General features: G+C 36.0%; 45 protein-coding genes (1 of these 45 cut by a window edge). 19 read left to right on the top strand and 26 right to left on the bottom strand.

The features are described from left to right. From pdxA to glyA, 9 genes are all read left to right on the top strand, one after another. A protein-coding gene (gene pdxA, locus JGH11_RS00730; RefSeq protein WP_201109638.1) for a 4-hydroxythreonine-4-phosphate dehydrogenase PdxA crosses the window boundary here: on the top strand, positions 1-693 show its 3' portion. It extends 390 nt beyond the left edge of the window; only the last 693 of its 1083 coding nucleotides appear in the window; the start codon falls outside the window, past its left edge; it ends in the stop codon at positions 691-693. A 51-nt stretch (positions 694-744) separates the two neighbouring features. Next, positions 745-1440: a sugar phosphate nucleotidyltransferase gene (locus tag JGH11_RS00725; RefSeq protein WP_201109637.1), complete on the top strand. Its 696-nt coding sequence runs from the start codon at positions 745-747 to the stop codon at positions 1438-1440. A gap of 1 nt (position 1441) precedes the next feature. After that, positions 1442-2323: a hypothetical protein gene (locus JGH11_RS00720; RefSeq protein ID WP_201109636.1), complete on the top strand. Its 882-nt coding sequence runs from the start codon at positions 1442-1444 to the stop codon at positions 2321-2323. Between the two features lie 109 nt (positions 2324-2432). Next, positions 2433-2906, top strand: coding sequence for a phosphatidylglycerophosphatase A (locus JGH11_RS00715; protein ID WP_201109635.1), 474 nt, complete (start codon positions 2433-2435; stop codon positions 2904-2906). Beyond that, on the top strand, positions 2891-3454 hold the full coding sequence (locus JGH11_RS00710; RefSeq protein WP_201109634.1) for a GtrA family protein: 564 nt from the start codon (positions 2891-2893) through the stop codon (positions 3452-3454). Before JGH11_RS00715 ends, JGH11_RS00710 begins: the two co-directional genes overlap by 16 nt. A gap of 60 nt (positions 3455-3514) precedes the next feature. Beyond that, positions 3515-4264, top strand: a complete 750-nt coding sequence (locus JGH11_RS00705; RefSeq protein WP_201109633.1) for a CDP-alcohol phosphatidyltransferase family protein — start codon at positions 3515-3517, stop codon at positions 4262-4264. Further along, a complete protein-coding gene (locus JGH11_RS00700) occupies positions 4265-5200 on the top strand; it encodes a phosphatase PAP2 family protein (RefSeq protein WP_201109632.1) in 936 nt (311 codons plus the stop codon). Positions 5201-5210: 10 nt separating this feature from the next. Next, a complete protein-coding gene (locus JGH11_RS00695) occupies positions 5211-6029 on the top strand; it encodes a lysophospholipid acyltransferase family protein (protein ID WP_201109631.1) in 819 nt (272 codons plus the stop codon). A gap of 200 nt (positions 6030-6229) precedes the next feature. Next, positions 6230-7510, top strand: a complete 1281-nt coding sequence (gene glyA, locus JGH11_RS00690; RefSeq protein ID WP_201109630.1) for a serine hydroxymethyltransferase — start codon at positions 6230-6232, stop codon at positions 7508-7510. Between the two features lie 74 nt (positions 7511-7584). Here glyA and sufB read toward each other — a convergent pair whose 3' ends face one another. Further along, complete coding sequence (sufB, locus tag JGH11_RS00685) at positions 7585-9042, bottom strand: Fe-S cluster assembly protein SufB (protein ID WP_201109629.1); 1458 nt, start codon at positions 9040-9042, stop codon at positions 7585-7587. Positions 9043-9369: 327 nt separating this feature from the next. Beyond that, entirely contained in the window at positions 9370-11541 is a 2172-nt protein-coding gene (locus JGH11_RS00680) for a helix-turn-helix domain-containing protein (protein WP_201109628.1), read from the bottom strand. Positions 11542-11740: 199 nt separating this feature from the next. Here JGH11_RS00680 and JGH11_RS00675 point away from each other — a divergent pair, with 199 nt between their 5' ends. Then, on the top strand, positions 11741-12763 hold the full coding sequence (locus JGH11_RS00675) for a DUF6340 family protein (protein WP_201109627.1): 1023 nt from the start codon (positions 11741-11743) through the stop codon (positions 12761-12763). Between the two features lie 8 nt (positions 12764-12771). Here the strand turns inward: JGH11_RS00675 and argS are convergent, their stop codons facing one another. Together argS and JGH11_RS00665 are read right to left on the bottom strand one after the other, a co-directional pair. Further along, the gene (argS, locus tag JGH11_RS00670; RefSeq protein ID WP_201109626.1) at positions 12772-14568 is read right to left on the bottom strand and encodes an arginine--tRNA ligase; all 1797 of its coding nucleotides are present in this window, start codon (positions 14566-14568) and stop codon (positions 12772-12774) included. A gap of 243 nt (positions 14569-14811) precedes the next feature. Then, a complete protein-coding gene (locus JGH11_RS00665; RefSeq protein ID WP_201109625.1) occupies positions 14812-15078 on the bottom strand; it encodes an HU family DNA-binding protein in 267 nt (88 codons plus the stop codon). A 229-nt stretch (positions 15079-15307) separates the two neighbouring features. Between JGH11_RS00665 and JGH11_RS00660 the strand changes: the two genes are divergently transcribed. The 3 genes from JGH11_RS00660 to JGH11_RS00650 are packed head-to-tail and all read left to right on the top strand — an operon-like array spanning position 15308 to position 18048. Further along, on the top strand, positions 15308-16060 hold the full coding sequence (locus JGH11_RS00660) for a rhomboid family intramembrane serine protease (protein WP_201109624.1): 753 nt from the start codon (positions 15308-15310) through the stop codon (positions 16058-16060). Further along, positions 16041-16925 (top strand): rhomboid family intramembrane serine protease, encoded by an 885-nt coding sequence (locus JGH11_RS00655; protein WP_201109623.1) that lies wholly within the window; start codon positions 16041-16043, stop codon positions 16923-16925. The genes JGH11_RS00660 and JGH11_RS00655 overlap by 20 nt, the downstream gene beginning before the upstream one ends. Then, positions 16909-18048 (top strand): endonuclease/exonuclease/phosphatase family protein, encoded by a 1140-nt coding sequence (locus JGH11_RS00650; RefSeq protein WP_201109622.1) that lies wholly within the window; start codon positions 16909-16911, stop codon positions 18046-18048. The genes JGH11_RS00655 and JGH11_RS00650 overlap by 17 nt, the downstream gene beginning before the upstream one ends. A 66-nt stretch (positions 18049-18114) precedes the next feature. Here JGH11_RS00650 and rlmD read toward each other — a convergent pair whose 3' ends face one another. The 9 genes from rlmD to JGH11_RS00605 form a co-directional block, all read right to left on the bottom strand. Continuing rightward, positions 18115-19530, bottom strand: coding sequence for a 23S rRNA (uracil(1939)-C(5))-methyltransferase RlmD (gene rlmD, locus JGH11_RS00645; RefSeq protein ID WP_201109621.1), 1416 nt, complete (start codon positions 19528-19530; stop codon positions 18115-18117). Between the two features lie 90 nt (positions 19531-19620). Then, on the bottom strand, positions 19621-20838 hold the full coding sequence (locus tag JGH11_RS00640) for a hypothetical protein (RefSeq protein WP_201109620.1): 1218 nt from the start codon (positions 20836-20838) through the stop codon (positions 19621-19623). Positions 20839-20848: 10 nt separating this feature from the next. Further along, on the bottom strand, positions 20849-23410 hold the full coding sequence (locus JGH11_RS00635; protein ID WP_201109619.1) for a DUF2339 domain-containing protein: 2562 nt from the start codon (positions 23408-23410) through the stop codon (positions 20849-20851). A gap of 152 nt (positions 23411-23562) precedes the next feature. Continuing rightward, a complete protein-coding gene (locus tag JGH11_RS00630) occupies positions 23563-24162 on the bottom strand; it encodes a hypothetical protein (RefSeq protein ID WP_201109618.1) in 600 nt (199 codons plus the stop codon). Between the two features lie 13 nt (positions 24163-24175). Continuing rightward, positions 24176-24667, bottom strand: coding sequence for an RNA polymerase sigma factor (locus JGH11_RS00625; RefSeq protein ID WP_201109617.1), 492 nt, complete (start codon positions 24665-24667; stop codon positions 24176-24178). 124 nt (positions 24668-24791) lie between these two features. Further along, positions 24792-26174 (bottom strand): MFS transporter, encoded by a 1383-nt coding sequence (locus JGH11_RS00620; protein ID WP_201109616.1) that lies wholly within the window; start codon positions 26172-26174, stop codon positions 24792-24794. 93 nt (positions 26175-26267) lie between these two features. Further along, positions 26268-27419 (bottom strand): HAMP domain-containing sensor histidine kinase, encoded by a 1152-nt coding sequence (locus tag JGH11_RS00615; RefSeq protein WP_201109615.1) that lies wholly within the window; start codon positions 27417-27419, stop codon positions 26268-26270. Positions 27420-27553: 134 nt separating this feature from the next. Further along, positions 27554-28993, bottom strand: coding sequence for a glycoside hydrolase family 125 protein (locus JGH11_RS00610; RefSeq protein WP_370567545.1), 1440 nt, complete (start codon positions 28991-28993; stop codon positions 27554-27556). Between the two features lie 70 nt (positions 28994-29063). Continuing rightward, positions 29064-30254, bottom strand: a complete 1191-nt coding sequence (locus JGH11_RS00605; RefSeq protein ID WP_201109613.1) for a glycoside hydrolase family 76 protein — start codon at positions 30252-30254, stop codon at positions 29064-29066. 232 nt (positions 30255-30486) lie between these two features. Between JGH11_RS00605 and JGH11_RS00600 the strand changes: the two genes are divergently transcribed. Further along, positions 30487-34536: a two-component regulator propeller domain-containing protein gene (locus tag JGH11_RS00600; RefSeq protein WP_201109612.1), complete on the top strand. Its 4050-nt coding sequence runs from the start codon at positions 30487-30489 to the stop codon at positions 34534-34536. Between the two features lie 5 nt (positions 34537-34541). Here the strand turns inward: JGH11_RS00600 and JGH11_RS00595 are convergent, their stop codons facing one another. Genes JGH11_RS00595 through JGH11_RS00580 form a run of 4 tightly spaced genes read right to left on the bottom strand, consistent with a single transcriptional unit; the run spans position 34542 to position 37460 of the window. Then, complete coding sequence (locus JGH11_RS00595) at positions 34542-35120, bottom strand: Maf-like protein (protein ID WP_201109611.1); 579 nt, start codon at positions 35118-35120, stop codon at positions 34542-34544. 14 nt (positions 35121-35134) lie between these two features. Then, complete coding sequence (locus JGH11_RS00590) at positions 35135-35614, bottom strand: methylated-DNA--[protein]-cysteine S-methyltransferase (RefSeq protein ID WP_201109610.1); 480 nt, start codon at positions 35612-35614, stop codon at positions 35135-35137. Next, positions 35562-36626 (bottom strand): GNAT family N-acetyltransferase, encoded by a 1065-nt coding sequence (locus JGH11_RS00585; protein ID WP_201109609.1) that lies wholly within the window; start codon positions 36624-36626, stop codon positions 35562-35564. The genes JGH11_RS00590 and JGH11_RS00585 overlap by 53 nt, the downstream gene beginning before the upstream one ends. A gap of 3 nt (positions 36627-36629) precedes the next feature. Beyond that, entirely contained in the window at positions 36630-37460 is an 831-nt protein-coding gene (locus JGH11_RS00580) for a 1-acyl-sn-glycerol-3-phosphate acyltransferase (RefSeq protein ID WP_201109608.1), read from the bottom strand. A 151-nt stretch (positions 37461-37611) separates the two neighbouring features. Between JGH11_RS00580 and trxA the strand changes: the two genes are divergently transcribed. Continuing rightward, positions 37612-38052: a thioredoxin gene (gene trxA, locus JGH11_RS00575; protein WP_201109607.1), complete on the top strand. Its 441-nt coding sequence runs from the start codon at positions 37612-37614 to the stop codon at positions 38050-38052. Here trxA and JGH11_RS00570 read toward each other — a convergent pair. From JGH11_RS00570 to JGH11_RS00550, 5 genes are all read right to left on the bottom strand, one after another. Continuing rightward, positions 38045-38542: a CvpA family protein gene (locus JGH11_RS00570; protein WP_201109606.1), complete on the bottom strand. Its 498-nt coding sequence runs from the start codon at positions 38540-38542 to the stop codon at positions 38045-38047. The genes trxA and JGH11_RS00570 overlap by 8 nt on opposite strands. 86 nt (positions 38543-38628) lie before the next feature. Next, positions 38629-38781, bottom strand: a complete 153-nt coding sequence (rpmH, locus tag JGH11_RS00565; RefSeq protein ID WP_081852563.1) for a 50S ribosomal protein L34 — start codon at positions 38779-38781, stop codon at positions 38629-38631. A gap of 82 nt (positions 38782-38863) precedes the next feature. Then, the gene (locus JGH11_RS00560; RefSeq protein WP_201109605.1) at positions 38864-39364 is read right to left on the bottom strand and encodes a dihydrofolate reductase; all 501 of its coding nucleotides are present in this window, start codon (positions 39362-39364) and stop codon (positions 38864-38866) included. A gap of 8 nt (positions 39365-39372) precedes the next feature. Then, entirely contained in the window at positions 39373-40521 is a 1149-nt protein-coding gene (locus tag JGH11_RS00555) for a glycosyltransferase (RefSeq protein ID WP_201109604.1), read from the bottom strand. Beyond that, complete coding sequence (locus JGH11_RS00550; RefSeq protein ID WP_201109603.1) at positions 40518-41966, bottom strand: CCA tRNA nucleotidyltransferase; 1449 nt, start codon at positions 41964-41966, stop codon at positions 40518-40520. Before JGH11_RS00550 ends, JGH11_RS00555 begins: the two co-directional genes overlap by 4 nt. A gap of 484 nt (positions 41967-42450) precedes the next feature. Between JGH11_RS00550 and JGH11_RS00545 the strand changes: the two genes are divergently transcribed. Both JGH11_RS00545 and JGH11_RS00540 read left to right on the top strand, forming a co-directional pair. Next, complete coding sequence (locus JGH11_RS00545) at positions 42451-43293, top strand: hypothetical protein (RefSeq protein WP_201109602.1); 843 nt, start codon at positions 42451-42453, stop codon at positions 43291-43293. 11 nt (positions 43294-43304) lie between these two features. Continuing rightward, a complete protein-coding gene (locus tag JGH11_RS00540; protein ID WP_201109601.1) occupies positions 43305-44084 on the top strand; it encodes an NUDIX domain-containing protein in 780 nt (259 codons plus the stop codon). Between the two features lie 78 nt (positions 44085-44162). Here the strand turns inward: JGH11_RS00540 and JGH11_RS00535 are convergent, their stop codons facing one another. The 4 genes from JGH11_RS00535 to JGH11_RS00520 form a co-directional block, all read right to left on the bottom strand. Further along, entirely contained in the window at positions 44163-45773 is a 1611-nt protein-coding gene (locus JGH11_RS00535) for a glycoside hydrolase (protein WP_201109600.1), read from the bottom strand. A gap of 86 nt (positions 45774-45859) precedes the next feature. Continuing rightward, positions 45860-47437 (bottom strand): RagB/SusD family nutrient uptake outer membrane protein, encoded by a 1578-nt coding sequence (locus JGH11_RS00530; protein ID WP_201109599.1) that lies wholly within the window; start codon positions 47435-47437, stop codon positions 45860-45862. A gap of 12 nt (positions 47438-47449) precedes the next feature. Then, entirely contained in the window at positions 47450-50470 is a 3021-nt protein-coding gene (locus tag JGH11_RS00525; RefSeq protein WP_201109598.1) for a TonB-dependent receptor, read from the bottom strand. 18 nt (positions 50471-50488) lie between these two features. Beyond that, positions 50489-51928 (bottom strand): hypothetical protein, encoded by a 1440-nt coding sequence (locus JGH11_RS00520; RefSeq protein WP_201109597.1) that lies wholly within the window; start codon positions 51926-51928, stop codon positions 50489-50491. A 232-nt stretch (positions 51929-52160) separates the two neighbouring features. On the opposite strand from JGH11_RS00520, the gene JGH11_RS00515 reads away from it, so the two are divergent. Both JGH11_RS00515 and JGH11_RS20070 read left to right on the top strand, forming a co-directional pair. Further along, on the top strand, positions 52161-56234 hold the full coding sequence (locus JGH11_RS00515; protein WP_201109596.1) for a hybrid sensor histidine kinase/response regulator transcription factor: 4074 nt from the start codon (positions 52161-52163) through the stop codon (positions 56232-56234). A gap of 97 nt (positions 56235-56331) precedes the next feature. Beyond that, positions 56332-57671 (top strand): sugar-binding domain-containing protein (locus JGH11_RS20070; protein WP_236263814.1); only part of this gene is annotated, 1340 nt, incomplete at its 3' end.

Here is a 57671-nt window from a genome sequence, read left to right as displayed (position 1 = left end):
CATTTTCCCGGACATACCGAATATCTGGAAGAACGGTTTGGTAGTGATGGAGACAAAAGCCTGATGATATTAGTAAAAGATTCCTTAAGAATAGCTCTAGTTACAGGGCATATACCTCTAGCTGATGTTTCCAAATCACTTACAAAAGAGAAGATAATTGACTCGGCCACACGTTTCGAAAAGAGTTTAAAACGTGACTTCAAAATAGGTAAACCACGCATAGCCATATTATCTTTAAATCCTCATGCTGGCGAAAATGGCTTATTGGGGAATGAAGAGAATGATATTATTATTCCATCTATAAAAGAATTACAAGAAAAGAAAATACTTTGCTTCGGACCTTATCCGGCTGATGGTTTTTTCGGTGCAGGTGAATTCACTAAATTCGATGGTATATTAGCGATGTATCACGACCAAGGCCTTGCTCCATTTAAAACCTTAGCAATGGAAGATGGTGTTAATTTTACAGCTGGATTACCTATCATACGTACTTCACCCGCCCATGGAACTGCTTATGGAATTGCAGGGAAAAACGAGGCTTCAGAAGAATCATTCCGCCAAGCAATATATATGGCAATAGATACATTTGGCAACAGAATCGAATACGATATAGCCCATGCCAATCCATTAAGGAAACTATATATCGAAAGAGGAGGAGATAATGAAGTATTAGATTTGACTAAAGAAGAATAAAATCTTTTTCTAACAACTAAATCACTATTTAGTTAAAATACGTTGTTTTTCATGAATTATGCTATAATTGCAGCAGGAGAAGGATCTAGATTAGTACAAGAAGGTATTACTTTGCCAAAACCTTTAGTAAAGGTTAACGGGAAGGAATTGATTCGGCGTTTGATCGACATTTTTCTTAATAATGATGCCACATCCATAAGTATAATAGTGAACGAAGAAATGACAGAGGTTCAGGAGCATGTCTCCCAACTTAAAATGAATGTACCATTGAATGTTGTAGTTAAATCTACACCTAGTTCAATGCATAGTTTTTTTGAACTTCGGAATTTTCTTCGAGATGGTAAATTTTGTCTGACTACTGTTGATACAGTATTTAAGGAGGATGAATTTACTCGCTACATAAAAGCATTCATAAATGATGATAGCAACGATGGTATGATGGTAGTTACCAGCTTTATAGATGATGAAAAACCATTATATGTGGATATTGATGAACAAATGAATATACAAGCATTCTTAGATGATTCGAGCAAATGTAAATATATATCAGGAGGCATCTACGGGCTTACTCCAAAAGCAATTGATACACTTGAATCTTGTCTAAATGCAGGACAAGTGCGCATGCGTAATTTCCAGCGACAATTAGTTGCTGATAATCTGAATTTAAAAGCTTACCCATTTACTAAAATTATAGATGTCGATCATGCGGAAGATATCGATAAAGCAGAACAATTTCTAAAAAACTAAGATGTCTCAGATAAGAATAGCAGGAGTCAAAAGGAATACAAAATATTCACCTAACCATATTGGAAATGATGGCATGATTTTTAGCATGACAGCCGAATACCTTCGTAATATGGGATATGATGTGAGTGAATATACCGAATCGGAATTTGTCCTCAGTCAGGAAAAAGAAATGTATATTTTTAATATGGCTCGTGAAAAGACTACTTTAAAGCGTTTGAAAGAATGCGAAAAAGATGGAGCTATAATAATCAACCCTGCATCAGGAATAGAAAATTGTACGAGAGAACAGATGACACGCTTACTTCTTGATAACGGCGTCCCCCACCCCAAAAGCATCATTGCTGAAGTGACCGACGATCCTACCGATGCCCTTACCAGCATGAGTACTAATGCCTTTTGGGTAAAACGAGGCGATTCGCATACTATACACCGAGAAGATGTTACTTATGCACGGAATATTCCGGAGGCAAAATCAATTTTACAAGAATTTGCTTTTAGGGACATACCTAATGCTGTTATAAATGAACACCTAGTAGGCGATCTGGTGAAATTCTACGGTGTTGCAGGAACGGAGTTTTTTTATTGGTTCTATCCTTACGATTTGAGTCTAACTAAATTTGGCCTTGAAGCCATAAATGGGGAAGCTAAAGAGTTCTCTTTTGATATAAACGCTTTGAAAGAGGCTTGTAATAAAGCCGGAGATATATTAGATGTAGATATATACGGCGGAGATTGTATTATAGCCGCAGACGGGTCTTTTAAGATCATAGATTTTAATGACTGGCCTAGCTTTGCTCCTTGCCGTGAACAAGCTATTCCGTACATAGCCCAGCGCATTTCTCAAAAAATATCTGAGTCATCACCCTCTGCTATAGCACATTAACATATTGTATTATAGATAAATAATAGCATTTTGACTGAGGTAAAATTATATAGATTACGACTTTTTAATTCAACACTTTTTTGATAACTTTGTGCTTTATTTGCAGTAGATGAAACAGAAACCCCTTTTTCATATAATTATAGCTTCCGGTTTTGGTTCCGGATTCTCGCCTTATGCTCCTGGCACTGCTGGAGCTGCCTTGGCTACGATTATTTGGTTAATCTTATCATTCTTTATATCTTCCTGTCCCTTACTTCTTATCACTCTTGGACTGATCGTTATATTTACTATTCTAGGCGTTTGGTCTTCAAATGTCTTAGAACCTGCATGGGGTAAAGATCCTTCACGTATAGTAGTAGATGAAATGGTAGGTGTTTGGATTCCGCTTTTGGCGGTAGATAACGGCAATCTATACTATGCATTACTGGCATTTGTCCTATTTCGATTGTTTGATATCTTCAAACCATTAGGAATAAGAAAAATGGAGAATCTAAAAGGAGGCTGGGGAGTTATGATGGATGATATTCTAGCTGGTATATACAGTCTTTTAATATTATTGGTTTTAAAATGGCTGATTGGATAAAGAAGATTACAAAGACCATCTCCGAAAAAGGTGGGATATTCATGTTTTTAAGGGCACAGTTTTCTTCGCAAATATCAAGTTTGACGGATTTTACTGTAACAATTTTGCTAACCAACATTTTTGGCATTTTTTACGGTAATGCAACACTTTTCGGTAATATTTCGGGAGGTATTGTAAACTGTATTATAAACTACAAATGGACATTTAAGGCTCAGGATAGCAAAATACAGTATGTGGCAATTAAATACCTGATGGTTTGGATCGTCAATCTTTTTCTCAACAGAGAAGGCACTGTACTTGTTACCGAATTGGTCATGGACTGGATTCCGATGGAAAGCCTACCTGACATTATTGTAAATAATATATTCTTAGTACCTAAGATAATTGTGTCGCTGATTGTTGGTTTTGGCTGGAATTACAACATGCAGCGCCTTTTTGTTTACAAAAACAGAAATTACAGAAAATACTTTATGCGGAACAATACTGAATCATCAGATAAGGATGATAACGATATAGAGGATAACCAAAAACATATTGGCAACCTATAGAAATCTCTTATATGATGGTAATGTTATATATAAATCTTAAAAAATGGAAAGGATACAGATATGAAGGCTAGAGATATCGCTCAACAAATAATTTATAAGATTATTGACCCCATTGTCCGAGGAATGGTTAAAATAGGGATTACCCCTAACTTTATAACAGCTACAGGATTGATACTAAACATAGTAGCTTGTATCATTTTCATTTGCGGAGCTATGAGGGGCAAATTATTTTTTGGAAATACTTATGGTCATGAAGGAGATCTGTCTTTTGTTGGCTGGGGAGGCTTTGTCATATTGTTCGCTGGTCTTTTCGACATGATGGATGGCCAAGTGGCGCGTGTAGGCAAAATGAGTTCACGGTATGGCGCCTTGTTCGATTCTGTACTAGATCGTTATAGTGAACTTATAGTATTATTTGGAATATGCTACTATCTTATCCTCCAAGGATATTTTTTCAGTTCATTATTTGCTTTTATTGCACTTATAGGCTCCATGATGGTGAGCTATGTGCGAGCCCGAGCCGAAGGATTAGGCATAGAGTGCAAGGGAGGCTTTATGCAACGTCCTGAGCGAGTAGTAACGATTGCTTTAGGATGTATTTTCTGTGGCCTATTCGATTACTTCTTTCCTCACTATCGTGTAGCAATACCATCCAAAGAAAGTATTCCATTATTTGAGCCTATATTAATCATGGTGATTCCTATCGCCTTTGTCGCTGTATTTTCTAACATAACAGCTATCAATCGTTTAAGACATTGTAAAAGAGTATTACAGGAACAAGATAAATTAGATAAACAGGAGAGTAAATAAATGAAGATGAAATTTTCTTTACCTTCCGCGAAGGAAGGTATTGTAGTGTTAGTAATAACAGTAGTTTTCTCTCTGTTGACAGCTACTTTCGTAGGGTTTCGTCCCGAACACTTTTTTCTAATAGTTCTTTTCCTCTTATTATTCTTTGCAAATGAAAAGACTCGTAAACTAGCAGTTGGTCTGCTACCATTTCTTATCTTTGGGATATCATACGATTGGATGCGCGTTTATCCTAATTATATGGTAAACCCTATAGATGTTGAAAATCTGTACAATCTTGAGAAATTCTTATTTGGAATACATATCGACGGACAGATTCTTATACCATGCGAATACTTCGCAATCCATAATACTCCTATAGGTGACTTTCTTGCCGGAATATTTTATCTTGGCTGGGTACCTGTACCCATTGCCTTTGGAATGTATTTGTATTGCCTAAAAGATAGAAATATATATTTAAGATTTGCAATGGTCTTTCTATTAGTTAACCTATTGGGCTTTACTTTTTATTATATCTATCCAGCTGCACCACCTTGGTATGCTATCAATTATGGCTTCGAACCGATATTAAATACGCCCGGAAATATGGCAGGGCTCGCACGCTTTGATGCTTTACTGGGTATTCCTTTATTCGACTCTATATATGGACGTAATGCGAATGTTTTCGCTGCCGTTCCGTCTCTTCACTCTGCCTACTTAGTTGTTGTGCTCTTTTATGCCATAAAAAAGAAATGTAACTGGGGAATTCTCTCTGTTATCAGTATATTCTTAATTGGAATATGGTTCACAGCGGTCTATTCGTCACATCATTATATCATAGATGTGTTGTTAGGCATTTTATGTGCATTAGCCGGAATTGCGCTATTTGAATATGTTTTAATGAAACTGAATTGGTTTAAGATGTTTTTCGATAAATATCTGAACTATATAAAATAAATAAGATCGAATGAAGGAGAAGTTAATAACCAGAGATGCTATAAGGAATATACACCCTATATTCAAAGGTCGTTTTGGCGAAACACTTTTAAACATCGTTTTTAAGGTCGGAGGTCTAAATAAAGTAAATGCTATTTATGATGCTTCGAAACAATATACAGGACTCGAATTTGTGAATGATATGCTCGATAAAATGGGTATTATCCGAAAATTTGAGAACTATGAAGTACTTGATACATTCAAAGATGGGCCGTTTATCACGGTTTCAAATCATCCTATAGGCCATATAGACGGGATAATTGCGATCAGTGCAGTCGCAGGCAAACGGAGAGACTATAAGATGATGGTAAACTGGATGCTAAGCCAGATAGACACAATGGATGAGCACTTTATTGGTGTTAACCCTTATGCCAAAGGAAATAAGATGGCAGAACTAAAGTCCAGCCTGGGAGGAGTGAAGCAATGCCTCGAACATTTGCATGAAGGTCATCCACTAGGCCTCTTTCCTGCCGGAGGCGTTTCTACAAACCATCTGACCAAAACCGAAGATCGTGAATGGCAGCCGACAGTACTTAAGCTTATAAAAAAAGCAAAGGTCCCTGTTATTCCCATGTATATATCAGGTAGTAACTCATGGATATATCGCACTTTAGGCTTTATAAGCTGGAAGATTCGTACAGTACGCTTACTACATGAAACTACAAATAAGCGAGGAAAAACCATTTATGTACGCTTCGGCAAACCAATTTCAGTTGAAGAACAGGCTAAGTTTACAGATATAAAGGAATTTGGAGAGTTTCTGAAAGCCAAAACTTACGCTATGAAATGATAATATAAGCAATTTATCAGTAAAAGGATAAATATAATGCCTATTTTCCCGACACAAAAACATTATTGATTAACTAATCAATAATACAAACAATAGGACAACATTTATAGAGACAATATTCCTCTAATACAGTCAAATGAATTATTATAATTATTACCTTTGTCTTTCTAATTTTTACCTCATAAATATTTTATCAGCTTATGAAAAGAGATACAGCCATTTTTGATATTATAGAAAGAGAATATCAACGACAACTGAAAGGAATAGAATTAATTGCATCGGAAAACTTTGTAAGCCCTCAGGTTATGGAAGCCATGGGTTCTTGTCTTACCAACAAATATGCTGAAGGGTATCCGGGTAAAAGATATTATGGGGGATGCGAAATTGTAGATCTAAGCGAACAACTAGCTATAGACCGTCTTAAAGAAATCTTTAGCGCAGAGTGGGCCAATGTACAACCACACTCGGGAGCACAGGCTAATGCAGCTGTCTTTCTGGCATGTATGCAAGCTGGCGACAAGTTTTTAGGATTAAATCTTTCGCATGGCGGACATTTATCTCATGGTTCTCCTGTAAACTTTTCTGGATTGATGTTCCAAGCACTAGAGTATAATGTAAAACAAGATACAGAACAAGTTGACTACGAGCAATTGGAACAAGTTGCCCGTACTGAAAAGCCAAAAGTTATTATAGCAGGTGCATCAGCTTACTCTCGTGATTGGGATTATGCGCGCATTCGTAAAATAGCAGATGAAATCGGAGCCATTTTCATGGTAGACATGGCACATCCTGCCGGGCTGGTAGCTGCCGGATTATTAGACAATCCGCTTCCTCACGCTCATATTGTAACTACAACAACTCATAAAACACTTCGTGGGCCACGTGGTGGTGCTATCTTATTGGGTAAAGATTTTGAAAATCCTTGGGGCAAGAAAACTCCAAAAGGAGAAGTTCGTATGATGTCGGCATTACTTGATTCTGCTGTATTTCCCGGAATACAAGGAGGACCACTAGAACATGTAATTGCAGCTAAAGCTGTATCTTTTGCTGAAGCTCTTGACCCATCTTATAAAGTATATCAAACACAAGTTAAGAGAAATGCTGCTGTAATGGCTCAAGCATTTATGGACAAGGGTTATAAAGTTGTTTCGGGAGGAACAGACAATCACTCAATGCTGATAGATCTTCGTCCTAAATTCCCTGAACTTACCGGTAAACTAGCTGAGAAAGTTCTTGTTGAAGCTGATATCACTACAAATAAGAATATGGTTCCATTCGACAGCCGCAGCCCATTCCTGACTTCAGGACTTCGTTTCGGTACGCCTGCTATCACTACACGTGGAGCAAAAGAACCATTGATGGGAGAAATAGTAGAAATGATAGATACAGTTCTTTCAAATCCTGAAAACGAACAGACAATTAAATCGGTACGTGAGAAGGTAAACTCTATAATGAAAGAATATCCATTATTTGCTTGGTAAATAATGATTACACCATAAAAAGAGGGGCTAGTAAACCAGCCCCTCTTTTATTTTATATAGCATCTAAAACCTTCTTACCCTACACTACCTTCAAGACTAATTTGCAATAGTTTCTGAGCCTCTACAGCAAATTCCATCGGCAGGTTTTGCATAACCTCCTTCGCATAACCGTTAACAATCAAGCCTACAGCCTCTTCTGTACCAATACCACGTTGATTACAGTACAAAATCTGATCTTCACTGATCTTCGAAGTTGTAGCTTCATGCTCAATTATCGCACTAGTATTAGCAATGTCTGAATAAGGGAATGTATGCGCTCCACATTTATCACCTAACAATAAGCTATCGCATTGCGAGTGATTACGCGCTCCCTCAGCCTTCGGCGAAACTTTCACAAGGCCACGGTATGAATTTTGGCTAAAACCAGCCGATATACCTTTCGAAACAATACGGCTTTTAGTATTCTTACCAATATGAATCATTTTTGTACCGGTATCGGCCTGTTGATAATTATTTGTAACCGCCACAGAGTAAAATTCACCAATCGAATCATCTCCGGCAAGTATACATGAAGGATATTTCCATGTGACAGCCGAGCCTGTTTCTACTTGTGTCCATGATATTTTAGAGCCTCGGCCTTTACAAACACCACGTTTAGTAACAAAATTGTAAATACCGCCTTTACCTTCTTTATCGCCCGGATACCAGTTTTGCACAGTCGAGTATTTAACCTCAGCATGATCTAAAGCTACTATCTCTACAATAGCAGCATGAAGTTGATTCTCGTCACGCATTGGCGCCGTACAACCTTCCAAATAACTTACATAAGAGTCATCGTCTGCAACTATAAGTGTACGTTCAAACTGTCCTGTATTTGCAGCGTTGATACGGAAATAAGTAGACAACTCCATCGGGCAACGAACTCCCTTAGGAATGTACACAAACGACCCGTCACTAAATACAGCAGAATTGAGAGTTGCAAAGAAGTTGTCACGATATGGAACTACCGAACCTAAATGCTTCTTCACCAATTCGGGATGCTCCTGTACAGCTTCGCTAAACGAACAAAAAATGATCCCTTTTTCAGCTAATGTTTCTTTAAATGTCGTTTTTACAGAAACGCTATCCACCACAGCATCTACTGCCATAGTTTGAACACCTGCCAATATCTCACGTTCATGTAGAGGCACTCCCAGTTTTTCGAATGTTTTCAATAATTCAGGATCTACCTCATCAAGGCTTTTAGGGCCATCCTTCTTTCTTGGAGACGCATAATAACTTATACTTTGATAGTCTATCTCCGGAATATTGAGATGCGCCCAATTGGGCATATCCATAGTAATCCAATGACGATAAGCCTTCAATCGGAATTCGAGTAACCAATCCGGTTCATTCTTCTTCGCTGAAATCAAGCGCACAACATCTTCATTGAGGCCTACCGGAATAACTTCAGTGTCTATATCCGTCACGAATCCGTACTTATAATCGCCGGAGGTAACTTCTTCTAAAATACTATCTTGAGTTTCTTGCATGAATATTTAAATGTTTAAGAAGCTATAACTAAGCTTCATTTTACAATATACAAAGATATTACATTCTTGCCATTAATAGAGCATATATAAATATTTTACATCACTCATAGAACAGACCAAACACAATTATTGTTCTTAAAATCCGCGTTTGGAAATTAACTTTAAGTTAAAAGAACGGCATCGTTAATTATTATAAACCAATATTCTAACTAAAAAAAGTGACAAAAGTAACACTTTTTCCGCTATTTTTTTATGTCACTTTTCTATATATACTAACAATCTCTACTGTCTGATATATAGATAAAGTCACACCGCATTTATATCATATTATCTGTTCCCTGTTTCCAGATACTTTATATAATTCAATACAGCCTTAATATCCAGATAGGTACATTCTTTTGGCAACTGTTCTTTTATAGCAGACAAAGACACTTCTGAATCCGAATCTTTTAATATAGGCAGCATATACTCTAATTTCTTCTCGTCGACCAATCGCCCGATAAATAATTCACCTGTAAGAACAAAACCGGCCAAATGACCCTCTATTGTTGTTACTGCTAAATTCCGTTCTTTGGCTATATCACCGATAGATTTCCCTTCATTAAAGAGAGATAAACTAAGCCTCTGAGACTCTCCTTTTGGAGAACGCTCTTTTTTATCGACATTATTTTTTTCTTTTTCTTTCTTAAGGGGAGACATTCTTTCAAAAACTAGTCCCTGCGTTAAATTAATATCTCCATAACGAACATATTCTAATCGTTCCAACAAGCGAAGCAGTGTAACATGTATTTCTGTAGCCTTCTTTAAATAAGCCTTAACTTTTGAGGCATTTTTCAAACTGGCCAAATGCTCTTCAATCGGTACAACAATACATTGTTGCACATCTTTATGAAAATACAATATTCCTTTTTGCACCCGTTCTCTCAAATAATTTAAGTCAGGATTTGGTACAGACAAAATCTTATTTAACTCTCTGGTAAAATTCTGCGCTATTTCTTGTTGCTCAACTGCTCTACTACAAAGCTGTGCAATCATTGCCTGCGTTTCCTCCTGCTTAGGTATTTTTTTTTCAGTCGCTAGATCGTATAGGGAGTGTAAACTACGGATAAATGGAGTCCAGTCAAAATATTTCTTTAGCTGATCGGCACAGTAACGAGGCTTTTCCCTATTTAATATCTGATTCAGATAATCCGGACTTTGTTCTTTTTTGGCAAACTCAATAGCAAACCGATCAGTGCTTATACTTTGCTCTGTTATACGAGAGAACAAAACGATTCCATCGAGAGATGTACATCGGCTAAGTGCCACATATACCTGTCCGGCAGCAAAAGCCTGTCCGGCATCTATCACTACACGGTCGAATGTCAAACCCTGGCTTTTATGGATTGTAATCGCCCACGCCAACCGAATAGGGTACTGGGTGAACGAACCAAGTTCCTCTTCTTCAATTTCGCCCGATTCCTCATTCAGGCGATATCGAACATTCCTCCATGTTTCGCTCTCAAGCTCCATTTCATCGCCATTCTCGAAACGAACTTGTATAGTATCTTCTCCCAACCGACTAATCGTAGCCAACTTACCATTGTAATACCGCCTGCTCTCCCCGGCATCGTTTTTCACAAACATTACTTGTGCTCCCTCTTTTATCGAGAGAATAGCTTCAGTCGGGAGAGAATTATCCGCAAAATTTCCTTTTATCTCTCCGCTAAATTTATATTCTCTACTATTCAATTTAGCCAATTCATCGCTATTAATTCGATCTGCCTTGTAATTGTGTGTACAAAGAACCACATAGCGATCTTTTTCAGGAAGTTTAAAGCTCGGATTGTAGCGCTGATTAAGTATTTGTAAATCCTGAACCGTAACACAGTTATTACGGATACGGTTCAGAATACCAATAAACTGCTGATCTTGTTGTCGGTATATCGTTTTAAGCTCGATATACAATGGTACGTAGTTTTCCAATACTTGTGCATGGAAAAAGAAAGGCGAAGGATAATAGTGTTTCAATAGTTCCCATTCGGCTGTTTGAACTACCGGAGGTAACTGAAACATATCACCAATAAAAAGAATCTGTACTCCACCAAATGGCTGCTGATTATTTCTGTATCTACGCAGCATATAATCGACAGCATCCAACATATCGGCTCGTAGCATACTAACCTCATCTATAATAAGCAGATCGAGTTCACGTAACATCTCAATTTTCGATTTACGCAATTTGAAATGATAGTCTAATTTCTTTTTCCCTTCAAAGTTGGGGATAAAAGGCTCGAATGGAAGTTGAAGTAAGGAATGCAATGTTACCCCCCCTGCATTAATGGCTGCAACACCTGTGGGTGCAGCCACAATAACATTCTTATCAACATTCTGCTTTATATAGTGAAGAAAAGTAGTCTTTCCAGTCCCAGCCTTTCCGGTTAGGAAAACACTTTGAGCGGTGTGACTTACTATATCAGCTGCAAGCTTAAAAACTTCATTATCTGGAGACTCTTTCATTTATTCGACGATTGTTATTACAAATATAAGGCTTATTTCGTATATTTATAAACCAATGATATATTTCAATATACAAGAAGTCTCAACAAGGATAAATATAATATGAACGTACTGAAAAGACAATTCGAATTATTAGAGTAAAGTTTTTTTAATTTAAACGTTTATTTTTGTATTTTTAAAATATAAAACAAAAGACAATATGAAGTATATAGTTTCGTTCATCATAGCAGTTTTTGCACTTGGTTCTTGTACTTCGATTAACTATATCACAATAGATACAAGACAACCTGCACTTGTATCTTTCCCCCCGGAAGTGACTAAAGTTTTATTGGTAGACAATAGTTTTTCTCACAATGAAAATCAGGAGGAGGATTACCCCCAGCACCCATCTATTATATCTCTTGATAGTAGCCGCGCCATCTTCTTAAATTCGTTAAAGCAATTTATGAATGAAGAAAAATATTTCATTAATGTTGATCTATATCCCAAGAATACGTATAGTGGTACAGATGAAGACACCAAACCTCTTTCTGTAAGAAAAGTACAAGCTTTGTGTAGAGAAACTGATGCAGATGCACTCATATCTCTTGATTTATTTGTTGTGTCGGCGCAACTAGAGACTGAGAATACAGGTTATTTTAGCACATACAGTATTTTAGGTTCTAAAATAGGAGCAGTAGTCAAGCCTTATGCGAGTGACGGATCTGAGTACCTTGAAAAACCGATTGTATATGTTGATAGCCTTTTCAGGTCAGAAGCTACAGATTGGAGTCGCCTTAAGAATAATATGAACGAGATCAATTCCTTAGTCTCGGAAATTGCGATGATAGGTGCTGATAAGGTCACTAGCTATTTTATACCTTCTTGGAAAAATGCTATGCGTTGGTATTATTCCGACAGTTCATCTAAGATGAAACAAGCCGCGCAATTTGCGAAACAAGGAAAATGGCAAGAAGCAGCAATTATTTGGGGTAATTTATATGATACGGAAAGTAAGCAAAATAAGAAAATACGTCTAGCCTTTAACATTGCTCTGGCAAATGAATGTCTTGATGACATTGAAAATGCAAAAGAATGGATCAACACTGCATTTGAACTACTATCCGGCAATCCAAAGTCAGAGCTCGATAAACAGGTTAACTTATATAGAACAGCATTGATAATGAGAGAAAATAATATACCCAAGCTACATAAGCAACTTGGGATTGAAGATATCGAATAATAATAAATTTACATTCTGTCCGGAACTTCTATTCCAAGAAGAGACATTCCACTTTTTACGGTTTTACCAACCTCTTCCGAAAGCATTAGTCTGAATTCTTTCAAAACGGACTCTTCTTCTTTGAGTATACTATAATCGTGATAAAATTGGTTATATTCCTTTACCAGATCATATATATAATTTGCTACTAAAGCCGGATTATACTCATCGCCTGCCTGCTTTACAACAACGCTATAATCTGCTATTAATTGAATCAGGCTCTCCTCTTTTGTCGTCAGTACTATATCTTGCGGTAATGTTATCGGAATCGACAGACCTAATTCCTTTGCCTTACGAAGTACAGATTGAATACGTGCATAAGTATATTGAATAAACGGACCAGTATTTCCATTAAAATCTATAGATTCTTTAGGATTAAAGGTCATATTCTTTTTAGGATCTACTTTCAATATAAAATATTTAAGAGCACCCATACCTACAATACGTGCAATATTGTTTGCCTCGTCTTCTGTGGCTCCATCTAATTTTCCGAGTTCTTCCGATGTTACTTTAGCTGTCGAGACCATTTCGTCAACCAGATCATCGGCATCTACAACAGTTCCTTCACGCGATTTCATCTTCCCTTCAGGTAATTCAACCATACCATAAGAAAAATGCACAAGACCTTTACCAAACTCATAACCTAGTTTATCCAAAACAATAGACAATACCTGAAAATGATAGTTTTGTTCATTGCCAACAACATATATCATCTTACTCAAGTCTTTATGGGCTTTGAAACGCTGTTGAGCCGTTCCTATATCTTGAGTCATATACACGGACGTACCATCGCTACGCAAGAGCAACTTGTGATCCAAGCCCTCTCCTGTAAGATCTGCCCACACCGAACCATCTTCTTTTTTATAAAAGATGCCCTTATTCAGTCCTTCCAGAACAGTTTCTTTACCATCTAGATAGGTTTCTGATTCGTAATATATTTCGTCGAAGTCTACTCCAAGTTTTTTATAAGTTACGTCAAAACCTGTATAAACCCACTGATTCATCATCTTCCATAAGTAAACGGTAGATTCGTCGCCATCTTCCCATTTGCGAAGCATCTCTCGAGCTTCAGCCATTAGAGCAGACTGAGCTTCCGCCTCTTCTTTCGACAAGCCTTTAGCCTGTAGCTCCGACAATTCCGCTTTATAATGTTTATCAAATAACACATAATAATCACCTACAAGATGATCCCCTTTTTTGCCACTCGATTCAGGAGTTTCTCCATTGCCCCATTTTTGCCAAGCAAGCATCGATTTACAGATATGAATACCCCTATCGTTAACTATATTTGTCTTAATAACCCTATAACCGTTTGCTTTTAACACTTCTGACAAGGAGAATCCTAATAAATTGTTACGGACATGCCCTAAATGCAAAGGCTTGTTTGTATTAGGTGAAGAATATTCCACCATTACCAAAGGTGCATTCGCCTCTACTTTGCGGATACCGAAATCAGGTGTAACATGTATATCGTTCAACAATCCGATCCAGCATGGAGTTGCAATAGAAAGGTTGAGAAAGCCTTTTATTACATTAAAAGAGGAGACTTCAGTTGTATTATTAGCTAACCACTCCCCAATCTCTTGTGCCGTTTGCTCCGGGCTTTTCTTTGATATTTTTAAGAAAGGAAATACGACAAGCGTAAGGTGTCCTTCAAATTCTTTTTTTGTTTTTTGTAACGAAGCCTGTTCTGCAGTGATTGTTTGCCCATACAAAGATTCTATTGCTTTGACAACTGATTGTTGCAGGCTGATTTCTATTTTCATATCCGGTTAAAATATTAAGGTCTCAGACCCAAATTATTATTTTGTTAGTATAACAACCATTTACTGCTACAACTCGAAAACAGGCAGTCAAACACCTTTATTTACTTATTATAGCTTATTCTCCTGCAAAAGTATAAAAAAAGTGCCTATATGATTTATTATAAGCATGAATAATGATTGTATATAACAAAAAACAGAAAAGGTTTTCCTTTTCTGTTTTTTATGTTTGTTGTAAATGCTAAATTATAATGCAGCTAAATCAGCACCAGCTTTAAATTTAACAGTCTTCTTAGCAGGAATATCAATAACTGCTTTCGTTCTTGGATTAATACCTTTTCTTGCTGCTTTTTGAGTTACTGAAAATGTACCAAAGCCAACTAGGGCTACTTTTCCACCTGTTTTAACTTCACCTGTTACTGATTCGATAAAAGCTTCCAAAGCTTTTTTAGAATCTACTTTGCTCAATCCTGATTTTTCAGCAATAGCATTGATTAGTTCTGTTTTGTTCATAATAAAAATGTAATAATTAATTAAACATTATATAACTGAAATTACGTTCTATTCAAGATTTAATCCTAATTCTAACTCCCAAATATAGGTGTTTTATTTAATAATCATAAAAAAAAATGAGAAAAACTAGCATAAAATCAGAAAATATCTAAATGTAGAGAGCGTTTTCGTCCTAAAAAGAAAAAATATCCGTATTTTTGACGCGGAAAAACAATACTCAAGGAACAAAATGAATCAAAACAATGCGGGCTTTATGAGCTCTATCCCCTTGGTTACTCGGAATATACTAATCATAAATGCATTGATGTATTTTGCTACAGTGATGTTGAAAAATACAATAAATCTCAATGATTATCTATCCCTTCATTATGTAACTTCCCATCTCTTCATGCCTCATCAGATAATAACATACATGTTCATGCATGGAAGCCTAGGGCATATATTCTTTAATATGTTTGCTGTATATATGTTTGGCCGTGTATTAGAGACTGTTTGGGGCCCAAAAAAGTTTCTTGTATATTATCTTATCACAGGAATAGGTGCTGCTGTACTTCAATTAATTGTAACTTACTTTAGAGTAAAGGGTATAGAGGCAGTATTATCTCCAGATATAGTATCACAGATTAAAGATGGAGTTACCAGTATAATGGCGATGCCTAGTGACCACGAAGCTATGATAAGCCTCTACGGCCTCATAAATGGGCCTATGCTGGGAGCATCCGGTGCTGTGTTTGGTATATTGGTTGCATTTGGTATGTTATTCCCCAATGCCGAACTTATGCTTCTCTTTCCACCAATACCGATCAAAGCCAAATGGTTTGTAATCGGATATGGAGCTTTGGAACTAATTTTGGGTGTTGTGGACAGTCCGATGGATAATGTAGCTCATTTTGCTCATTTAGGTGGACTCATTACAGGTTTTTTTATATTGCTTTATTGGCGCAAAAAAGGATTCTTTACAAATGGGAATATATTCAGATAATATAAAACCAATACTTAAGCGTAAGGACATATTAATTCGTCTTATCGTTATTAACATTTGTGTTTTCTTAGTCTTAACCGGTATTAATGTTACCAAACTATTCAACGTCGACATTACGGATATTGTAATTAATTACCTCGCCATACCTGCTCGTCTTGATATTTTGGCAACGCGATTCTGGACTCCTTTGACATATATGTTTGTACATGAAAACTTCTTGCATATACTATTCAATATGTTAATGCTTTATTGGTTCGGACAGATATTTCTTGCTTATTTCGGTCCAAAGAATTTAGGCAGTCTATACATACTTGGAGGGTTTGCAGGAGCAGCGTTGTTTGTTCTTTCGTTCAATACAATTCCACTATTTGTCATGATGAACGGTGCGCCAATGATAGGTGCTTCCGCTTCGGTTATGGCAATTATATTTGCTGTCGCTTTCTATCGTCCAAATCAGGAAGTAGGGCTCTTCTTTTTTGGCCGCATTAAAATAATCTATATCGCACTTATCATATTTGTTCTTGACTTTGTAGGTCTTAGCAGTACAAGTAATCCCGGCGGACATGTAGCTCACATAGGTGGTGCCATAATGGGCTATATTTATGCAAAACAATATCTGCGAGGGAAAGATATTACGGGTTGGCTCAGCAAAATTATAGACTCTATAGCCAATCTATCGAAACCTAAATCACAAAAGAAGATGAAGGTTAAATATAACAGAACTGAAACTGATTATGAATATAATCAGCGTAAGCGCAACGAATCAGAAGAAATAGATCGCATTCTCGATAAAATAAAAGCTTCTGGTTACACAAGTTTAAACACTGAAGAAAAAAAACGATTGTTCGATGCCAGTAAAAAGTAAATTATTAGGCAAGAAAATAGGTAGGATTATAAAATATACAATTTTTGCAACTAATATAATTGCAATATTATTCTTATTATTATCCCTCTTGGCTTGGACGGTAGCCCCTTCCAAGATAACCCTAATAGCCTATCTGGGATTAATATTCCCTATTACTCTATTCATCAATATTGCTTATCTAATCCTATGGGTTATATTTCTCAGATGGAAATATGCTATCGTTCAATTGGTTGTCATTCTGGCTTGCTGGCAACCGATATCGACTTGCTTTCCCATCCATTTCAAAACGCCTAAGGAAAAGATACCGGAGAAAAGTATTAAAGTATTAACTTATAATGTAAGAGGATTCAATTGGCTTACAGGGGAAAAAGCCCGGAGAAATCCGATATTAGAATACGTTTCAAACAGCAATGCTGATATCGTTTGTTTTCAAGAATTTGTTGTCGCTACAGGTAAAAGTAAGAATAGTATAATATCGGAACAGGAATTGGCATCCATAATGAAGGACTATCCGTATAAGTCAATTATTCAATTGGGTAAGGCCAGAAAATCACACAAATATGGCATTGCTTGTTATTCCAAATTCCCTATCTTAGAGACAAGGAAAGTCCCCATAGAGAGTCCCTACAATGGCTCAGTCATATACACTCTTGAGATACAAAAGAGGAAAGTAACACTGGTTGTAAATCATCTTGAATCAAATAGGCTAACAACAGAAGACAAAAAACTGTATAAAGATTTTCTGAAAACAAGAGATAGAGAGTCTTTCGATGAAATGGCCGCGACATTACAAGATCGCTTGGGTACCGCCTATCAGATAAGGGAAGAGCAAGCGAATATGATTCGAAGCTTCATGGATAAGCAAGATACGGATGCAACCATTGTGTGTGGAGACTTTAACGACACACCCATATCATATAGTTATCACACAATCAGAGGCGATTTAATAGATTCTTATGCCAATACCGGATTGGGGCAGGGAATTACTTACCACGAGAATTATTTCTGGGTGAGAATAGATTATATTATGCACTCACGTGCTTTCGAATCCTATAATACCACTATCGGTAGGGTTAAATATTCAGATCACTATCCGGTGTGGACATACCTCGCTTTTAAATAAGGACGAATGAGACACCTAAATCTTATTTCAGGTATCTCACTCTTCTTGAATAATATTGTATTTCGATTATCGCTTTTCTAAAAGAACGACATTCTCCACATGGTGTGTATGAGGAAACATATCTACCGGCTGCACTTTTGTAACTCTATATTTTTCATCTAATAGAGATAAGTCACGCGCCTGAGTAGCCGGATTACAGCTTACATAGACAATACGTTGTGGTTCGGCAAACAAAATAGATTGAATCACATCATCATGCATTCCTGCACGAGGTGGATCGGTAATAATCACATCTGGTCGCCCATGCTCATTTATGAAGTCCTGAGTAAGAATATCTTTCATATCACCGGCATAGAACAACGTATTGTGAATCTCATTATTCTTAGAATTGAATTTAGCATCTTCAATAGCATCTTCTACATACTCGATACCTACTACTTTCTTAGATTGACGAGCAATAAAGTTCGCAATTGTACCGGTACCTGTATAAAGATCATATACTAATTCATCTCCTGTCAATTGAGCAAAATCACGCGTTACTTTATATAGATTATATGCCTGTTCACTGTTTGTCTGATAAAATGATTTCGGCCCAATTTTAAACTTCAGCCCTTCCATTTCCTCGTAAATAAAATCATTACCCTTCCATGTCAATACTTCCTGATCGGTAATTGTATCATTCGCCTTTTGATTGACAATATAAAGTAAAGACGTTATTTGTGGAAACTCGTTGGCTATAGCATTTAAAAGATCTTCATGTTGCTGTTTTTCATTGTCATAAAACACAACAATAAGCATTAGTTCTCCGGTCGTAGATGTTCGCACAATAAGATTACGCATCAGTCCGCCCCTATTTCTCAAATCGAAAAAGGTATAGTTTTTATCATAACAATATTGACGGATGAAATTGCGAATCTGATTAGATACATCATCCTGTAACCAACACTTATTTATATCTAGAACCTTATCGAATGCACCCGGTATATGAAAGCCCAAAGCATTCATATTCATATCTGAAAAGCTCTCACCCGAACGGAGTTGCTCCAATGTCAGCCATTTTTTATTGGAAAATGTAAATTCCAGCTTATTTCTATAAAATTCTGTTTTATCCGAACCTAAGATAGGTTGTATTTCAGGTAGTTCTACCTTGCCGATCCGAGTAAGATTATCCGTTACCTGCTTTTGTTTAAACTTCAGTTGTTCTACATAAGGCAATATCTGCCATTTACAGCCGCCACAAATACCAAAATGCTCGCAAAAAGCCTCTACTCTATTAGGCGAGTAGGATATAAAACGAACGGGTTTTCCTTCTGCATATTTATTTTTCTTACGGGTAATCTGTAAATCGACTATATCGCCCGGCACAACATAGGGGATAAAAACGACAAGATCATCTATTTTTGCTATTGCCTTTCCTTCGGCAGCAATATCCACTATCTGCACATTCTCTATAAGAGGATGCTCTTTTTTCTTTCGGCCCATCGATGTTTTTTTAGTTTTCTTTTAGAATGGATGCAAAGATAGGGAATTAGTTATAAAATATAAATGAAGAACAATCAGTTTTAATATTGTTTACTCCTTATTTCGCATCTTTAATTCCTTAATCATCTTCACACAAACGAAAACAAGAAAAAGACCTATAACAATAATTACCCCCCATAAAAACACAGGTTTTTCTATCCACGAAAGCTCTCTCTTGGCTATATCATCACCCGATTGAATTTGTTCCAACCCAAGAGTGGAAACCACAGGTAAATCATTCGGGATATCTTTCCGAAAATGTTCTATATCGTAATCAGGCAGGATATTATTTCCTGTCTCAATATATAATCCATAGGACTTCCCTTCTTCAAGATAGGCGCATAGATAACGATTGAGTCCATAAACTCTGATACTATCTATAGAGAGTGGCAGATTATCATTATTTTCAATTTCTATCGGAATATCTTTATCCAATTTAAAATCGTTGATAAAAAACGTATTTTCACTTTTAGATGACAGATCAAACACGACACTGTTATGATTGGCTTTATCGACAATACGAGTTTGACGAAGATATTGAAATTTACTTTTCACTTTAAACTCCATCTTACTTATTCGATATGAACCTACTAGTGAAGGAAAGGTTATATATGTTTTCTTATCTTTAGAATTATCCGACAGATTGAATTCTTCTGTGAGAATCTCTGTAAACTGTCCGTAGATACTGGAGTTCTTAATCTTACCAACCCTTAATATTTTCAACGGACTCTTCTGATTGTTGGACAGAGTAATTTCATAATATTTGTAATTTCCTTGAGGTATATCGAGTATCATAATTTCATCACTCAGTTCTCTTTCATAGCCCAGATCAGATATCCTTGTTGCTTGTTTAACAATATACCACTGTTCCTCATCGTTACTGCCTCTCACTCTTGCATATTTAGTAACATCCGCGTTTTGTGCTACAATATAAAAATGAGAAATATTTTCTCCCTTATTATTATCTATAATCAGTATATTGAGACTATCTTTTACAATATTCTGTTTCAATGCATAATTCTCAAAACTACTTATTTCTTCCACCGGATTTACAGAACGAAGAAAATATGGAATCTCTTTACTATCCTTATCTCTGATTCTAATATCTGTCAATCTAAAATCCTCTGACAAACCGATTATTTCCTGACTTAATTTTACATTGTAATATCCACTTATTTCGACAGGTAAGATATCCGCCTTCCATATAGACTGAGCAAATATACCCGAAGTAATAAATAATAATATACATGTATATAGAGACTTCTTCATATTGTATTTTTTATTCTTGTTCCTTATTTTCTTTTTCTGCTATCTCAGTATCGTCCTTCATCAAAACTTTTATCTTTTGCTGAAGGAAAGAGACCAACAACAATATCACACCTAATACAACAAACGAAACTATTCTTCCTGTTTGCGACATATACCAGACATCGTAACCATAAAACTTAAGAATAATCAAACCGAAAAATATTAGTGATATTTTACGAAGTAATACTTCTTTTCCATTTAGCCCCCATATCATAAGTATCATTGCCAAAAATCCCCATAAAATCGGATAACCAAAAGTATGTACATCATACAACAAATCGAAATAATTATCTTCATATCCGAACAGAAGGATTACAACATGATCCAATTCGACACTTAATATCGCTACCGAAGATATGACTAATACCCAGCAAAACGGAGTAAACCAATCAGGAGACAAAGCCTTCACATTTTTCACCAATAAGTAAATAATATAGGCAACTGCCGGCAGGGACAAGAAGTGTAACAAAAAATAATTTGTACTGTACTCGCCATGATAAAAAATATCCATACGAAGATCTATGGCGACATAAGAATAAGCAACGGCATAAAGCAGAATTGCTAAAAACAGTAGTAAGAAGGTAAATGCACCGGATGCTAGTTTTTTCTTGTAAATAAAAGCTAATAATGCAATATAAACCGATGTGTAAGTAGCCAGAGCCAGATATCTGAAACTTGATGTAAGATCGGAATCGGTAAAACGCTCTAATTGATAATTAAGCTCCAGGTAAGGAACAACGAATGTAAGAATAACAACAAAAAAGCTGAAAATCTTAACAATACGGCCCACAGATATAAATCCAATGCCCCGAATCTCAATATCAGAGTGTGTATCTTCTTTCCTCAACAAAAATGAATTAATAACAAAACCCGCGATGACTACAATACCGGTAATACATATACGGTTAGTCAGTATAGGCAAAGTAGTATCGTAGGTGTAATTATGATTAATATCCATTATATATGATACTATTGTCAGCGCACTGATCAGTAAAAAGCCTGCACGGAATACATTAATCTGCGAACGTTGCCACAACCAAAGCAACAAAACAGCCTCGGCAGCCCAAAACATAGTTATCACGTGTCCACGCAATTGTATTGGAATTGCCAGACTGACGAATGTCATAACTACAGCAATGATAAGATATATAAGATTACGACTAACTTCGCTCTTCCTGAAAAGAGCCAACATAATAATCGCATTAACTACAGCTATAGCAATAGTTACAATACCTCTTACATCGTAAGCATAGTCATCGAATATATACAAACAGGCCAAAAATACGGACAGATTATTTGAGAGTATTAAGATCGCCTGATAGGCTGTAACCTTCTTGTCCGACTTGAAATGTTCTATAATAGCCAACAAATAAAACTGACAGAAGAAGAGTACAGCGAACAAGGTAGCTCCTCCAAATTGAGCATCGAACGATCTAATAGTCCATACCCAGAAGAAAATGAGAGTAAGTATATAGCTTATAATACCAATAATCCTCCATTTCTTGATAAGGGAGATAACCAACATACCCGAATTCAAAATAAAGAGGTATAAGAACAGTACGATATAGTTACCTGCACCTGTACTTATCATCAGTGGCGAAGCAAATCCACCCAATAAGGAAAAGATCGCCAATTCTTTACGATCGTAAAGCAGCGAAAGAATTACTGAACATATAGTAATAAAAATCAAAAGGATAAAAGCAACCGTTTGATTGAATAGCTCATATTCCCTAAATGCTAAGGTAATTGTAATGTAAAACACTGAAATTCCACCGCCTACCAAAATAGAAGAGAACACCTGATATTTCGATCTTAATTTATGTGCTATGCCTACTATCAACCCTCCCGTAAGTAGGCCTATTCCTACACGCCCGATTTCATTGATCCACTCCTGATCGATGGCGTATTTCACAAAGAAGGCAATACCGAGCACAAGCGTTATAATACCGACTTTACTAAGCCAGTTTTCACCTAATATCCGTTCAATAAAGTTCTTTTCTGATTCTTTATTGTAAATATTGACAAGCTCTTGCTCTACAGCAGATGAAGGCTCTTCGACTTCAAAGCGTTCTTCTTGCTGAGGATTAGAAATTGCTGCGAAAGAAGGAGATGTATCTTGCTGAGGATATACCTCCAATGATACCTTTTCAACTATTGGTTCTTTAATTGTTTCAGGTGTAACTACATTTTCTTCCTCGACTTCTTCTGTTTGCGGCTTTATAGCTACTTCAAGCGATTCCTCAATCACTTTATGCAGATGAATATCTTCAAGCGACTCGGCTTCTTCAACCTTCGGCTGTAACATGCTTCGGCTATTTTTCAACTTATCCAGAATATCCAATATCTTTTGAATATCTTCTTTCGATGCAGATAGGTGTTTCAATTCCTTAAAACCATTATTTACACCTTTGATTTCGCTCTTCAAGAAGCTCATATCTTTATTCATCAGACTTATCTTAACCAATATCACTATAGGCATAATAAATAGTGCTATAAGCACCATTACTAGTAGAAATATTAAAAACTCTTCCATGTTTGTGTATTATCGATGTATTTTGTGCTTAATACTTATTTTGTAAAAATACGTGATATATTCAACAATCAATCTTTTCAGAACAAAAAAATAAGCTACTGAACCCTAAACCGAGTCCAGTAGCTTAATTCTAAAGCAACAAATCGTATATATTATTCTTGTTCTGTTTCTTTCAACTCTTTCAATTCATCCAGACTCTTAAGTATCGATTTAATATTTTTGTCATATAGTTTTTTGTATGACCAGCAAGTGAAAATTATAGTAACTAAACCAATACATGCCATAAGCCCTCTCAAAGTGTAGTTCAAATTTAACTGTGCATATATGTAAGTAATACTCAGGAAGAGAATCGGTACAAATAATATCATCACCATCTTTTCTCTTTTAATCCATATATTATAGCCATTTGTATGCTTGATATTATTACTTATCGCTTTAAAAAAATCAATCCGTGTAAGCTTATAAATTTTCAATGCTTGCCAAATGATCAATAATATACATATTGGAATCATCGCCCATAAGAATATATTATATTCAGGCAAATCTATTTTGTTGTTGATACAATGCAATATTACAGGTATGACCAATAATACTATAATCAATCCTATCAGTTCGGCATTTATCAATTTATTTAACGATTTATCGGCTTTGGTATACAACATCTCTTTTATTATATTCTCATTAAATATCTCCTGCTTTTTTAACCGGTCGTCTAATAACAGCCATGTATCTTTTAATTCGTTTATTTCCATCTCTTTTTTAATCTTAAAGATTCGACATTTGTTTTAATTTTTCTTTAGACCGTTTCAGCTTTGTGGCCACATTACTGACAGATAATCCTGTTATATCAGCTATCTCCTGATACGACTTCTCTTCGAGCCAAAGTAGAATTATAGCGCGCTCTATTGATTTCAACTGATGAATAAGCCTATACATTTCTTTAATTCTTTCATTCGTATTTTCCGACTCTGCCAATGAGTTCTGCAATAAAGAAACAGATATTCCTTTGGGTCTGAGCATATCTTTTCGCAGACCAGATATACATGTATTCAAAGATATTCTATATATCCAGGTCGAAACTGAACTTTCGTTTCTGAAGCGAGGATAAGCCGACCAAAGATTACATACAACCTCTTGATATAAATCACTCATCAGAAGTTCATCGGAAACATAGAACGAACACACTTTATAGATAATGCGTTCATTGCTACGAATCATATCTACGAATGCTTTTTCCAAATCAACTTTAACTTTCATCAATCTGCTTTTTATATGTTAGTCGAAAAGAATCGATGAAAATGGCATTTATTAAATATTATTTTAAACAAAAAATCCCATAGCAGCTTTTACTATGGGATTTTTATTTATTTCTATTTTTAGTTTATTCTCCAATACTATCAAGCAGCTCATTTTCCTTTTTCTTATCTATATTCCTTACCACTTGCCCGTATATAACCAAAGCTACAGCCGAAATAAGCCCAATACCCACAAAAACATACCAAATATAATGAGCATTGACAGTCGCAGCAGCATATTCGGTTTGTGATGCAAACCCTTTCGGGTCGGGACAGTATCGCTCTAATAAGAACCCTGATAACCCGAATGCAAAGAGGTAAGAAAAAAATGAATGTAAATGGCTAAATCCGAGATAAAGACCCTCCTCTCCTTTAGGAGACTGTTTGGAGAAATACTCTAGGAATCTCGGAGAAATAAAACACTCAGCCAGAGCCTGCATAGCTATACCTACAATCATCATAAAGGCAATAGGATGCATGCCAAGAATATAATCGGCCCCTATTTGATTACCAAAAGACATTACTAATGCCGAAAATGGGATAATAAGCATGCCTATAGTCATTGACGCCAAAGCCGTCCGTCTTTTCATAAACGAGGTTATGAAATTAACGCAAACAAAAACCACAAGAGGATTTACATTAGCATACCATCCGGGAGAAGCCCCCTCGCCTATCATACGTATTACATACTTGGGCATAGTTGCATACATCTGGCTTTGAATCATCCAGAATCCACTAATTATTAATATCAAGGCTATCAAACGTCCGTTCATACACACTTTTAAGAGTGCATGTCCTATTTCGCCAAAACTTTTGCCTTTCCCCTCTGTCTTTACAGACTTATAAAAAAAGAATACTGCAATCAAAGCGATCAAAGTCATCGATGCAGAAAAGAAATTCAAATAAACCAGCCCTTCATCTCCCATACTGCGGCGTAAAGGGTCAACAACTGTTTTACCCGTAAAAGCACCTATATTTACCATCATATAGAAGATAGCGTAACCTCTGGCTCTGTTTTCGGATGTTGTTTCACGAGCTACGGTTCCCGATATAACAGCCTTGATAAAAGCTCCACCAATCACAATCAGCACCAATATGGGAGCAATAGACCAGCGAAGATAACTCGATTCCAGTCCTGTAAACGTGGTAGTCATATCATAGCTCACAAGCCCGGCACTTTGAAGCAAAGTAGGTAAAACGCCTAGTCCAGCATAGCCGACTGTAAGCAATGAGAAAGCAAGTATTATGGATGACCTGAATCCTATTTTATCGGCATATGCACCTGCAAATGTTGGTAGAAAATAGAGCATAGCCGAGAATATACCGGATATGAATCCTGCTTCGATATCAGAGAAGCCCCAAACATTTGACAAATAAAGTGTTATTACAATAAATACGGCATAGTAAGCCAGTCGCTCAAGTAATTCGACAGAATTGGCGACCCAAAAAGCCTTAGAGAATTTAGTCATTAGAAAATTATAGAATTGTTAAAATTAAACGAACAGCTACAAAAATAAGAAAATAATCTGGTTTCCAAAACCTATTAACTTTATAGTAATATGTCAATTAGCCTTTTTCAGCTCGATACAGAAAGTTGTACCGACGCCTACAACTGAGCTTTTTACATATATGTGACCTTTATGGTAGGAATCTATAATACGCTTAGCTAAAGATAACCCTAGCCCCCAACCCCTTGCTTTTGTTGTATATCCGGGATTAAAAACTGTTCGAAATTTGGATTTGGGAATACCTTTTCCCGTATCTTGTATATCAATACTCAATACTTTACCCTTGTCGGCTAAGGTATATATTATTTTCCCCTGCCCCCCCATTGCATCCACAGCATTTTTAGTCAAATTCTCAAATACCCAACTTAGAAGGGGCTCGCTCACTTTTGCATAAAGAGGCACATCTGGTAATTGTAACTCAAAAATCACTTTTTTAGATATTCTTTTTTCAAGATAACTTATTGCTTGAACAATAATATCTGCAATATCCTTTTCTTCTAGAGCCGGTGCAGAACCTATCTTTGAGAAACGATCGGTTATCATTTGTAATCGATTCACATCTTTTTCCATATCAGAAACAATCGCTGCATCTACCTCTTTCAATTTGAGATATTCCAGCCATGCCAACAAGGAAGATATAGGTGTGCCTAACTGATGAGCTGTTTCTTTTGAAAGCCCTACCCACAAACGATCCTGTTCCATTTTCATAGTAGAGAACAGGGCAAAGAATGCTATTATCATAAAGAGGAGAAGAACACCCAACTGAACATAAGGATATAACTGTAAACGCTTTAACGTATACGAATCGTCATAATACACATATTGGTCGAAATCTTCGACCTCTATAATAATTGGAGGATGTTTTTTCTCAAATTGAATTGCCTTTTCTCTCAAAAAGTCCTGCTCGTTCGTTTCGGGTAAGTCTATATTGTTCGATGTATAAAAATTATCTTTCTTATCGTATAAGATCACAGGAATTGTAGTGTTATTATTAAGCACCTGAACAACAAGGATCATATTCAGGTTTTCAACATTACTTGCCATCTCCTTGGTTGCTTCGGCCCATATTTCAATCTTATTACGCTCTTCTTTAGACAAGTCTGTCACCAAAGAATGAGAAACAACAAGCGAGCCGCAAACTATTATTGCAGCGACGATAATAAAGAGATACCTCAATAAAAGCCCGTTATTCTCAAACAATTTCATGCAATAAAGATAGCAGTTTTTATTTCTCAGATTGTTTCTGACTAAAGATTTAATAGCCTGCAAAACAAAAAGACTTATATACCGATAGTTCAATATATAAGTCTCTTTAGAATAACTATAAAGCCTTAACGTAATTATTTAATTTCGTTCAACAGGTCTGTTTTACCTTCATTTACAAGTTTCAGGATAAGTTCACCGAAAAGAGTATTTTGCCATGCAAACCATGAACGTGTAAAATTCTTAGGATCGTCTTTATGAAACGATTCGTGCATAAATCCGGTATCAGCATCGGTATCAAGCAGCATCTTTACACATGCTTGAATCTCTTTATCGTCCTGACTCGTGAAAGCTTTCATCATAATACTCATCGGCCATACCATATCGTAACCAATATGAGGTCCTCCAATACCTTCTCCAGCTTTTCCTTTAAAGAAATAAGGGTTATCTTGACTCCAAACAAATTTACGTGTATTTTGGTAAATAGGATCATTTACATCTACATCGCCAAGATAAGCCGAAGAAAGCAAACTTGGTGCATTAGAATCATCCATTAGATATTTATTTCCAAAGCCATCTACTTCGAACGCATAAATAGTACCATATTTTGGATGATTGAATGTTGCATGTTTTTTCAATGCAGTTTCTACCTCCTGAGCAAGATCGGTACATTCTTTAGCCAAAGCCGGTTTATTATTTACTGCTGTTAATATCTCGGCTGCTTTCCTCAAAGATGTCACAGCAAAAAGATTAGATGGTACAAGGAATTGGAATGTTGTAGCATCATCCGAAGGACGGAAGCAAGAAACAATTAGTCCAACAGGATTTACAGGGTTGCCAAGTCCGCCATTATTCAATGTATCAAGCTGACGATCTGTTACTCGTAAAAACTTATACGGGCCAACACCATCTTTACGTTGTTGCTCTTTGAATGTTTGTAATATCAATGTAATAGCTTGTAGCCACTCTTCATCAAATACGGAAGTATCTCCTGTAGTTTTCCAGTAATGATAAGCCAAACGCAAAGGATAGCAAAGAGAATCGATTTCCCATTTACGTTCATGCAATTCCAATTTCATATCAGTTCCATCAGACATCCATTGGTGATCCGGATTAGGATCGTGCGGATCTAAAAAAGCGTTTGCATAAGGATCGATAATGATACATTTAAACTGACGGCGAATTGTTCCGGCAAGCATTGCTTTCAACTCAGGATCATTATTAGCCAATTGTACATAAGGCCATACCTGAGCTCCTGAATCGCGCAACCACATAGCGTGGATATCTCCTGTATAAACAACCGTATCGTCTTTACCATCCGTTTTACGGTAACGCACTGTTGTATCCAGCGTATTAGGGAAACAGTTTTCAAACATCCATGCAAGTTTAGGATTAGTCAGAAGTTTCTTTACACGTACGATTTCGCTTTCTACAGCTTTAGAAGTAAAAAGACGATCTTTTATTGCAGGACGGTTACTCTTGTAGGGAGCCGGCGTGCTAATTGCAGTATTATCCTGCACTAAAGCTATTGGTTCAGAAGCATTGGCACTTCCTCCTATCAATAGTGCGGCAATCATTGCACACGCACTAACATAACATTTTCTCATTTCTTAGTATTTGTATATTTATTTAAAATTTATTTACCCCTTACTTTATTCCTGCCATACGACCATACATTTCTATCATAGCCGCCTGAGTAAGCAACCATTTTTTATCGTCTTTTTGTTCTCCGGTCCAGTCTACATTAAACAAGCCATTATTATCGCGGGTATGTGTCCATGCATAATCAAGGCTTTTCTGAAAAGAATCCAAATATGTCTTATTGTTATCCAAATTGTATAGCTCTATATATCCACGAAGCATAACGGCAATAAACCATACATCGCTTCTTTTTAATATTTTAAAAGATTGCCCTTCAGCAGTCGTGAAATCTTGAAAGAAATAATCATGTCCTGATTTCGCTATATTTTCAGCATCGGTCAGATATTCTTTATTATTTGTCAATTTATACAGCAAAGCGGCAGCTTGTAACATTTGACCACTATTGTATGGGTATTTAGCTTTACCAATCTTTCCTTCCAGATTTACATTATCAAAATAAAGATAATCTGACGGATCCTGCAACTCTTTTTTAGTCCATTCATATAAGTTTTTTCCTTGTTCGAAATATAGACTATCTCTAGTTGCCATAAAAAGCTTTAATGCAAAGACCGATCCAGGAGCATTAGAACATGTGTTTTTAGATTTTTTTTTCTGTTCGCACCAATATATTCCACCTCCAAGCTTCTCATCGATTCCGCTTGCAACAAAATCCCATATAAGTTTTGCCTTATTTAGATATTTCTCGTCGTTTGTTAACATATATGTATCAGTAAAGTCTATTCCCAACCAGACATTATCATCATAAAAACGGTCCGACTCCGGTGCTGAATTTATATATGAAGAATATCCAAATGGTGTTCTTTTCTGATCAAAATATTCTTCCAGACCCGGCAAAACTTTTGTATCTAAAATAACTTGATATTGCTTATCTCCGGATGTCTCAAACATTGCATTTACAGCAGAGAAGGTTCCCGAATAAGGCCATAAGTAAGAATACTGGTTTGGTATATTTTTCTGATCTTCCGATGCCAAATAAGAAGCTGTATACTTATCATCGAACGGATAGTTTTCGCGAAGCAAATTTGTATTTGCCACCGAATAATGACTGTATAACGAATCAAGTGTAATATGTGCTCTTTCCAGATCACTATTTATACTTTTCCCTTCTCCTTTTGGTGTACAGTTCAGGAGGGTTACAGCGCAAACAAACAACACTAAAAGATATCTTTTATTCATGGTTATAAAGGTTTAAATCTAATAATAAAATTGAACACTACAAATTTAAATTAATTCAGAATAAAAGTAAATCATTGAAAATAGATCTCAATGCTAAGTCTTAATACTAGACTACATTGTCCGAAATATATACTACAGCACACACACCAAAATAGGCTTTTAAAGACAAGAGTTAATACTTATTTTCATATCTTTGTCATATTCGTATACTCAGGAACTAGCAAATAAAGTCATGAAAAAGCCCTTATATTATATCTTGTATATTATTTTGCCTTTCATATATTTTGAAAACATTAATGCATTTAATTTAAGACAGATTTCGAATAGAGACGGCTTATCCAACAGTGCAATATTATCTATCTGCCAAGATAATGATGGGTTTATGTGGTTTGGCTCATGTGACGGGCTAAATATGTTCAATGGTATAAACATACAAGTATACAAGCCAACTAATAATGAAAATAAACTATCGGGAAATCTTATTGAGAATATTATTGAAGCAGAGAATGGGATACTATGGGTATATACTAATTATGGGCTAGACAGATTTGACAAGAAAAGAAGAGCTATAGAATCTTTCAATCAATTTAAGGGGCAATACTTTATTCAAAAAGACAGAGATAATAATATATTCATTATAAAAGAGGATAACTGTATATACTATTACCATAAAGCAACAAAATCTTTCAAAAAAATAGTATTGAAAGGGTTGGTATATGAGAGCATTATAAATATTACTATTACCTCCGACAATCTATTATGGATATTCACAAAAAATAGTTATAATCAAAGTTATAAAATTAACATCGGAGACGATGGAGACATACATCTTACGCTGGCTCACCGACTGGAGCATAACAACAGTATTCTATATTGCCTGCACGAAAAGGGCAAGAACGATGTCATCTATTTTATAGACAATACTCGTACCCTTTACGAATACCATCTGATTGAAAAGAAAAAATATTATATTACTAATCTGAGCCAAAAAATAGAGCAAAATGGAGAGATTACGTCTATTGTAAAATATCATAACGATTTTTTCATCGGATTCAAGACAAACGGACTTTTACGTTTGAAGAACGTACCGGATAAGGAACAAAACTATATAGCCGAGGATATTGGTATAAAATGCGGAATATTTTGTCTTCTAAAGGACAAGTATCAAGATTTACTCTGGATAGGCACAGATGGACAAGGGGTATACATGTACTCTAATAATACATACTCCATTAAATCGGTATTATTTAATACATTCACTAACAAAATTGAGAAACCAGCTAGAGCTTTGTATTTAGATAAAGAACAATCTTTATGGATAGGAACCAAAGGTGACGGCATACTTAAGTTTCAAAATTACACACCTGACAAACCATTATCTGATATTCCGGTAAAATACTATACTGCCGAGAATAGCACTTTAAAAGATAACTCAATTTTTACTTTTGCAAAAAGCAGCAGGAATATACTATGGATAGGAGGTGAAAACGGGATCAATTACTACTCCTATAAAGATAAAGAAATAAGAAATATAGAAGCTAATGTAGATGGTGTACCTATAAAATACGTACATGCAATACATGAAGCAAACGATACGACACTATGGATTGCAACGGTAGGTACAGGAATTGTTAAAGCAAAAATATCCGGTTCGGAAAATTCTCCTACATTGAAAGGTACAAATAGGCTTACAATTCATGGAGCAAAGGGTATGTATAACTTTTTCTTTACATTATACAAAGAAAACGAGACTGCCATCTGGTTTGGCAACAGAGGCTATGGTGCAATCCGAGTAGACACCCGAGACTTGAGTACATCCACCTTACTATTGGATAATTCAGGAAATAATCAAACATTAAATGATATATTCTCTATAGTCAAAGATTCAAATGACAACTTCTGGTTCGGTACTAGCTTTGGCCTTGTAAAACACACTAAAAATGGAGAAAATGTAATATATAACGAAGCGAACGGTTTTCCCAATAATACAATACATGGAATACTCAAGGACTCTAAGAACAACCTTTGGTTGAGTACAAATAATGGAATTGTAAAATTCGATACCGAGAATGAAGATTTCCAGGTTTATAATAATTTAAATGGGTTACAGGTTACTGAATTCAGTGATGGAGCATCTTTTTATGACGAAACAACTGCTACTATCTTTTTTGGAGGAATCAATGGATTCGTATCCTTTACCGAAACAGAAACACCTCAGCAGGAATATCTACCTAAGATATATTTTGATAATCTTTCTATATTTGGAAAAGAAAAGAATATATCCGATTTTATCGAAAATAGGCACGATAGGAATATCCTCAATTTGAATTATAACCAAAACTTCTTTTCTATTTCATTCACTGCTCTGGATTATATTAATGGGAATAATTACTCCTACTTCTACAAACTGGATAACCTAGGTACACAATGGATAGAAAACGGTTCATCAAATAGTGCCTCTTTTACTAATCTATCCCCGGGAACATACACTTTATCCATCAAATACAAGAATAGACTTACAGGAAACGAAAGCCCCGCATACTCCATTACTATAAAAATACTTCCTCCATGGTACATGTCGTGGTGGGCTTATGTTATATATATATTAGCTATATTTGCCTGTATTACACTACTTATAAAAACGATGATCGAAAAAGATCGAAAAAGGAAATTAGAGACACTAAAAAAAATCAAACAACAACATCAGGAAGAAGTATATGAATCGAAACTCAGCTTTTTCACAAATATAGCCCACGAATTCTGCACACCTCTTACCCTAATTTACGGACCTTGCGACCGTATCTTATCACATAGTGGCTCTGATCGGTTTGTAAGAAAATATACACAGTTAATTCAGCGTAATGCTGAAAGACTCAACGACCTTATTCAAGACCTGATCGAATTTAGAAGAATTGAGACCGGCAATAAATTACCTCAAATAGAAAGCCTGCAAATTGCAGCCATAGTAAATGATATAAGCAGCTCATTCTACGATCTATCCGAGTCAAATAATATTGAATTCATTTGCAATATTAGTGAACCTCTTATTTGGAATTCCGATAAGGGATTTATATATACCATCATAACTAATCTAGTATCCAACGCCTTCAAATATACGCCGGTTGATGGACAAATACGAATAGATGTGGCTATTCAAGACGGAATCCTACAAATAATAGTATGCAATACGGGAAAAGGGATCAAAGAGAAAGACCTGAATCATATATTCGACCGATACAGCATCCTAGACAACTTTGAGAATCAGGATGTCAAAAATAACTCATCGCGTAATGGTCTGGGATTGGCAATATGTAATAGTATGGTGAAACTACTAGGAGGAACTATTAAGGTTAATAGCGAACTAAATAAAGAAACAGAGTTTATTGTCTCTTTACCTGAAAAAGAAGTATCAATCGCCCAGAATGAGATAAATAATATTTATCCTGAATTAAACCGGAGGAAAGACTATGAACCCTCAATCGAATTACCCGAATATGAGTTTGACAAATCAAAACCTACTATACTGATTATAGATGACGACATAGAAATTCTTTGGTTTATAAATGAAATATTTGCTAATGAGTATAATACAATCCCTGTAAACAAACCATTGGAAGTAGAAAACATTTTATTAAAGATGCATCCCGACATTATTATATGTGATGTAATGATGCCTGCAATAGATGGTATAGCTTTGGCCAAAACAATAAAAGCAGACAAGAAAACTGCTCACATACCGATGATACTTGTCTCCGCAAAACATGCAGTAGAAGAGCAAATAGAGGGCCTTGCGTCAGGGGCAGAGATGTATATTACCAAGCCATTCAACGTTGACTATTTAGCTACATCGGTAAAACACCTCATTTCAAGGAAGGAGACATTGAAGGACTACTTCCATTCACCTTTAAGTGCTTATGACCTTTCTGAAGGTAAAATGACTCATAAAGAAAATACTAAGTTTATACAAGACATCCTCGATATCATCGAGAAGAACATTACAAACAAGAAGCTATCTGCTCAATTTATAGCTGATGAGCTAAATATGAGTCCTCGCCACCTTTATAGAAAATTGAGTGAAATCAATAGTGATAGTCCGACTGATATGATTAAAGATAGTAGATTGCATATCGCCCGCAATTTACTCATTAATACAAAACTAACTATTGATGAGATTATATATAAATCGGGATTCTCTAATAGAGCAACCTTCTTTCGGTCATTTTCACAGAAATTTGGATGTACCCCTAAAGAATATAGGGATAAGGAGATATCCGATCTATAAACAGATCAGAAACATTTCAGTTCTTGATAGAGACGCTGTATTGGTAAACCCATTATATTGAAATAGGAACCCGAAATATATTCGACTGCAATATACCCGATCCATTCCTGAACACCATATGCCCCTGCTTTATCCAGAGGCTTATACTTGGTTACATAATAATCTATTTCGTCATCTTCAAGTTTGGCAAATCGCACATCGGAAGACACTGCAAATGTTTTCTGCTGTTGCTTTGTTGTAATACAAACTCCGGTCAGTACTTTATGTGTATTTCCTGACAAGTCACGAAGCATTTGTTTAGCTTCATCCTCATCAATTGGTTTACCATAGACTTTATCGCCCAACAATACAATTGTATCAGCAGTTATAAGTAAGGTATCTTCTTCCAGAAAATCTAAATAAGCATTTGCCTTTTCTTTTGCAATGTAGATTGCAATATCTTCCCCCTTTAAATCATCGGGATAATCCTCATCTATATCCGGCAATATCTTTATTACATAATCAACATCAAGACCCGAAAGCAGCTCTTTTCGTCGTGGCGAATTAGAGGCCAATACTATTTTATATTGAGATAAATCTAACATTCTTATAATTTAAATTACATCGGCCCAAATAACGTTGCATCAATACTCTGAGATTCAAACTTTAACAAATATTTCTTCACATCCAAACCATAAGCATAACCTCCTAAACCTTTTCCCTCATTTATAACACGATGGCAAGGAACTATGATAGCTATATTATTTTTACCATTTGCGGAACCAACTGCCCGACATCCCTTAGGAGAACCGATCGCAATAGCTTCGTCTTTATATGATACTGTTTTACCATAAGGAATTGTCATCAAGTAATCCCATGATTTTTCCTGAAAAGGGGTTCCTGCTTGTTTTAGAGGAAGATCAAATATTTTTCTCTCGCCGGAAAAGTATTCCTCTAACTGATTGATGGCCTGATTAAGGATATTGGATAGTGGAGCCTTTACTTCAGGCATTTCAGAAACAAATCTGACAGAGGAGATATATCCGTCATTCTCTTCTATCTCTATTACTCCGACGGGTGATTGTAAAAAAGCCTTCATTCTTTTTCTTGGGTTTATTTTCATTCCTCGACCAACTCCAATTTATCATTTGACGGAGACGCTTAAGAAAGCGTTTTGAAGGTTTGTCCCTCAAATAGGATTCAATATGCCTTTTCTTCTTTTCTTCCAGTATTTCGTCTACATTGATAAGTATTCCTGTTTCTTCTACATTTCCAAATGTATCATTTACAGCTGTACCAAATACTTTCATTTGAGGGGAGAGACTGATGTAAGCATTTACCAACGGAGGAATATTAAGTCCTAACTTCCGAACCGAGGTATTTAATATTTTATAATCAAGCTTGAATGTTTCTCCATCGAATAATTTTATAAGCTTCCTTATATCTGTTCCAATATTCAATGCTTGCTTAGGGAAGACCAATCTATCCGGATCGGGAAAATATTTATTCATAAAATAAAGTATCATATCCCGCGCCTGCGTATTATAAGTATCATACATTGTTACTTTCCCGAAGAAATATTTCATTGAGGGATCGGCTACAGAAAGAGCGCCAAGCCCGTCCCATAGATTATCGAGAGCAAAAATACCCTTCGAGCCTGCCAAAGTGGACTGATACTCTAAAGTTACGAATGAACGTCCTAATTCAAATGTACAAGGGAGATACTCATCTATAAACTTTTTAGAGAAATGAAACAAATGCGATGTAGCCAAGATAGGTTCTCCATTATCATCGAAACAAATGTCAGGTCCACAGATAAAACGATAACCACCTATTATCTCTTCGGCATCCGGATTCCATACTATCAATTGCTTGTACGGATTATCCATTGTATCGTATTCATCTATATCGGTAGCCTTACCTGTTCCTCCTCCGTAATAACGGAAAGCTATTTCACGCAATCTACCAATCTCCAGCATCACATTAGGTGAATTATGATGTGTAACTATATAGATTTCATTATTGGCCTTGTTGGTGTGCCTCAAGAATTTGTCTTTTGTCAGTTCAGCCTTTAATAAGCTCTTATCTATTGGAGAGATGATTGTATCCATCTTTTATTTTTTAGTTTCTGCCAGATTATAAGCTATATTCTTTACATATTCAGCCCATTGTGAGGTATTCTTTGTATTATCGAAACGAGAATACGGAATCGGCTCTCCAAAGGTAATGGAAAAATTTGTATTCTTGTTCTTAAACATCTCATCTGGCAGTAGGATTAACTCTATATTAAACTTTATCCCTAAAGATTTCCTTATATTGGCAAACCAATAGAAAAAGTTTGAATTTTTCGCATTAAAATAAACAGGTACAATATCCCGTTTAGAATCTATAGCTTTTACTATAAAATTTTTTTGCCACGGAAGATCGCATATCGCTCCCTTGGTCTTTCGTGAGCAAAGCCCTGCCGGGAAAGTGATAATCTGGTCATCAGACTCATAAGCTTCGTTTAGAGTTGTTGTTGCTTGCTTTGATTGCCGGCCGTATTTATTAACCGGTAAGAATATCGGCTGTAGGTTTCTTATAAAATAAAGAACATCATTCACTACATACTTTATTCTTTTATCATATCTTTCGCCAACTACAGCCGATAAACAAATACCATCGAGTCCGCCTAAAGGATGATTTGAAGCAAAAATAAAACGCCCTTCTTGGGGTATATTTTCAAGGCCGTATACATCTAGCTTAAGATTGAAATAACCAACAACAGCCTGCATAAAATCAACCCCCTCTTTGTCGGCATATATACGAAGTATCTCGTTCAATTCGTCTATGTGCACTTTACGCTTTAGATAATTTATAATAAATCTGGGAATTTTATTATAAATCTTCGGTGCCTTCTCTTCCAAAACTTTATCTAAGTCCAATACTAGGGGAGTCTGATTCATTCCTAAAATAGTCTAATAACCTTTCTATTACAAAAATAATTTATTTTGAGTTATAATTACCTGAAAAAAGAATAAATAGTGATAAGGGATTCCTTTTAATTGAATTTACCTATTATATTTGTGATCTTATATTAAAAATAAAAATAGAGTAATGAACAAAAAAATATTATTCCGTGGTCTAAGTCTTGCTTTAGTAGCTTTGCTAATGCTTTACAGCAGTAATATCTCAGCTAAAATACTGGATGAACCTAAAAAGGATAAATCTCCTATAGTGACGTTATCAGCATCTAATTATAGTGGAGAAACAGCAAAGGGGCTTGTTTTCGTCGACTTTTGGGCAGCTTGGTGTGGGCCTTGCCGCAAAATGGCACCTATACTTGATGAAGTAGCATCTGAATATAAGAACTCTGTAAAAATAGGCAAGTTAAATGTCGATAATTATAAAAAGTTTGCGATAGACAATGGTATACAAGCTTTACCGACTATCGTAGTCTATAAGGATGGTAAAGAGGTAGACCGTATTATGGGATTGGTATCGAAGGATAAATTGGTAGAGATTATTGATAAATATTCGGAAAAGAAAGCTAATTAAACCAATCGAAACGAAGATAAGGTATCACAGCTTTTGAGATTTCAGACACAAGAGGATAGGTGTGAGATTGTTGACGCACATCCTCTTTTATTATTTGCTTCTGTTGATCAAACTCAACTATAAGATTTAGCAGGATACTAAAAACAACAAGCCACTTTGCTGCACAGAACAACGCTCCAGCTAACCGATTCAGAGTGTTCATTTTCAAAGCATCAACAAACGACTCCAGCAATTTACCGGTAAGAAACAAAACAACCAGAATAGCTATAAAAGCAAGAATATAAGAAAGAGGACCTGTTATATGGGGAGAACTATTGGTAAATTCAATTAGTTTTGGTGCAAATAACTCGGATAGTTTTCCAGCAAATATTGCACCTAATACAATCCCGGCCAAGGATGCAACCTGCATTACGAGACCAGAGAAGAAACCCTTAACAAGGGTCATTAATATAAGTATTACAACAACCAGATCAAACCAACTTAAAATCATAACGAGTGACTATATACAACAAAAGTAAGAATTATTATCATAATTCCTACTTCGTATATTTAAGCAATAAATCTTACTAAAGAATATTATTTGCTGTATTCGTCAGAAACTGAAAGTTTTGCTCTACCTTTTGCTCTGCGGGCTGCAAGCACTCTACGTCCATTTGCAGTAGCCATTCTAGAGCGAAAACCATGTTTGTTTTTTCTTTTTCTGTTTGATGGTTGAAAAGTTCTTTTCATCTCTATATATATTTTCTGTTATTATTTTCCTTCGAGTTTCGGGTTGCAAAAATAGGATGTTTATTTAATATAAGCAAGTATATTAACGTTTTATTTTATTGAAAGTGATAAAACTATAGTCATATTTATGCTTTTCATCAACAGTATGATCCTCTTCAGATGCTTTATTCCATATCGAAGCATTTATTTCCGGAAAGAATGTATCAGCGCCCTCGAAAGAATGATGTATACGTGTCAGATAAAGTTTATCTGCATATTTCATTGCTTCCCTATAGACTGAACCACCACCTATGATAAAAACCTCTGTCTCATCTTCACACAGAGCTATAGCCTCCTCTATCGAGGAACACATTTCGCAGCGGTCAAACCGTAAATCCTTATTTCTGGTTATAACAATATTGCGCCGATTTGGCAATGCACCTTTCGGTAAAGACTCAAACGTCTTACGTCCCATAATCACAGAGTGCCCATCTGTTATAGATTTAAAATATTTTAAATCGTTAGGCAAATAACATAGTAGATTATTATCTTTACCTATTGCGTTATTCTCGTCTGCCGCCACTATTATTGATATTTTTCCCATATTAATTTTCACTTTAAAATCAAATTCAACTTTTTAACTTGATTACTCCAATATAATTGTGTGATATCTATACCTTCATACACATCTATTTTTCTCTTCCCTAAGATGATACTATTCAGGATATCCGACAAAACCGCTGGATCATTCATATCTGTAGTGCATCCGCACCCATCGCCAACAACATCGGCCGAAGCACCTACAGGGGTAGTAACTATATAGTTCTTAAATATTTTAGCTTCGTACAGAACAATCCCCGAACTCTCTGTTCTGGAAGAAAGGACAAACACTTTAGCTTTACTATATATATCCCACAATATTTTTTTATCATAAATAGCCCCTATAAATACAACGTTCTCTTTCAAATGTGGATTGCGCAGAAAGAAATTATCTATATACTCTTTAAATTCTTCCTGTATTGGACCAATTAAATAAGCCTTCCAACCTTTCATTCCTGTCTTCTCAAGAGCTTGCATAAACAACTCGGTATGCTTTTCGAAAGTACCTAATCGTCCGACAGTTATAAATACATTTTCTTTTTCATCAAATCCCCTTGCAGAAACGCCTAATTCACCTATCAATTGATCATCGCAACCATTTTCTAATATAATAAGTTTATCCTTAAAATAAGGGGCTAAACTTTCATCATTAAACAAACGATTATAAGCATCCGTACTTTCGCAAGAAAATAAATCCACATTTTTAAAATAAGACTTATAAGCCTTCTTTTTGAGTTTAGCCTTTATTCCTCCATTATTGAAAAATGCTGAAATACGATCTGCAATATAGATAGGAATATCTAACTTAACGTACGATTTTCCTTTAGGATTCAACAACTTGTAAAGCAATGCTATTTTCCCTGCCCTCATAAAGATATGGAAAGTCATTAAAACATCAATCTTTCTCGCATTTTTGAATAAATAAAAAGCTACTTTCAAAAAATACAAATTCAAACTTTTATTCTCGGCATGTTTTATGGGATATAACTTCACTCCTCTTAATGTTGTCGGCATATCTTCATTCAGATGGGTCTGAGGGTATACAATAGTAACATCCATATCATAAACCTGCTTTATGTAAAATGGAAGCAGAAAAAAATCCTTTCCAAAATGCTCCTTATCGAAATGGATTAATATAAGAGTAAAGTTTTTCTTTTTCATTTCTTCACAGGCTTCAATCCTATTTTTTTTGCTTTCTCAACTATATATTTATAGGCCGCTTCGTATTCATTCGGTATAACACCATCCAATATGGCATCCTTTACTGAGGACTTCAATCTACCTACTTCCGGTCCGGGCGGAAGAGCAAATATATCCATAATCTCTTCTCCTCCTATTGGCGGTTGAAAATTACGGACATGATCTTTTTCTTCAATATCTTTCAACTTCTGACGTACAATTTCAAAATTACGTAGATAACGACGTACTTTTTCCGGATTTTTCGATGTTATATCTGCCTCGCACAAGGTCATCAAATCTTCAATATCATTACCCGCCTCAAATAAAAGACGACGTACTGCTGAATCTGAGATATCCTCATCGACCAGCACCTGTGGACGCATATGTAAAGTCACCATCTTCTGTACATACTTCATTTTCTCATTCAAAGGGAGCTTCATCCTTCGGAATATTCCGGGAATCATCTTTTCTCCTATAAAGTTATGATTATGAAAGGTCCAACCAAGCTTAGGATCGAATCGCTTAGTCGCAGGCTTTGCTATATCATGTAGAATCGCTGCCCATCGCAACCATAAATCATTGGTATGTTTAGCTATATTATCTAAAACAACGAGTGTATGATAAAAATTATCTTTATGTCCAACCCCTTCTTTAGTTTCAGCACCTTTTAATGCCACTAATTCAGGGAAAATAATAGGTAGCAAGCCTGTTTTATCCAATTGCAAAAAGCCCACAGATGGCCTTGGAGATAACACTATTTTATTCAATTCGTCAATTATTCTTTCTCCTGAAATAATATTGATACGTTCTTTATTGCGAGTTATAGCATCGAAAGTTTCATGCTCGATATCAAAGCCTAATTGAGAAGAGAAACGAATAGCCCGCATCATACGCAAAGGATCGTCACTAAATGTTATATCAGGATCCAGAGGTGTACGAATTATCAAGTTCTCCATATCCTTTAGTCCGCCGAAAGGGTCTAATAATTCACCAAATCTATCTCTATTAAGACATACAGCTAAAGCATTTATTGTAAAATCGCGACGATTCTGATCATCTTCAAGCGTTCCGTCTTCTACTATAGGTTTACGTGAATCTCTCTGATACGATTCACGACGGGCACCTACAAACTCGACCTCAATATCTTTATATTTTATTTGAGCGGTTCCAAAGTTCTTAAAAACTGAAAGATGAGCTTTTCGCCCTAATACTTTTGCTACAGCCTCAGCTAATTTTATACCCTTACCTACCGTTACTATATCAATATCTTTAGATGGGCGATGTAAAAAAATATCACGTACATACCCTCCTATTGCATAGCATTCCAAATGCATATCATCAGCAACCTGAGATATTATTTCAAAAATCTGTGCGGAGAATTTATTCTGCAACCAATTTTCTATATTAAATTCCGAATTATCTATCATTATACTTATAAAGTAGCTTTCTAAGATGGAGCAATTTTAATCCTTAGAGATTTAGATGGTTCTAACTAACAAGGACTGCAAAGATAATAATTCTGTCAGCAAAATCATTCTAACACTCCAGTCCTTTTCATTTTCTCACTAAGTAAGTGGCAATTAGCACTCATCTGTTGTTAATGAGTGGAACACAAATAAGCAACCAAGGTGGACATCTATCTGTTCGCCGCAAAAAATTAAATAGTGAAAAAGCCACCAAACTATCATGCCACAGAATAAAAGTAATAGTGACACTACAAGATCATCCATATTGACAAAAAACTATTAAATTCAATCTGATTAGTCATTTATCTCAGTTGGTGTCCTTAAAATATGTATTTCTATAAAATGCTTACATTTTTCTTTTACGAAAAGAATAATCAAACAAAAATAATTTGTAATTTGGCACTGTGATACTATTATATCAGGATATCAAAACAACTAGCAGTTTATGCAGAATTATTATAGAAATACATTAATATTTCTTCTACTTTTCCTTCTTTCATGTAATAAAAAAGATGATGGAGCTTTATTGCGGTTAAATATCGCGAGACAGTTTTATGCTGAAAAACAGTACCAAAAAGCAAAAGACGAAATTGACAGTTTAAAGATATTATATCCTAAATCTTATGATGAAATTAGGGCGGGATTAGCTTTTTTGGACACCATAAGAAGAGCAGAGAATGTGCAAACTATCACAGAATGCGACTCGCTTATTATCCTATACGAACCGGAGATAACAAAGATGAAAGCCGCTTTTTCTTTTCAAAAGAATAAAGAATATCAAGAAACCGGAACTTATATACCGAAGGAAAGTGTATCAGGAGGAGTCATTACTCAGACAACCTTACGTTCGGGAGTAATAGAAGATGGTACTTTGTATATAGAAAGTGTATTTGTTGGATCGAAACAGAAACATAACCAGATAAAAGTATCGACAAAAGATGGTTCATATGCCCAATCCTTACCCGTAAATGATGATGGCCTCAATTATAGGTTTTCAAACATGGGAAAAGAGTACGAAATCATCCGTTTTGCCGGAAACAGCGAAAACGGGATTGCTAGATTCATATTTACAAATGCCCAAGTTCCGCTGACAGTCTCACTTGAGGGACAAGGGAAGTATTCATATCAAATATCGCAAACAATAAAATCTGCTATTTCCAAATCTTTCCAATTGTCAACAATGATGTTACAACTTGACAGCCTGAAAACAGCTAAGGAGAAAGCTGAGTATCACATTTATTACCTTGACAATAAAAAAGACAAAGCAACTGGCGAACTTACCAATTGATAAAACAATTTATGAAAACAGAAAATTCGTCTAGTGATGAATTAAGCCATAATTCAGATATATTTATTCCAAATATATCAGTCGATTGCATCATCTTGGGCTTCCATGCGGGATCTATCAATGTTTTGTTATGTAAATTTAAAGTAAGCAACAGATGGATGCTTCCAGGAAGTTTCGTTGCAAAAGATGAACATCCCGATGAAACAGCCTTACGTATATTGAAAAAACGAACATGTCTTCACAATGCATACCTGAAGCAATTTTATTTTTTCGGAAGAGACGGTTCAATCAATTACGATAACAACAAGGAGATACTAAAACGTTTCAACGATGAATATCCAAGAGAACAATGGAACTGTAATCGGTTTATCAGTCTCGCATACTATGCTCTGATTAAGCACGAACAGATTCAATTATTAGCGGACGAGCATGAAGAGTGTGCTTGGTTTAATATAAAAGAAATCCCTGCACTCTACCCAGACCATAAAGAGGTATTAGATACCGCATTGGAAACAATACGAAGACAAATTGGATATATTCCAATTGGATATAAACTATTACCTGAAAAGTTTACAATGCCAGAATTGAGAAATATTTACGAGTCAATTTTAGGTAGAGAAATAGACAGAAGAAATTTTCAGAGAAAAATGCTATCAATCGGTTATATTGAAGCACTGAATGAAATAAGAAAGGTAGGACCACATAAGTCACCTAATCTATACTCGTTCATAGAGAAGAAGTATGAAGATGCTGAAAAGTATGGTATACAATTCATGAGTAATAATTTTTAAAAAGAGTCTGTCTATTTTGTTATTCAAATCATAAAAAAGCCGGCTAAAACCGGCTTTTTCTTAGTTATTACATTTTTGCTATCTTAACTCATAAACGACTGTTACGATGGATTTCGGACTTATCAGAATAGAACTATTCACATCCATTATACTTCCTTCTACCAAATCCTGTGTTTGACTAGTAGTATATCTCTTTATAGATTTTACCGCTGCATTATCCAAATCAACCTTCGCATCATATTGCTGTTTGGACAAATTTGTATATACACAAACTAGCCTCTTACTATCCTGAGAGATATAGGCACTGCCAAATAAATCTTTTGATGAATTTTTCATTTCAAACCCTATACGTTTATAATCGGGACGAATAAAAAGACTATAATTACCCAGTACCCACAGAGTCTTAGTACTTTCATGAGTTCCACTTTGCTTTACATCACCATAAACTCCTCCTTCCGGAGTAGCTTTTATCAGTAAAAATCTATTTTTATGATTCCAACGTTCCAAATCAACACTTGTCCAGAAAGACCATGAAGCAACATTGCCATACACAAGATCACAATGTATGACCTTCGACATATACAATGCAATATCCATATAGGTTGCATTATCAAAACCTACAAATTCATTCGCACTATATCCATCTCCTAACATACTCCATTCTGTCTGATAAACTTTTAGACCGGCAACGCTAGCCTTAGAGGCAACAATAGTACGTGTATCTACCAACTTAGACCATGTCCCATCTGTCCAATAACTATGGCCTGCTATTATGGGTGCCACATGTTTCAAATTTCCCACATAGCTAGACGATGACTGGTCAAATAAATTATAAATTACATTTTTCCTGTTATTATCTCCATCTGTTTCATACAAATAATTCCAAGCTGCCGCTTCCGACAACAGGATCTTGGTATTTAAACCTTTCTCTTCAATAGATTTATCTATTTCTACAGCCAACTTTTTAATTTCACTATTTTGCCAGCCGGAACCCTCCTGTCCAGGTCCATCCCAGTTATATTGAGGTTCATTAACCGGGCTTATATAAGCAATGTCAATTCCTTTATTTGTTTTAAAATAATCTATAACAGTTGTTATATACTCAGCAAAATCGTCGTAGCTATCTTCTTTTAAGTTAGAATAAGCCCCCATAGCAGAATACCCCTTGCCATTACGGGTCATATATACCGGAGGAGTATTGCTAAACATGACAAATTGTTCGCATCCATAGCTCTTCGCTTTTTGCAAAAAGTATTGTTGCCCGGACTGCTTAGTCCAGTCCAGAGACCCATCAGTAGGATTCATAAAAGATTCAGCCCGACGAGAAGGATCTTCAATATCGCTGGCTGCTCCTTGCTGAGCTGTACCTCCGCCTAGATTGAATCTCCAACCAGAAAGACCTATACCTTCCGGCTGTCCATCTTTTATATTTTGAGAAAACAGAAGCTTTGCGATTCCTTCTTTCTCATTCTCGTCCCAATAAGTTCCAATATAATTAGGAAGCCAACAATCTGAGGCCGAAAAGCTCTCTATAGTCTGATATGTTGTATTAAAAAAAACAGAAACATTAGCAGTACCATCTGAAGGCTCTTGTCCAGAGCCAGGAGCGATAGTTGGTTCTGGGGTATCATTACAAGAAATGCCTACAAAACATAAACAAATGTATAACAAACATTTTACTATTTTCATGATTATTGATATTAGTTGTATCTCCAAAATGAGAGAGTATGCCCTAAACATAGAGCATACCTTCCAATCTTGAGAGTTTTATATTTCTAGAAATTAGGATTTTGAGTTATACTACCTCCAGAAAGCAAAACTTCTGTATTAGGTATAGGGAATAATAAATCTCTGTTTTCCTGAAATGTAATACCTTTATTACTATTTTCTTTCTGGTTTGTTGTCTCATATTCATCTGTAGATTCATAGAGATTATATTTTACAAATGTACCATTGGGCCCCATAACATTACAAAGAGCCTTTTTGCCATTATCATCTGTCCAACGGCGTAAATCATATAGGCGTTGATTCTCTAGCGCTAGCTCCAATCTCCTTTCTAAACGAATTGCATCCCTTAAGGTCTTTCCCGAAGATGTTATTTCTGGGAGACTCACTCTGTCACGAACTCTTTTTAGAGCTTTACGGGCTTCACTATCGTGCCCCAATTCGTTTGCAGCCTCGGCATACATAAGCAAAACATCTGCAAAACGCAGTAAACGATAATTTAGATCGATATGATCAGCATCATATGGCTCTGGTCTCAAATTGTGAGGAATATAAAATTTTCTATTAATACGTGCCGATTTATGCTTACTCGGTGATATTACATAATTTTTAGCTTTTTCGGTATCATCGCCCGGTACATCATCTCCATGTTTTATTATAGTCCATTTCAACCTTTCGCCATCTCCGGCATCAAGAAAAGCTTTTTCCAAATTACTTGTCGGTTGTCCCCATGACCAGCCATCATCATCACGAGAGCCAGTAAAAACAGATAGCCTACCCCCTAAACTATAACTAATATCGGAGCTATATTGAACCTCAAATAATGATTCTACATTATTATTATTCGTAATAGACCAAACATCTTTGAAATCTGGGCACAAATCATATTCCTGAGTATCAATCAACTCTCCCAATATTTTTTCTGCTTCACTATATTTGTCCTGGTATAAATATACCTTACCTAAGTAACCCATGGCCGCACCTCTGGTTGCTCGTCCAAGATCTTTTGCAGCATACTCACTTTTGGCAGGAAGATCAGCAATCGCATCTTTCAGATCTTGTTCAATTTGAGCATAAGTTTCTTCAACAGATTTACGCGTAATTCCATCTAATTCATTAGGCATGAGCATTCCTAAAACGACAGGAACTCCTCCAAAATTTTTCACTAATTCGAAATATTGATATGCCCTAATAAATTTAGCTTCTGCAATCATTCTTTTCCTTAAATCTTCATCTTTTATAGGGGCCTCTGGAACTTTTTCTATTACGATGTTACACCTCAATATTCCTTTGTAGCGATACTGCCAATAGTTGGACAAAGGTCCATCTGTTTTTGAATTTCCATAATGGGACATCCTTATCCAATCGCTCTGCGACTGAGTTGTATTACCCATCCATAGATCATCTGTACACATATCAAATCCTACTGTAGGTGCTTGGATCTGCCACCATCCATCCCAGAAGATACCTTGATAGCAACCAGCAACTTGTTTCAAGCATTCCTCTTCATTTTGAAAGTATGTATCTAGATTCTCTTGCCCTAGGACAGGTCGCTCTAGAAAATCAGAACAACCACTAAATAAGGTTAATGTTCCGCTTAGTAATAGTATCTTGAATATATTTTTCATTTTTGTAACCGATTAAAAGTTTATATTGACACCAAATAAGAATGTTCGTGGATTAGGATAGCCTAAATTATCTATTCCAGCCTCTAGCACTCCTCCTAAAGCCGCGCGCTCTGGATCCATTCCAGAATAGTTTGTAATAGTAAATAGGTTTTGTGCAGAAGCTGAGAAACGTACACCAATACCTCTTGTAATTTTGGATGGAAGAGTATATCCTAATTGTAGTAACTTACAACGGAAATACGATCCATCCTCTACAAAAAATGATGAAACTCTACGAAAATTCAAATTCTTATCATTGGCCGAAAGACGAGGATAAAAATTGCTCGTACCCTCTCCTCTCCATGCTTTATCATAGGCATCAGCAAAAATATTTTGTCCTTCAGTCCCTGCATAAAAACCGCCCATAGCACTATTATAGATATCATTGCCTATTGTACCATAAAAATTAGAAATTAAATCGAAATTTTTGTATCCCAGATGTATATTTAGTCCAACCATCAAATCAGGGAAAGCGCTCCCAATATATGTCTTATCGTTATCGTCTAATTTTCCATCGTTATTCAAATCTTTGAAGCGTATATCCCCTGGTTTCGCTTCAGGCTGAAGTTTTTCTCCAACATTGCTTGTATGGCTATTTATTTCAGTTTGATTTTGAAATATTCCATCAGCTATAAAACCATAGAAACGGCTTATTTCTTCTCCTGCTACATTCTTTATTATATAATCATTAAAAAAGCCTCCTCTTAATAAAGGTGTATCTCCGACAAATTTCCTCGCCTTATTTTTCACTCCAGATAAGTTGACTCCCACCTCATAGTTAAAGTCATTCACATTATCTTTCCAGTTTGCAGAGAATTCCCATCCTTTAGCTTCCATGCTTCCGATATTAGTCCACATTTCTGCATTCCACATAGGATATCCAGAAATCAAAAGATTTGGTTTAGGCATAAGCATATCTTTTGACTTTTTACTATAAATATCCGCCGTAATATCCAAACGATTATTTAAAAAACTCATATCTACGCCCAAATTAACATCTTCAACTGTTTCCCAAACCAAAGTCGGATTTCCGACCTGGCTAATTGCTGTACCTATATAGCGATCTCCACCCAATACATAATCAGCATTCCCTATAAGATTCAGATAAGCACCCGAAGCTATTGCTTGATTCCCTACTTGTCCCCATCCTGCGCGAATTTTGAGATTGGATATAATATTTTGATCTTTCATAAATTCTTCGCCCGATACACGCCATGCGCCTGACACAGCAGGGAAAGTCGCATATTTATTCCCTGTAGGAAATTTAGAAGAACCATCTATACGAACCGATCCCGTAATATAATAACGATTATCGTAATTATACATAGCACGCCCCAAATAAGAGATTAAAGAGTTATATACATCTGTACCACTAGCTTTAGGATTAAGAGTTCCCGCACTTACATACTGAAGATCTGAGAGATTATTAGGAATACCTTCTTGTGAACCTGTCAGCCAATATTCAGCCTGCTTCTCCATAGTAAATCCACCCATCAGATTAATATTATGCTTTTGATCGAATGTTTTCATATAATTGAGCGTATTTGTCCATGTCCAGTCAACCCAATCGTTTGATTTTCGTTCAGCTTTTGCTAATTCGTTTTTTTCTAATAAATCGATCGTAAATTTAGGAGTAAATACATCATTTACTCTAAATCGGGCATTTACACTAAACTGACTACGTGCTATCAAACCCTTCATAGGTTCAATACTAACATAAGGATTCATCATAAGGCCATATTCCCGACTATGCTTGTTTTGACGGGCTAGACTTGCTACTGGATTCCAAACCTGATTATTATAAGAACGAGCATAATTATCAAATTTGTTAGAAGTCCATTCTTCTTCTGGCTTAAAAACAGGCGTGGTTGGATCCATACGCATAACGGCATCAAATAAATTAGGAGTATCATCCCAGTTTTCATATCTTGGAGCAAAGTCCACACCAGCTTTCACTATTTCACTAAACTTATACTCAGTATTAAAACGTCCTGTTATACGTTCCCAATAGCCAACGTCATATTGAGAGTCTTGACGGAAATAGCCAATACTTCCACTAAATACAAACTTATCAGTTCCCCCCTGAAAACTTAAGTTATATGATTGTGTATATCCAAAGTCATTAATTGTTTGATCCCACCAATCTGTATAGCCAGCACCTTGAGGAGTATTCCATATAGGTTCTTTATAATCGTCATTTAGATAACGCTCTTTTGTTACCTTCTCATAAGTAACGGCATCCGCCATATTGGGTTTATTTAAGGTTTGGAGGCCAAAAGCCGCATCTATCTGAAATTTGGTTTTCCCTGCTGATCCTTTTTTAGTAGTAACCATGATAACTCCGTTAGAACCTCTTGTTCCATATATGGCAGCTGCTGAAGCATCTTTAAGGACTTCTATACTTTGTATGTCGTTTTGATTTAAGAAGTTTATATTACCTGCAATAGGAACTCCATCTACTACATATAAAGGGTCCGAACCATTTATTGTAGTTACACCACGTATAATAACACGGGGTGTAGCTCCAGGCCCACCATCTCCAGCTATTTGAACCCCATTAGCTTTACCTTGTAGTGAATAAAGTGCATTTCCACTGGTTATACTTTTTAATTCTTCGCCTTTTACAGTTGTAATAGAGCTCGTCAAGTCACTCTTCTTTACAACACCATAACCTATAACTACGACATCATCTAATATTTTAGTATCGTCTTCTAAGGAAATATTAATTACGCCACTATTATTCATTTTTATTTCTTGAGTAGCAAACCCAATCATCGAAAATACAATAACACTATTTTCAGATACATTAGACAATCTATAATTGCCGTCAATATCTGTCATCGTAGCATTTGTAGTACCTTTTTCCATAACGGTTACTCCAATAAGAGGCTCTTGATCCACTGCTCCAATAACCGTTCCTGTAAGAGCAACCTTATTCTGTGCCACTAAGCTGGCTGATAAGATTAACAACAGAAATATTAAATATTTTTTCATTGTATATAGTTTATGATATTAGTTAATAGGATAAAATTTCGAACGCTTTAAGTGTGAATCAAACTTGAAAATATATTTTCCAGAAGTTTTAACTTTCCATTTAGCCGGATTCTCTCCTCCATTTGCAATATTCATTTCTGGATCTTCACCTCTTTCCCAACGCCAGAAAGGCTCAGGCCACCAACCCCAAGAATGCTGAGTCTGAATAATAAATTCAATATCCTTCCCTGCCTCTAGAGTCATTTCAACAGAGAATAAGAATTTATTCTCACTATTTTGTTTAAGTATTAACGGTTCCGCGGGATTCCAGTTTCCCGAATCAGGGACACCACTACCGACCAAACCTATTTGCAAAGGAATAGTACCAGCCGCCAGATCACTTGCATTTAAATACATTGGGCTACCTATAGCAACTGGTGTATCTGTTGGTACATAAGATTCAACTGAATATTCTCCACTTTTTACATTAAAAACTATTTCGTAATACCCTTTTGCAGGTAGAACAATTGGCAGAGATACATCAGGATCATCTGTCAACACATTATTGTTTACTGGATCTTTTCCAAAACAGATAGGACTAAAATCAGTTTTTTGAGGAGCAAAACGTATTTCAGTACCTGCTACTTCTGAATAATAACGTGCTTTGTAAGTATACGCCCCTGTGTGCTCAATTAGCATAGGAATACCAAATATATCACTGTTCAGCTGAGAGGCATTAGTAACATCAATCAAATACATTTTAGAGAAATCAGGCATTTCCGATACAGTAATAACACTATTTTTCTCAGCTGTTAATCCAGATTTATCCTGAGCAAGAATAGTTAAGTTATAAGTTGCAACGGCAGAAGGCAAAGCGATGGGGTCGTTAAATTCAAGAGTTTTGCCTGAATTAGAAAAAGAAGTAATCTCTTTTGTATAATTCAGTTCTGGAATTTTAATAGTAACTAAATTAAGGGCTTTATCATCTTCTACTGTAAATTTCACATTCAAACGGGTCTCCGCTTTTAACAATACAGTAACTGCTTCATCAGGAGCAACTGTAAAGATGGGATTAGTAAAATCTCCATCCATTGTCACTAATACAGTTTCTTTAACTGAACGACCGCCTAAATCTGTTACTGTAATATCCAGATCGTAACGGTCATCTACCAAATCTCCAGGTGCCTGGAATTCATAATTTAGACTGAATAGATATGTTACAGTATCTGCTAATGTAAAATCTATAGTTTTATCTAATTGAAAGGCTGCGTTTTTCAGATTAATAGATTGTAAACCGTCCTTATCTTCAATTGTTGCTTTAACAATAAATTTCCTCCCTGGCTCTGTTTTTATATTTGAAGAGCCCAGCACAATCGTAGGAGGTAATCCGTCTACATCAGTAAACTTATCATCGTCGCTACATCCACTTAAGAAAAATAAAAGGACCAGCAATAAGCTTAAATACTTTTTTGTTTTCATGAAATCAGATTTTAGTTTATGAATTAATGTATGTCATGCTAAAGACTGTATATGCAGATGGTTATGACACATTACAGACCGCTCTAAAGCAAATGACGTTACAAATGTAGCCATTGGTTCATTATAGAATAACCAACAAAGTAGTCATTAATAGTTATCAAATCGGTCAACAATTAATCAAGCCTTCTAGTTTATCTTATTATTATTACATTTGAGTTTTAAAGAAAGAAACATGAAAAATAAGCTGATATTTATTTTTTTATTCATGCCACCTATTTTTACTCTTGCACAACAATATGGCATAAAAACACTGGGGATGGAGCAAGGTATTTCCAACAACTATGTAGTAAGTATTGCACAAGACAAAAAAGGCTTTATCTGGTTCGCAACTGAATCAGGACTGAATAGATTTGATGGAAATAGCTTTAAAATATACAAGAAGAAAAATGGGACCCCTAATAACAATAGTATCAGTGGAAATGAGCTCAACAAGGTATATGCTGACAAATTTGATGATATAGTATGGATAGCAACACAACGGGAAGGCTTAAATGCATTCGATTGTAAGAGTGAGACTTTCAAACATTATAAATACGACCCAAGCAATAATAAGAGTCTAGTTACAAATGACATAACCGACATAACCAATTCTCCAAATGGCAACCTTTGGATATCAACATATCATAAAGGGGTAGAGTATTTTGATAAGAAAACCCAAACCTTTGTACACTACAATAAAACAACAGTTCCGGAGATGGTCAATGAGAATCTTTGGGCTGTAAAAGAAGACAATAAAGGATTGCTATATATGGGGCACGTCTGGTCAGGATTAAGTGTCTTATCTTTAAAAGATAAGACTATAAAAAATTTCAGACATGATCCAAACAACAAAGAAAGCCTGCCCGGAGATGAAGTCAGAGTAATCTATATCGACAAAAATGACAATATTTGGGTTGGCACCAATAATGGACTTGCACTCTTCAATGCAGAAAAAGAATCTTTTACTGTATTTAAACACGACCCACTAAATAAAAATTCACTCCTAGCTAACTATGTATTTACAATAAACCAGCTCAATGACGGACGGCTATGGATAGGCACAGAAAATGGTGGCGTAAGCATTCTGGATTTCCAACAAAGTATGTTCTCATCACCACAGCATATATCTTTTACGAATATTACCTATAGCGATGATGGAAAAGGTTTGTCCAACCAAACAATTAGAAGCATTCATCAAGACACATTTAATAATATATGGCTGGCTACTTATGGTGGTGGTGTAAATTTCACGAGCAGTCATCCTCCATACTTTAATACATGGACGTATTCTCCTATACCTAAACTCAAAAACAGCCTGAACAACAAAGTAGCCTGGGGTATATGCGCTGATAAACAAGACCAATTATGGATTGGAACTGATGGAGGAGGAATAAATTTATTTGCTGACGGAGAAAGAACTAAGATTATAGAAAAGGGCATAAATAGTATTACCGACAATGCGATATTAGCTGCTACCAAAGATTCTGAAAATAATCTTTGGTTCGGAACATTCAACGGAGGGGTTAATATATATAACTCTCAATATGGGCTTATAAGTAAATTGCAATTAGACGACAAAAGTACGGATATACGTTGTTTTTATGAAGATGGCAAGAAGAACATGTGGATAGGTAGCAACAATGGAGTATATACTTACAACCTGATTACAAAGATAAAAAAGGGATATTCAAGAGAAAACTCCGATCTACCGAACAATCTGGTTCGAGCTATCTCTAAAGATAATAAAGATAGGCTATGGATAGGATTCTTCGGAGAAGGTCTAGCAATTCTCGACGAGAATATGAAAATGGTTAAAACATTCAAGACAGATTCTGGCTTCCCATCAAATACAGTCGATCATATATACAGGGATAAGAAAGGACGAATGTGGATTGCTACCGGTGAAGGCCTAGTTTGCTTCAATTCTCTGGACAAGGAAGATCAATATATTGTCTACGACAACAATAGCGGACTAATAAACAGCCACATAAGAGCAATAACAGAGGATAGCCAGGGAAATATTTGGATAAGTACAAATGGAGGAATAAGCCGCTTTATTTCAGACCAAAATAAATTCTTCAATTACAACCACCACGATGGCATTCCTCTCGGAGACTTCATGAGCGGGTCTGTAACAAAGAACTCTAAAGGAATAATCTTTTTCGGGTCACAAAATGGCGTTTGCTACTTTGATCCTGAAAAAATACCGATGAATATAAGCTTACCACCGACAATCATTACTGAATTCAAATTCTATAACAATAAAATCAGCTCAACTAATGATGAGATAAATATCCCTCTAATAGCAAACAGTGTAAATCTAGATTACAACCAAAATACTTTTAAGGTTTCCTTCAACGCCCTTGACTATTCTTTAAACCATTTGATAGATTATACATATATGCTCAAGGGATTAGAAGATATATGGTATACTACCCAAGGTGAGAACTCTGTTACATTCCGCAATGTACCTCCCGGGTCTTACGAGCTATTAATAAAATCACGGGTAAAAAATCAAGAATGGGCTGAAGAAATAACTTCTCTAAAGATTATGGTCAATCCTCCTTTATGGCTGACATGGTGGGCCAAATCATTCTATACTGTTGCTATATTACTCATCGTTTTTCTCGGATTTCGTTTCTACAAACGTAAATTAGATCTGGAAAACTCTCTTACTCTGGAAAAAAGGAATCACTCACAAGAACAGGAGTTACATAATGAGCGACTCCGATTCTTTACAAATATAGCACATGAATTGCGAACACCTTTAACCTTAATTTTAGGACCTCTAGAGGACTTACACAGCGACCCGACCTTAGCAGAAAAACACTCCTCTAAGATATCTGTTATACATAGAAGTGCAACACGGCTATTAAGTCTTATAAATCAAATACTGGAATTTAGAAAAACTGAAACTCAAAACAAGAAACTTTGTGTATACAAAACAAATCTTGCGCAATTAATAGAGGAAGTAGGACTTAAATATAAAGAACTCAATCTTAACAACCATATTTCTTTTAATATAGTAATTGAGACAGAAAATGTAGTTCTATATTTCGATCCGGATATAATAACAACCATCCTCGACAATCTCATATCTAATGCTTTTAAATATACACGCAAAGGAAATATTACACTCAAACTTCGCGATATACAAAAGCAGGGAATTAATTATACAGAAATAGAAATCAACGATACTGGTATAGGCATCCCAACCGAGTCACTTCCCAAAATATTTGACAGATACTATCAAGCCGAAAGGGATATACTGGTATCCGGCACTGGTATAGGTCTGGCACTAGTACAGAATTTAATTTCCATACACCAAGGATACATAGATGTAGATAGTAAACAAGGAGAAGGAACCATATTCCGTTTTGGTATTATTTCTGATAATACCTATCCAAGCGCATTACATGCTGACTCTGAACCTAAACATTTAATTGAGAGTATCGATAATTACGAAAACCTGAAATCGGGAGATACCAAACAAATAATTCTTGTAATTGAAGATAATGAAGATATAAGAGAATATATATCAAGTTCATTGTCGGAACAGTATAAGATCTACACAGCAGAAAACGGAAGAAAAGGACTGGAAGCTGCCTTCACCCGCATACCCGATATAATTATCAGCGATATTATGATGCCCGAAATGGATGGACTGGAGCTAAGTAAAAACTTAAAAGAAGACGTAAGAACCAGCCATATCCCCATTATCCTACTTACAGCCAAAGACACGATACAGGATAGAACGGATGGCTACAATATTGGCGTTGAATCATACATCACCAAACCTTTTAGTGCCAATCTATTACAGAGCCGTATTACAAATTTATTAGAATCGAGAAAGAAAATTGCTGAATTAATAAATAGAAACACAGTAAATAAGAATGCCATTATTATAGATTCTTTAAGTAAGCTCGATAACGAGTTCATCGCAAAAGTCACATCAATTATCGAACAAAACTTAGATTCGGACAAGATCGATGTTGCTTTTATTGCCGACAAAATGAATATGAGCCATTCCACTCTATACAGAAAAGTGAAGGCATTGGCCGGGATGACAACAAATGAATTTATAAGAAAGGTAAGGATACGCAATGCCGAACAATTTCTTCTCACCGGTAAGTATACAATATCAGAAATATCATACATGGTGGGAATAAATAGTATAACCTATTTCCGTCAATGCTTCAAAGATGAATATGGCCTTGCTCCATCAGAATATTTAAAGCAAATAATAAATAACGCTAATAATTTATAAGCATGACGAATTTAACACCCTAACTTGCCCAATTCAGCGGCCTCAAGACCAAAATACATATTATACTTTTGCTTTGTAAAATAAATAAAAGTATATCATGAAAATCTCAAAAGTTATTTTTGTTGCAGTATTATCCTTACTGTCTTCATCGATGCTATTTGCTCAAGTTTCCTTTGGCGAGTCGGATAAGATCAACGACAGCTGGAAGTTTACACTCAACGATGAGAAGGAAGCTCAATCCGTATCCTTTAACGACTCTAAATGGAAGGTATTGGACCTGCCGCACGACTGGAGTGTAAAAGGGCAGTTAAGCCCTACATTGGCCAGTGCCACAGGTTACCTGCCCGGGGGCATAGGCTGGTACCGCAAAACCATTAATATCCCACAGGCAAAACAGGGGGAAAAAGTCTACCTGTATTTCGAAGGTGTCTATAACCGCAGCGAAGTATTTGTAAACGGACAATCTTTAGGCAAACGTCCTAACGGATATATTTCGTTCATGTACGATGCCACACCATATATTCAGTATGGAAAAGACAACGTAATAGCCGTTCGTGTAGACCATAGCCAGAGCGCCGACTCCCGCTGGTATACAGGTTCGGGTATATACCGCAACGTTTGGATGGTATATGCCAATCCGGTTCATATCGCCCAATGGGGAGTTTACGCTTATCCCAAATCGGTAACTAAAAAACAGGCTGTACTATCCGTAGAGGTCGAAATAGACAACTCTTCTTCCTCCGATGCAAATTTAGTAATCACCAATGAACTGTTTTCTTCCGATGGGAAGCTCGTTGCCAAAGATTCCAAAAAGCTTCGTCTGACAGCTCAAAACAATACGATTACTACCGAGCTGAAGGTAAACAATCCGCAATTGTGGGATCTGAACAACCCGAATCTTTACCGGCTCAAAACAACCGTACTCAAAGACGGTAAAGTCATAGATCAAACCAATACCGTTACCGGGTTGCGTACCTACACATTCGACCCGAACAAGGGATTTGCCCTGAATGGTGAATGGATGAAGGTAAAAGGAGTTTGTATACACCACGATGCAGGCGTGTTAGGCTCGGCTGTTCCAAAAGAAGTATGGAAAAGACGATTACTCACATTGAAAGAAATAGGGGTTAACGCCATCCGTACAAGCCACAACCCGCAGGCTCCCGATCTGTATGCTCTATGTGATGAGTTAGGACTGCTGGTTCTGAACGAAGCCTACGACGAATGGGAATTCCCTAAGCGTAAATGGCTCGAAGGCTGGAACGTGGGTACTCCGGGATTTCAAGGCAACTTTGACTATTTCGGTCAATGGGCAGAAAAAGACTTAGCCGATTTGGTACGTCGAGATAGAAACCATGTTTCCGTATTCGCATGGAGCATAGGCAATGAAGTAGACTATCCGAACGATCCGTATTCACATCCTGTTCTGGATGGAGG

The sequence above is a fragment of the Dysgonomonas sp. Marseille-P4677 genome (assembly GCF_016652235.1).
Taxonomy (GTDB): domain Bacteria; phylum Bacteroidota; class Bacteroidia; order Bacteroidales; family Dysgonomonadaceae; genus Dysgonomonas.
This window is presented reverse-complemented; position numbering and strand designations above follow the sequence as displayed.

Bases quoted from the DNA above. Each gene is read 5' to 3' on its own strand.
- JGH11_RS00610 (WP_370567545.1), bottom strand. From the start codon at position 28,993: ATGATTGCCGCACTATTGATAGGAGGAAGTGCCAATGCTTCTGAACCA.
- JGH11_RS00650 (WP_201109622.1), top strand. From the start codon at position 16,909: ATGCCAGTAAAAAGTAAATTATTAGGCAAGAAAATAGGTAGGATTATA.
- trxA (WP_201109607.1), top strand. From the start codon at position 37,612: ATGAACAAAAAAATATTATTCCGTGGTCTAAGTCTTGCTTTAGTAGCT.
- JGH11_RS00540 (WP_201109601.1), top strand. From the start codon at position 43,305: ATGAAAACAGAAAATTCGTCTAGTGATGAATTAAGCCATAATTCAGAT.
- JGH11_RS00615 (WP_201109615.1), bottom strand. From the start codon at position 27,419: ATGAAATTGTTTGAGAATAACGGGCTTTTATTGAGGTATCTCTTTATT.
- JGH11_RS00675 (WP_201109627.1), top strand. From the start codon at position 11,741: ATGAAGTATATAGTTTCGTTCATCATAGCAGTTTTTGCACTTGGTTCT.
- JGH11_RS00720 (WP_201109636.1), top strand. From the start codon at position 1,442: ATGTCTCAGATAAGAATAGCAGGAGTCAAAAGGAATACAAAATATTCA.
- JGH11_RS00695 (WP_201109631.1), top strand. From the start codon at position 5,211: ATGAAGGAGAAGTTAATAACCAGAGATGCTATAAGGAATATACACCCT.
- JGH11_RS00580 (WP_201109608.1), bottom strand. From the start codon at position 37,460: ATGAATCAGACTCCCCTAGTATTGGACTTAGATAAAGTTTTGGAAGAG.
- JGH11_RS00630 (WP_201109618.1), bottom strand. From the start codon at position 24,162: ATGGAAATAAACGAATTAAAAGATACATGGCTGTTATTAGACGACCGG.
- JGH11_RS00525 (WP_201109598.1), bottom strand. From the start codon at position 50,470: ATGAAAAAATATTTAATATTTCTGTTGTTAATCTTATCAGCCAGCTTA.
- JGH11_RS00515 (WP_201109596.1), top strand. From the start codon at position 52,161: ATGAAAAATAAGCTGATATTTATTTTTTTATTCATGCCACCTATTTTT.
- JGH11_RS00550 (WP_201109603.1), bottom strand. From the start codon at position 41,966: ATGATAGATAATTCGGAATTTAATATAGAAAATTGGTTGCAGAATAAA.
- JGH11_RS00555 (WP_201109604.1), bottom strand. From the start codon at position 40,521: ATGAAAAAGAAAAACTTTACTCTTATATTAATCCATTTCGATAAGGAG.
- rlmD (WP_201109621.1), bottom strand. From the start codon at position 19,530: ATGGGCCGAAAGAAAAAAGAGCATCCTCTTATAGAGAATGTGCAGATA.
- JGH11_RS00585 (WP_201109609.1), bottom strand. From the start codon at position 36,626: ATGGATACAATCATCTCTCCAATAGATAAGAGCTTATTAAAGGCTGAA.
- JGH11_RS00715 (WP_201109635.1), top strand. From the start codon at position 2,433: ATGAAACAGAAACCCCTTTTTCATATAATTATAGCTTCCGGTTTTGGT.
- JGH11_RS00600 (WP_201109612.1), top strand. From the start codon at position 30,487: ATGAAAAAGCCCTTATATTATATCTTGTATATTATTTTGCCTTTCATA.
- JGH11_RS00520 (WP_201109597.1), bottom strand. From the start codon at position 51,928: ATGAAAACAAAAAAGTATTTAAGCTTATTGCTGGTCCTTTTATTTTTC.
- rpmH (WP_081852563.1), bottom strand. From the start codon at position 38,781: ATGAAAAGAACTTTTCAACCATCAAACAGAAAAAGAAAAAACAAACAT.
- JGH11_RS00660 (WP_201109624.1), top strand. From the start codon at position 15,308: ATGAATCAAAACAATGCGGGCTTTATGAGCTCTATCCCCTTGGTTACT.
- JGH11_RS00700 (WP_201109632.1), top strand. From the start codon at position 4,265: ATGAAGATGAAATTTTCTTTACCTTCCGCGAAGGAAGGTATTGTAGTG.
- sufB (WP_201109629.1), bottom strand. From the start codon at position 9,042: ATGCAAGAAACTCAAGATAGTATTTTAGAAGAAGTTACCTCCGGCGAT.
- JGH11_RS00680 (WP_201109628.1), bottom strand. From the start codon at position 11,541: ATGAAAGAGTCTCCAGATAATGAAGTTTTTAAGCTTGCAGCTGATATA.
- argS (WP_201109626.1), bottom strand. From the start codon at position 14,568: ATGAAAATAGAAATCAGCCTGCAACAATCAGTTGTCAAAGCAATAGAA.
- JGH11_RS00710 (WP_201109634.1), top strand. From the start codon at position 2,891: ATGGCTGATTGGATAAAGAAGATTACAAAGACCATCTCCGAAAAAGGT.
- JGH11_RS00605 (WP_201109613.1), bottom strand. From the start codon at position 30,254: ATGAATAAAAGATATCTTTTAGTGTTGTTTGTTTGCGCTGTAACCCTC.
- glyA (WP_201109630.1), top strand. From the start codon at position 6,230: ATGAAAAGAGATACAGCCATTTTTGATATTATAGAAAGAGAATATCAA.
- JGH11_RS00545 (WP_201109602.1), top strand. From the start codon at position 42,451: ATGCAGAATTATTATAGAAATACATTAATATTTCTTCTACTTTTCCTT.
- JGH11_RS00640 (WP_201109620.1), bottom strand. From the start codon at position 20,838: ATGAAGAAGTCTCTATATACATGTATATTATTATTTATTACTTCGGGT.
- JGH11_RS00635 (WP_201109619.1), bottom strand. From the start codon at position 23,410: ATGGAAGAGTTTTTAATATTTCTACTAGTAATGGTGCTTATAGCACTA.
- JGH11_RS00590 (WP_201109610.1), bottom strand. From the start codon at position 35,614: ATGAAGGCTTTTTTACAATCACCCGTCGGAGTAATAGAGATAGAAGAG.
- JGH11_RS00620 (WP_201109616.1), bottom strand. From the start codon at position 26,174: ATGACTAAATTCTCTAAGGCTTTTTGGGTCGCCAATTCTGTCGAATTA.
- JGH11_RS00595 (WP_201109611.1), bottom strand. From the start codon at position 35,120: ATGTTAGATTTATCTCAATATAAAATAGTATTGGCCTCTAATTCGCCA.
- JGH11_RS00625 (WP_201109617.1), bottom strand. From the start codon at position 24,667: ATGAAAGTTAAAGTTGATTTGGAAAAAGCATTCGTAGATATGATTCGT.
- JGH11_RS00570 (WP_201109606.1), bottom strand. From the start codon at position 38,542: ATGATTTTAAGTTGGTTTGATCTGGTTGTTGTAATACTTATATTAATG.
- JGH11_RS00705 (WP_201109633.1), top strand. From the start codon at position 3,515: ATGAAGGCTAGAGATATCGCTCAACAAATAATTTATAAGATTATTGAC.
- JGH11_RS00535 (WP_201109600.1), bottom strand. From the start codon at position 45,773: ATGAAAATAGTAAAATGTTTGTTATACATTTGTTTATGTTTTGTAGGC.
- JGH11_RS00560 (WP_201109605.1), bottom strand. From the start codon at position 39,364: ATGGGAAAAATATCAATAATAGTGGCGGCAGACGAGAATAACGCAATA.
- JGH11_RS00655 (WP_201109623.1), top strand. From the start codon at position 16,041: ATGGGAATATATTCAGATAATATAAAACCAATACTTAAGCGTAAGGAC.
- JGH11_RS00725 (WP_201109637.1), top strand. From the start codon at position 745: ATGAATTATGCTATAATTGCAGCAGGAGAAGGATCTAGATTAGTACAA.
- JGH11_RS00530 (WP_201109599.1), bottom strand. From the start codon at position 47,437: ATGAAAAATATATTCAAGATACTATTACTAAGCGGAACATTAACCTTA.
- JGH11_RS00665 (WP_201109625.1), bottom strand. From the start codon at position 15,078: ATGAACAAAACAGAACTAATCAATGCTATTGCTGAAAAATCAGGATTG.